Raw genomic sequence first — 57671 nt, 5'->3', positions numbered from 1 at the left:
TTCTCGTTTTTCATCACAATCTCCTTTGTCAGATTGAATTGATCAATTGGAACATTGGCATCATAATCGATAAATAGACAAAGATTATCAACCCTGCAAGAAGACAAAATGTAATTGGCTGGATCCAGGAAAGCAGCTTTTTCCATTTTTCCTCTAGACTTTCAGTTAAAAATTCGGCGTAAATCAGTAAATCGTGCTCCAATTCTTTGACATTGTTATTTTTAAGGAAAATGCTGGTTAGCTCCTTTTCAAAAAGGGGGAGACTTGGAAGAATCGTGGTGATATTGATTCCTCGATTAAGGTTCTCTGTTATGATCATCGCATAATGGGCAAGGATTGGATGGTGATTCTGCTCTTGCATAACGATCAGGGCATCTTTCATAGGCACAGTACTTTTCAAAAGGGCGCCTAAATGTATGGCAAACAAAAAAGTGGTTTTCATCCGTTGAAAGCCGAACACTACAGGGATCCTTTGAAGTATCTTTAGGTGCCGATCAATTGGTATCCGGCTCCTTAATGATAGCCAGACAGGGCCAAATAGGATGACGGCGGCAGCCATGAATGCAGAGAGCGTGAACAAAAAGTCGACGAAGAAAATAGAATAGGTGGTGACTGCCGGTGTATCCCCTGAAACAGAGAGGACCATTTGGGTAAAAGCGGGATAAACAGCAGTCTTGATGAAGTATAATAACACGGTGAAAAAAACAATCAGAATAAAAGGGTAGCGTGAAGTTTTTTGGAATTGGGCGTATTGGGAAAGCTGTTTCTCCATTGCCTGTGAACAATGGAAGAGCATGGATTCTAAATCGCCGTTTTTTCTGGCAAAATATAAATAGGAGATGATATTTTGATGGAAATGTGCTTTCTCGAAAGCCTTGTCGATTCTTTCCCCATCTGCCAAAGAACTAGAAATGGAACGGGAGGCTTTCTTTAACTTTGGGTCCCATTCAAGCATAAGAAGGGACTCCATCAAAGAATATCCACCTTCTATCAGTCTGGTGAGACGTTGCAGCAAGACAAGCTGGTCTTTGGTGGATAGTTTCATCCCGTGCTTAAAAACCAGTGTTGAAAATTGTCTGATCAGCATAGCCATATGCGTATGCTTTCCTCCTTAATCGGGCAAATGTAGGGAAAGCCGAGGAACGATAGGGATTGTTGCCGTTTATCGCCTTGACGAGGAGAGCATTTTCCAGCAACTCCAGCACGGCAGTGCGTTTAATATCGGAACCGGGCAGTCGTGTCGGCAATAATTGAAGAGCACCGACACCTAGCAATACTTGGTGAAGATCAGTCTCGCTGATTTCCATATCAATCAGGCGTTTGATCGTGCCATAGGCATTTTTGGCATGAAGCGTGGATAAGACGAGATGCCCTGTAAGAGCAGCCTGGACGGCAATCTGTGCCGTCCCCTTATCACGGATTTCGCCTATCATGACAATGTCTGGATCATGTCGGAGCGCCGCTTTTAACCCTGTTTGAAAAGTTAAGCCGGCTTTTTCATTCACCTGAACTTGAATAGCTTTGCATAATTCCTTTTCAATCGGATCTTCGAGTGTGATCACCTGGGGGGATAACTTATCGAGCAAGGATTGTAGCAAGGCATAAAGCGTAGTGGTCTTCCCGCTACCCGTGGGCCCTGTAAGCAGTATGATTCCGGATCTGGCTGAAACCAACCTGTAAAGCTTTGTTAACTGCCAAGGGAACAACAACAGCCGTTCGAGAGGAGGGGTGTCAGTTTGGGGAAGGATGCGGACGGCCAAACTTTCCGAATGTTTTACGGGGAGTGTGGACAATCGAAGGGAATAGGTCGATCCGTTTTCCGTTTTAAAAGGGATGGTACCGTTTTGCGGCTTACGTACTTCTCCTATATCCATACCTGAGGTAAACTTATAGTAACCGAGTATTTTTTTATAGTGTCTTACAGGTATCCTGCTGAAGAGGCTTCGTTCACCCCTGATTCGGAATGAAATTTCTGTTTCATCGGCAGATGGTAGGAAGTGGATGTCGGAGGCATGGGCTGAAATGGCTGCAGCAAGCAGTTTTTCGGAGAAGGTGACAGCGATTGTCACTTCTTTAATCACCTCACTTTCATTGGGGGATAAAGATTGATTCGACGAATCTTGTTTAATTCCTGCAATCAAATAAAAATATTCTACATAAAAATTAAAAGGGAGAGAATTATGAAAGCAATTTATCTTATTGGCTTTATGGGAAGCGGTAAATCAAGTGTATTACGATTACTGGCTGAGAAAATGGCTGTACCGGGACTGGATACAGATCAACAGATTGAGCAAACGACCCAGCGGACGATTCCCGAAATTTTTCAGAGCCAGGGGGAAATGGCCTTCCGCGAAAAGGAAACCGATACTTTGATGAAAATGCCTAAGACAGATGCAGTGGTAGCAACGGGAGGTGGTATTGTAGAGTCCGACGTAAACAGGAAGTGGATGAAAGAAAATGTTATCGTCGTTTACCTGCACACTACGTTAGATGAAATAGAGCGAAGATTAGGAAACGATCGGTCCCGTCCGCTCTGGAAAAAGCATGGTAAAGCCGCACTATATGAGAATAGATTGGGAAAATACCGCCAGACGGCAGACATATTGATCGAAACGGATGGAAAGAGTCCAGAACAGGTGGCAGAAGAAATACATCAGCTTATAAGAAAAGGAAAAACGGACATGCTAGACCTATAAGAAATTATCGAGGTGAATGAAGTGTCCGGAAACGATTACGTTAAGTTCATGACACAGGAAATCGTGAAATACATGGATACACCACACGACCAGAGGAAAAAGCAAAAACGCCTTAGCAAAAGAGAGCACAACGAAGTTTCTGATCATTGGCTGGGTTTACTTCCGTTTGCTTTTCGTCTACTCATGAAAAAGAAAAAGTAACAGACTGTTTATGGACTGTCTGTTACTTTTTTTAATTGGCATCAGCATTACTGAAGACGGGCGTGTGAAAAACATAGTGCTACCTGCGATTAGCGGCTAAGTATTAGTTTTGTTCTTGTCGCCGAGCAGGTCCCCCTCTTCTGGATAAGATATAGTCCCGTTCCAAGTAGAAAGGCAACGTCAGGACATTGTACGGCTAGTTTTCCTTTCGCGTCATCAGTAAAAAACACATTCGGTGACAGATGTTTATCTTAAAGTTGTAAGACCTTTTGTTTAACTGCCTGAACTGACGACGTTCGAACTACCTTGGGTAAGATAAAAAAGGCCGCCATTGATTATGTCGATGGAAATCCGAGGACGGAACCTGCTTTCGATTTCATTCAGTGCCTGCTGTAACTGATTCTGTTTTTCTTCTTCTGCCTGCTCTTCCTTATAGAAATGCTCGAGTAGTTTTCCTTCGGCATAAAGGTGATCCCATGATTCTTTCGCCCAGGTGTAATCCTTCGTTCGAAGGTAATCCTGTACATAACGAATCAATCGTTGATAGGCACTTTTGTTGTGTATCAACGGAGATATGGTATAACAGTAATCAGGTATTGCCGGCTGCAGGTTTAATAGGGATAGTTTCTCCATCATCGGGCTGACCAACGTTCCGTTGATCAATTGCAGACCATAAGACAGCAATTCATCCTTTTTGTGCTTCCCTTGATAACTTACTTTGATATTCAACACTAGCCACGGAATTAGCGGCTGTCGCTGTATAGAAACAATTTGTTCATATTGTCTGGTTATTTTTCCTTGCCTTGTCAACGTACGGAAAATTTGATGCAATCTTGGACTGCCGAAATGTACCCATTCACCCTGTTCGTTTTGTCTGTCTGGATTTGTTATAAAAGTGATTTTCATCGGCTGCCCTTTTTGGCCGATTTGCTTGATGTAATGCCAATAAAACGGCCGATTCATAATCAGTTCATCCATTTCATCAGTCAATTGAATGGTCACTTTTCCATTGTCGTTTTCCAACAACTCGCATTGATTGGCAAGAAAGTAGTCGGTAAGAAATTCATGAAGATTCTCGATTGCCATTCCAATCCTCCTGTTCTTGTAATTGGTCTTGTCGCAAGGAAATGACGGAAGATAGATTATCCAGTTTGATTTTGGCCTCTCCTTCTGTTTCAGATTCCCTGAAGATGGTCTGGATTTCCTGTTCGACATCTTTTATGTCCAATTCGGCAAGAATGTCATCAAGATTGCCTACCACACGTTCAAACAAATGGATTTTTTCATACAATAAGTTCAGCACATGTTCTTCCATTGTGTTGCGAATTGCAAAGTTGTATATGTGGACATCCTGTTGTTGGCCGAATCGGTGTATTCTTCCGATTCGCTGTTCTAATCGCATGGGATTCCAAGGTAAATCATAATTTATCATGTTATTGCAAAATTGAAGATTGATTCCTTCACCGCCGGCTTCAGTGGCAATCAAAACCTGTGCATGGTTTTGAAAAAGCTGCTTCATCCAATCCTTTTTGCCGCGTTTAAAGCCGCCCCGATAGGGAACAGAAGTGATACCATGCTGTTGCAGGTACCATTGCAAGTACAATTGGCTTGCTCTGTATTCCGTGAAGATGATGTACTTTTCCTCCGTGTCTCCGATGAGTTCAACCACCTTAGCGGCTTTCGCATGATGCGGCAGCTCTTCTATCACTTTCAGAAATTCTTGATAGGCCTCCCTGTTGGAAATTGCTTTTTCCTGCTGCAGCATTTTTTTCATGGACAAATAACAAGCTTCCCGGGAAGAACACAGTTCTCTTGTTAATGTAATAGAAGAAAAAGTGTCTGCTTCCCTGGTAATCGATGTTAACTGATTGTAAGCTTTTTGCTCAGCTTCGCTGAAAGTTATCCATATCGTCTTCACTTTCCTATCCGTCCAGTCCACCTTTGTATCTTGCCTGCGGTTTCGTACCATCACTTTTTGAATCAGCTGTTTAAGATGATCATCGTTGAATAAATTGTTACGATCTTTTCCGTAAGTGGCGGTAAAGTCTTCATAATTTCCGAGATGTCCAGGTTTCAAAATCGAGACAAGATTGAAAATGTCACTGAGTTTGTTTTGTACAGGCGTTGCAGTAAGAAGCAGGCAGTATTTCTTTTTCAAAGCACGAACGAACTCATAGTTCTTGGTTTTGTGGTTTTTGAGTTTGTGAGCTTCGTCTATTAAGATGAAATCGTATTCCTGTTCCAGTATTATATCGCGGTGGGGTTGTCGTTTTGCTGTATCAATCGAGCTGACAATGATGCTGTTTTGGTCCCATACCGGCCGTTTGCCTTGGGAGACGGCCGGTATGTAGAATTTTTGGCTCAGTTCGAGTACCCATTGGTTTACAAGGGAAGCGGGAACAAGAATCAGCGCTTTTTTAACCAATCCCCTGATCATGTATTCTTTTAAGATCAATCCGGCTTCTATCGTTTTTCCCAAACCGACCTCATCCGCCAGCAATCCCCTTCCGTTCATTTCCTCGATAATCTGTCTGGCGCAGTCGAGCTGGTGCGGTAAAAATTCCATATGCGGCAAATGTTTAGGAGCAGTCAACCCGGTGAATTCAGGCGTCAGTGTCGTTTGGGCTGCATGATAGGACATTTGAAAAAGTTTCCACGAAGAGAACGGTCCGTCCTGTTGGATAGCAGATTCCAATTCTTCTATAAAAGCATTGTCATTGTTAAGCTGAATGTTCATCCAGTTTCCCCCTTAAAAAATATTAAAAATTCTTTCCATACCGGCTAATTGCTATGGTATAATGATGCTGAATTTAAAAAAGTGTAAACATTATGACAGAATCACCCTGGTTGCGACATCATCCTTATTATGTCCGAACACGGTTAATTTAATATAGCGAATGAATATAAGAGGAGAGACTATCTGTGATGATAGCGCCGAAGGAGCAAACATAATGTGAATCTCTCAGGCAAAAAGACTCTTATAGGACGCAGCTCTGGAGAGTGTTTACGCATGTAAACCACCTAAGAAGCAAGCCAATCGGATTGGCGAAACTTTCTGGTGAAAGGACAGAGATTTTCCTGATTGGGAGAATCTCTGTCCTTTTATGTTTGATTTCTGCAATGGTGAATGGCTGCAGACAATTGTATTCCGTTTTAATCCTGAATGATTACTTAAGAAGGAGTTGAGAGAATGACAGAATTAAACAGAACCCCTTTATTTGCTGAATATGAGAAAAGTGGAGCCAAAACCGTAAATTTCGGTGGTTGGGAAATGCCGGTCCAATTTTCCGGGATCAAGAAGGAACACGAGGCTACAAGAATGGCGGCTGGCCTCTTCGATGTTTCTCACATGGGTGAGATTCTTATAGAAGGCCAGAATGCAGAACGTTGTTTGCAAAAGCTTTTAACGAATGATGTAGCGAAGCTTACCCCAAAACGGGCTCAGTACACCATGATGTGTTATCCAGATGGGGGTACGGTTGATGATTTGATTGTTTATCAACTCGCCGAGAAACGTTATCTGCTTGTGGTGAATGCGGCCAACAGGGAAAAAGATTATCAGTGGATTCAGGAAAATAAAATCGAGGGGGTTTCTATAAAGGATATATCAGATCAGTATGTTCAATTGGCTATCCAGGGACCAAAAGCTGAATCCATCCTACAAAAAATGACGGAAATCGATCTCTCCGCGATCCGCTTTTTCCGTTTTGAATCGGATGTCCCGTTTAACGATGTAGAAGGAACAGCTATCGTCGCACGTACCGGATATACAGGGGAAGACGGATTTGAAATATACATAGAACCCGGCGCTGGCATACAACTTTGGAGAAAACTGCTGGAAGAAGGTTCGCCAGATGGCCTCCAGCCGGTCGGACTCGGGGCACGGGATACGCTCCGTTTTGAAGCGAACCTTGCACTCTATGGTCAGGAACTTTCTTCGGAAATAACCCCGATAGAAGCCGGTCTCGGTTTTGCGGTCAAGACCGAGAAAGAGGCTGATTTCATCGGTAAAGATGTACTGAAAAAGCAAAAAGAGGACGGACCGCCCCGAAAATTAGTAGGCCTGGAGATGATCGACAAAGGAATTCCCCGTACCGGCTATGCTGTATTTGCAGGGGAAGAGGAAATCGGCTTTATCACTACTGGTACCCAGTCACCGACTTTAAAGAAAAATATCGGCCTTGCTTTAATCAGGGCGAGTCATGCAACGCAGGGAGAAGAGGTTTATGTGCAGGTGCGTAAACGGCTGTTGAAGGCCAAAGTAGTTCCTACGCCATTTTATAAAAAATCTTAAACACATCGCTAAGGGGGAGATAAAATGGAGTTTCGCTATTTACCGATGACTGATGAAGATAAGCAGGAAATGCTGCGTACGATCGGTGTCGAATCAACGGATACATTGTTTTCCGATATACCTGAACAAGTGCGTTTTCAAGGGGAACTGGATATAAAGGAACCTACCAATGAACCAGCACTCCTGAAGGAGCTGGCTGATTTATCAAGACGAAATGTCAACTTAAAGTCACATGCTTCCTTTCTAGGTGCAGGGGTTTATGATCACTACATCCCGTCTATCGTCGATCACGTCATCTCACGATCGGAGTTTTATACAGCATATACCCCTTACCAACCGGAAATCTCACAAGGAGAATTGCAAGCCATTTTTGAATTTCAGACGATGATTTGTGAATTGACAGGAATGGAAGTGGCGAACTCATCCATGTATGATGGACCGACCGCTTTGGCTGAAGCAGGAACTCTCAGTGCATCGCAGACGAAGCGGAAAAAAATCCTTGTGGCAAATACAGTACATCCAGAGTCCAGGCAAGTGTTAGCTTCTTATGCAAAAGGGCAAGGACTCGATATAGTAGAAATAGGACATAAGGATGGAACGGTGGATTTAGAAGCTTTGGAGGCAGAAATTGACGAAAACACGGCGGGAGTCATTGTTCAGTATCCAAATTTCTTCGGACAAATCGAGCCGCTTGCCGAACTGCAGAGGTTGTTAGAAGACGAGAAAGCGATGTTCATTGTTTCCAGCAACCCATTGGCATTGGGATATTTGACCCCGCCTGCGGCATTTGGGGCAGATATCGTAGTAGGAGATACGCAAGTTTTCGGAATTCCGGCTCAATTCGGCGGTCCGCATTGTGGTTACTTCGCGACAACAAAGAAACTGATGCGGAAAGTACCGGGGAGGCTGGTCGGTCAAACTACCGATGAAGACGGCCGACGGGGGTTTGTACTCACTCTGCAAGCAAGAGAACAGCATATCCGCAGAGACAAGGCGACTTCCAACATATGCTCGAATCAGGCTTTGAATGCACTTGCTTCATCTGTAGCAATGAGTTCTTTGGGAAAGCAGGGCATCAAGAAGATGGCGTGGCTTAATATGCAAAAGGCCAGGTACTTACATCAACAGCTTAAAGAACAAGGGATAGAGAGCGTTCTTACCGGACCGTTCTTCAATGAACTGGTTGTCGATATACACATGCCTGTATCGAAGATGAATGAACGCCTGCTTAACAAAGGCTTTATAGGTGGGTATGATTTGGCGAAGACGTATCCTGAATTTCCTACTCATATGCTGATAGCAGTTACAGAGAATCGAAGTAAAGCGGAAATGGATGCCTTCGCAAAAGAAATGGGGGATATTCATGGATAAACAAGACTTTCCTTTGATTTTTGAACACAGCAAGGCGGGAAGAACAAGCTACAGCCTGCCAGAACTGGAAATCGAGGAGTTCGACTTGAAAGAGGAATTCGATCCGGTTTACATTCGCGAGGAAGCACCAGATCTTCCAGAAGTAAGCGAACTGCAGATTATCCGTCATTATACAGCTTTATCGAAAAGGAATCATGGAGTGGATTCAGGATTTTATCCATTAGGTTCCTGCACGATGAAGTATAATCCGAAAATGAACGAGGATGTAGCCCGCATGGAAGGGTTCAGCCATATACATCCGTATCAGGATCCCAAGTCGGTACAGGGTGCTTTGAAAGTGATGTACGATTTACAATCGTCACTCGCAGCCATCACCGGTATGCACGAGGTGACATTGCAGCCAGCTGCTGGCGCGCAGGGAGAATGGACGGGGTTGATGATGATCCGTGCTTATCATGAAGCAAATGGCGAACTGAACCGTACCAAAGTTATTGTACCCGATTCCGCCCACGGCACCAATCCTGCATCTGCCACGGTCGCCGGTTTTGAAGCGGTAACCGTGAAGTCCAACGAACATGGAACGGTGGATTTGGAAGATTTAAAACGTGTAGTCGGTGAGGATACGGCTGCGTTGATGCTGACCAACCCGAATACGCTTGGTTTATTTGAAGAAAACATTGTGGAAATGGCGGAAATCGTACACCAGGCTGGCGGGAAGCTTTATTATGACGGCGCCAACCTTAATGCAGTTATGGGGTATGCCCGCCCTGGAGACATGGGATTCGATGTCGTCCATTTAAATCTTCATAAAACTTTCACTGGACCCCATGGAGGTGGGGGACCAGGTTCAGGGCCGGTAGGAGTGAGTGAGGAATTGGCACGGTTTCTACCTAAGCCGATTCTGTCAGAAGCGAATGGGGAATACTATTTTGAAGAGGACAGACCAGATTCTATCGGCAGGGTAAAGCCTTTTTATGGTAATTTCGGCATTAATTTGCGGGCTTATACGTATATCCGGACAATGGGAGCGGAAGGATTGAAAAAGGTAAGCGAGTATGCCGTTTTAAATGCAAATTACATGATGAGGCGCCTGCAGGAAGAGTATGAACTTCCTTATACCCAACATTGCAAGCATGAGTTTGTGCTGTCGGGAAAACGGCAGAAGAAACTGGGAGTACGGACGCTTGATATTGCCAAACGGTTGTTGGATTTCGGTTACCATCCCCCGACCATTTACTTTCCGCTGAATGTGGAAGAAGCGTTGATGGTAGAACCAACTGAAACGGAGTCCAAAGAAACACTGGATGGATTCATTGATACCATGATCCAAATCTCCAATGAAGCGAAGAATGACCCTGAACTTGTCCAAGAGGCACCCTATCATACGGTTGTGAAGCGAATGGATGAGACGACGGCGGCCAGAAAACCCGTTCTCCGTTACAATAGACCACAATAAAAAGAAAGCGGCTATCCGAAATAAGGATAGCCGCTTTCTTTTCATTGTCTAGCTCCAGTGCCAACCCCCTGAGGTCTTAAGGCAATCCTCTGTGTGGCAAAGAAGCGCCACTCCGAGTTTCGCCTTAAGCTTGTCGGAGGCCCAAACGATGTGGGTCATGCAGGCGCTGCCACAGGACGTGGCGGTTTTAGCCTGTACTCTCTTTAAACAGCCGCTTGCGCTTTTGTCCTTATATCTTCGATCTCGAAGTGTCTTTCCTTTTAGTACTGGGTAGATTTTGATTTTTTGATTTTGCCGTTCCATTTTTTGAAACCGCCCTGAAGCTGATACAATTCGTTGTACCCCTTCTTGTTTAAAAGAATGGCAGCTCTTGCGGTCCTTGTACCATTTTGACAATACATATAGATTGGCTGGTCTTTCCTTAATTCGATCAAACGGTTCCGCAGCTGTGAAAGCGGGATATTCCTTGCCCCCAGGATGTGTCCCCCGTCGAATTCTTTCGGTTCTCTCACATCGATTAATTGGGCTTTCCGGTAGCCCTGACGGAATTCTTCTTCCGACAAGGTTTTCAGTATTTTTCTTTGTTTAAAATATCTATATATACCGAACCCTACGATCACAATTAGTAAAATTAGCAGAAATTCAATCCCCATCATCTGTTCCCCCATTTCTCTGTAGCGTCAACCTATATTATAGGCATGTTCTTCATATTTTTCAAAGGATAATTGCGTAACGCCATGTACGGCTGAACAGGGTAACGTTGAAAGTTGTCACAATAAAAATTTTTTCTTGTTTCCCTTCCTTTGTAAGCTTTCTATTTGGCGGTATTACGGGCTTCTGTTTCTTTCAACAAAATAAGCTAAAAAACGCAACTAATAAAAAAGGCGGTTTTTCAAAAAAATTGACCATTTTTCTTTTTTTATCTTTTATTTCCGTTTATAATTGCGGTTTCTCATCTTTGACAAACTTCGTTTGTTTCGTTCCATTTAACAATATATAGTATGTGTCAAAAAAACCGAACACAATATATTGTTTTATTTCTCGGTTATGTGGTAAATTGAATATTATACTTAAATGTTTTAAAGGGAAGAAGGAGTGATGCCATATATGAAAACCATCACAGAAGTAAACATGCAGATTAATGTCGAGCAATTAAACGAGGATATCGCTTTATTTGAGCAGGTACATCCAATAACCCCGGATATGAAAATCACCCATGAAGGTGTATCGCGTTTAGTAATGCTGGATAGGTACGCTTTCAAGGATACGGAGAAGGCAACGTTGAAGTCAGGCGATTTTGTCGTTTTGACCGTAAAGGCGGACCCTAAGTTTCCGGCGAGGGGATATGGGTTTGTCAAATCTATCGATTGGCAGTCAAAACGTGCCGAAATCCAGGTGGATAAGGACTTTGTGTCTGTGCTGGACGATCAGGAAGAAGCAAACACAGGCGTTGTCAGTAGATCATTGGATGTGATTGATAAACCACTCGAAATCTATTATGAACAAATTGCGAAGCGGAATGCTACAGGTCTGTCGAAGGTGGAAACAACAGAAGAAAAGCAACAGGAAGCCTTTGACCGCTTTTATCATGAATTATCCAATATGCATTTCATCCCTGCCGGACGCGTTTTATATGGAGCTGGGGCAGAAACAGATGTGACTTACTTCAATTGTTATGTCATGCCATTTATACAAGACTCTCGTGAAGGGATTTCTGATCACCGTAAGCAAGTAATGGAAATTATGAGCAGGGGTGGAGGTGTAGGCACCAACGGTTCTACATTGCGTCCACGTAACACTCTTGCACGTGGTGTCAATGGTAAATCTTCCGGTTCAGTTTCCTGGCTGGATGATATTGCGAAGTTGACCCATTTGGTGGAGCAAGGCGGTTCCCGCAGGGGAGCACAAATGATCATGCTGGCAGATTGGCATCCGGATATCATCGAGTTTATCATTTCAAAAATGCAAAATCCGAGAATTCTCCGATTTTTGATAGAAAACACAGAGGATGAGCAAATTAGAAAGCTGGCACAGGAAAAGCTGAAATTCACTCCGCTGTCACCAATTGAAATCGATCTGTATCAAGGCATTGTAAACTATAAAAACATGCCGGGATTGGGAGGCTTTACGGAAGCTGCTATCAAAGAAGCAGAAGAAAAGCTGAACACTGGAGGTACATACAGTGTTCATAATCCGGAATTCCTGACGGGGGCAAATATATCCGTATGCTTGACAAAAGAGTTTATGGAAGCAGTCGAAAAGGATATGGATTATGAACTGAGATTTCCGAATGTGGAAAGTTATTCACCGGAAGAGATGCGGGCCTATAACGAGAATTGGCATGAAACCGGCGATGTACGTCGATGGGAAGAACAAGGGTACGGTGTCCGGGTTTATCGCCGGATGAAAGCGAAGGAATTGTGGAACTTGATTAATATCTGTGCCACATATTCTGCAGAACCTGGCATTTTCTTTATCGATAACGCAAATGATATGACAAATGCAAAGGCTTATGGACAGCAGGTAGTTGCCACCAACCCTTGTGGAGAACAGCCGCTTGCACCGTATTCTGTATGTAACCTGGCTGCGGTAAATCTTGCATCCGTGGCCGATAAAGAAAATAAGAAGGTAGACTTTGAAAAACTTAAGAGCATTGTCAGAACTGGCGTAAGAATGCAGGATAATGTGATTGATGCCACACCATACTTCTTGGAAGAAAACAAAAAGCAGGCATTAGGTGAACGGCGTGTCGGTCTGGGAGTAATGGGACTGCACGATCTTTTGATTTATGCTGAAACGGAATACGGTTCGGCTGAGGGTAATCAACTTGTCGATGAAATTTTTGAAACGATCGCGACCACAGCTTATCGTACATCAATTGAATTGGCGAAGGAGAAAGGAAGCTTCCCGTTCTTGATCGGAGATACAGAACAAGAGACCAGGGAGCTGCGTGAAAGGTTTACCAAAACCGGTTATGTGAAGAAACTGCCGGAGGATATCCGTCAAGGCATCTTAGAGCACGGCATCCGTAACTCGCACCTTCTCACGGTGGCACCTACAGGAAGTACCGGGACCATGGTCGGTGTTTCTACCGGTCTGGAGCCATACTTCTCATTCTCCTACTTCCGCAGCGGCCGTTTAGGAAAGTTTATTGAAGTGAAAGCTGATATTGTCCAGGAGTATTTGGACAAGCATCCAGGAGAAGATGCCGACAACCTGCCGAATTGGTTTGTTACCGCTATGGAATTGGCACCGGAAGCGCACGCAGATACTCAATGCGTGATTCAGAAATGGGTTGACAGTTCTATTTCCAAAACTGTCAATGCACCGAAAGGTTACTCGGTTGAACAAGTGGAAAGTGTTTACCGTCGCCTTTATAACGGGGGAGCCAAAGGTGGAACTGTCTATGTTGATGGCAGCCGAGACACCCAGGTGCTTTCCTTGAAAGCGGAAGATAACAGCTTTGATGAGGAAGCAGCACACCAGAATGAAGCAGCTGACAACAAACCTCATGTCGTTTTGATGGATACCATTCATGAATTGGAAAAAACGAATGTGACGATTGGTTCAGAAGTCGGTGATACATGTCCTGTTTGCCGTAAAGGTACGGTGGAAGATATAGGTGGCTGTAACACGTGTACAAATTGCAACGCACAGCTGAAATGTGGTTTATAAACAAGCAAGGGGCGGCATCTGCCGCCCCTTCTCTTGTTGACGATGACCGTCATACTAGAAAATCAATACCCTGCGGTTATCAGCTTGTCTGCATGTACAAACTATTGTATGCTTTTACATAGAGGGAATAATTGGATTGAAGAAGCGAATGGAGGATTATAATGCCAACACCAAGCATGGAAGACTATATTGAGCAAATTTATCTGTTGATTGAATCGAAAGGATATGCACGCGTGTCTGATATAGCAGAAGCATTGCATGTTCATCCATCCTCCGTCACGAAAATGGTTCAAAAACTGGATAAAGATGAATATTTGAATTATGAAAAATACCGAGGACTGATACTTACTGCAAAAGGAAAAAAAGTTGGTAAGCGTTTAGTATATCGACATGAGTTATTGGAGCAATTTTTAGAATTGATCGGCGTAAACAAAGAAAATATTTATGAAGACGTAGAGGGAATCGAGCATCACTTAAGCTGGAATTCGATCGATCGTATCGGTGACCTGGTGCAATATTTTGAAGAAGATGATGCGAGAGTGAAGGAATTGGAAGCCATTCATCAAAAAGCGGAAAATCAATAAAGAACGCTAAAAAAGAAGTATTACATCTTTGATATAATACTTCTTTTTAATATAAGCTTTTACGGATTTGGAACGACTTAGCTTCTTATATCATAATAAATAGAAACTACTCCCTAACTGTATAGGGAACTTCCTTGCCTATTCAAAAAGAGTGTGACCCCCCGCTTCGGTAGCATACTTCGCTTTCCGCGGGCACGGCTTCAGCTAACTTGGTAAAGAAAACCGCTTTACCAAGTAGATCTTCAGCTCGCGCTGTTCCCGCAGGAGTCTGCGTATGCTACCTACGCTAAGAAGCATGCTGATTATCACCAAGCGTAGAAACTTTTCCTTGATGCCCAACAACCATCTTAAAAACGTTTGTCAGGAAATAGGTACTTCTTTTTCATAAAAGACAGTTGGAGTTCCCGTCTTTTCTCCTGTTCTTGGACTTTCTGTTTGTTTTCCTAGCTATGTCTTTTGATGGGACATTTCTTTAGTACCAAGCGAATCAAGAAACAATGTCTCGTACACGCGTTTCTAAACAGGAAGCTGTCCCTAGCGCAGGGTATTTCCGCAGCGCCGAACTACCGCTCAATAAAAGCAAGGAGTCAGGAAGACGCATTCAAACCATGTCGCAGTTTATATCTTTTGGCCCTCGTCTCCTAGGGAACAAAACCTGGCGGCAATGGTAGGGGATAGCGTTTATCGATAGTATCTTTACAAGAAAGAAGGTTGAATTGATGAAACTGCAAGGAATCAATCATTTACTATTTTCAGTAGCAGACTTGGAGAAATCGATTGATTTTTATCAGAGGGTGTTCGGGGCCAAACTGCTCGTAAAGGGGAGGAATACTGCTTATTTCGATTTGAATGGGCTATGGATTGCCCTCAATGTTGAAAAAGAAATTCCAAGGGGGGAAATTCATCAGTCTTATACTCATATCGCTTTTTCCATTGGAGAATCCGAATTCGAAGAAGCATGCAAAAACTTGGAAATGCTCGATGTACACATATTGGAAGGCAGGAGTCGGGATGAGAGGGACAAGTCCTCCGTTTATTTTACAGATCCGGATGGACACAAATTTGAGTTTCATACCGGAACCCTAAAGGATCGTCTGGAATATTATCGACAGGCTAAGCCGCATATGGAATTTTTTGATTAGCATAATTCCAGTGGTACTATCTCCACACAGGAATGCGAGGTTTTCCAGGGAACGCCTTTATAGAATATTTGATTTGGGCAGCGAGAAGCATATCCAGTCATTATCGAAAGGATCTCAATTAAAAAATCGAGCTTACAGAGAAGCTCGATTTTTGCGTTTGTGTTTATTTCCGTCGATCACCCGTAAATGGGTGGCGCGGGCCCGATTGTTTTTCTTTTGTTTCAGGAGTGGGGCATTCTTTTTAGCAGCCTGTGAAAATGTTTTTTTGCTGCCAGCATCTTCCCCTTTGTACTTCATCTTTGATTGTTTTACTGCCTTCTTATACTTTTTCAATTCATTCGATGTACGTTTGCGGATGAAAAAATAGTAAACGACCCCGTATAATGCAGCGCCGACCACCACCATCATGACCAAATTCATTAATAATCCGCTTGTATTAGTTAAAAGCTGAGCAGCAAAACCAAATATAGCAAGGCCGATCAGTAAATAAATAAAAAGGGACATCTTACTGCGAGTCATCTAATCAAGTCCTCCTTTCACCAGGGAAATAACCTTATTCGAATTCTCTTACTATCCTGTATACCACTACTGGAATATCTTTTAGCATCTTAATTGGAATTTTCCAAAGAAAAAGATTGGAACAACAAGGGTGGATGAATCAGGAAGCAGATTATCGAAATATAAGTACGAGAGCAGACTTCATTAATAACCTTTCCCGAAAAGTTGGATTTTACACCGGATACGGGTATTTTCTATCCAAAAGGTTGGGAAACGCTTGTTATCACTCATGAATAAATTCTTCCCCGACAAATCATAATTATTCATCAAAGCACATTATTTTCTGAAAGAATTCTCGATCCTTATCACGATGTGCAGGAATGATTCCTATCTTTATTTTACTAAAAAAAGATTCAGATAACTAGCGCATTTTTTTAGAGGCTTAGAATAATTACGTGGATGAAAAGGAAGGTTATTGGTCACTCTTATAAAAGAAGGTGGTGTTATCCCATGGATAAAGATAATGAAAAATTAGAGCAAAATAAACAAGAGAAAGCAGTGTCCTTTTTCCGTAAAGCCTTGTTCACTGGATTTTTCGGAGGTGTGTTCTGGAGCTTCATTGGATTTGTCGCCTCATTCTTCAATTTCACTTCTTATTCACCGGCAACTTTCATTCTCAGGTCCTGGTTGACTACAGCGTGGACCGATGGTTGGCTCGGTGAGTTGATTTCGATCTTTGTAATTGGACTGCTGTCGATGGGGACTGCCGCTATTTTTTATTTTTTTATGAAAACGGTAGAAGGAATCTGGCCCAGTGCGATTTTCGGTATCGCTTTATGGTTTCTGGTTTTCTATCTGTTGCATCCGATTTTTCCTACGGTCCCCCAAATGACAAGGCTGGACAGCGATACGGTGGTGACAACCATTTGTCTGTTTTTATTATATGGCACCTTTATCGGTTATTCGATATCCTATAATTATCAAGATGCGCAAAGAGCCGGAGGAAAAAATTATTCAAAGGATAGTTAATTATGATAAACTGGAAGGTGTTGTATCAGTATAGATGGTAAAGGGATGGGAAAGCTGCAATGAAACGATTATTACTGTTGAATGGTCCGAACTTGAACAGGCTTGGCAAACGGGAACCGTCGATTTATGGTTCGACGACCTTGGACGATGTGCATGCGGAGATAAAAGAGTTAACCGCGGCCTATGGTTGGGAATTGGACACTTTCCAGTCGAACCATGAAGGGGAGTTAATCGATTGTTTGCAAGATGCCGAGGATAAATACCAGGGGGTCGTTTTTAACCCAGGGGCGTATACGCACACTAGCATCGCCATCCGGGATGCAATCAGCGGTTTGGATGTCCCGGTCATCGAAGTCCATATTTCCAACATACATCAAAGGGAAGCTTTCCGTCATCATTCCATGCTTGCACCAGTATGCTATGGTCAAGTTGTTGGGCTGGGGACGACAGGATATCGTTTGGCAGCTTTAGCATTTCTGGAAGAAAACAAGAAAGGATGAAGATGATGGGGAAACTGGAGAAGCTGAGGCAGGCGCTAAAGGATCAAGAGCTCGATGCATTGTTGATAACGAGTGCACAAAACCGTAGATACATAACTGGATTTACCGGATCAGCTGGGGTTGTATTGGTGACTGTTGACAAGGCACTGTTTATCACTGATTTTCGCTATACGGAGCAGGCTGGAGAACAGGTGAAGGATTTTGAAATCATCGAACATAAGCAGCCGATTCATCAAGAAGTTGCCGAACAGGTGAAGAAATTGGGCAGCAGGAAGATCGGCTTTGAAAAAGCTGATCTGACTTATGGCCTTTTTGAGCAGTACCGTGATCAGATAGAGGCAGAACTTGTACCAACCAGCGGATTGGTTGAAAAGCTTCGTTTGATAAAATCTGCAGAAGAGCTTGATATTATAAAGTCTGCTGCACAGATTGCCGACGCCGCATTCGAGCACATATTGACTTTTATCAAGCCAGGGGTGAAAGAAATAGATGTTTCGAATGAACTTGAATTTTTTATGAGGAAGCAAGGGGCAACCTCCTCAAGTTTCGATATCATTGTTGCATCCGGTTTGCGTTCTGCTCTTCCTCATGGAGTCGCTTCCGAAAAGGAAATTCAGAAAGGCGAACTTGTTACCCTTGATTTTGGGGCTCTTTATAAAGGTTATGCTTCGGATATAACCCGGACTGTGGCTGTAGGAGCTATCAGTGATGAATTGAGATCGATATATAATACTGTTTTAGAAGCCCAATTAAAAGGAATGGAAGGAATAAAAGCCGGTATAACCGGAAAAGAAGCGGATGCATTAACAAGAGATTATATTGAAGAGAAAGGGTACGGTTCCTACTTTGGACACTCTACCGGCCATGGCCTCGGCCTGGATGTTCACGAAGGACCGGCGTTGTCTCACCGGAGTCAACAGGTTTTGGAAGAAGGAATGGTCGTGACGGTCGAGCCAGGGATTTATATTCCGGATGTCGGTGGCTGTAGGATAGAAGATGATACATTGGTAACCAAGGATGGAAATGAATCTCTTAGCTTCGCATCCAAAGAATTGATAACCTTATAGTTGAGAGATTGAAGGAGGAAATGACATGATTTCAGTAAACGATTTTCGTACAGGACTAACAATTGAAGTGGATAATGGTATTTGGCAGGTACTGGATTTTCAACATGTGAAGCCAGGCAAAGGTGCTGCTTTCGTCCGCTCCAAGCTGCGTAATCTGCGTAACGGTAACATCCAGGAGAAAACGTTCCGGGCTGGTGAAAAAGTAAGCCGTGCGCATATCGAAAACAGAAAAATGCAGTATCTATATGCTTCAGGTGACACACATACCTTCATGGATACCAACACTTATGAACAGTTGGAATTACAGGCAAACCAAATCGATTACGAACTAAAGTTCCTACGAGAAAATATGGAAGTGAATATTATGACATACGGTGGTGAAACATTGGGTGTCGAACTTCCTAACAACGTGGAATTGAAAGTGGAAGAAACAGAACCAGGCATAAAAGGGGATACAGCAAGTGGGGGCACAAAGCCGGCCCTTCTCGAAACAGGACTGAGCGTACAAGTACCGTTCTTCATCAACGAAGGTGATGTCCTCGTTATCAGCACTGCAGATGGAAAATATGTTTCCCGTGCCTAATACCTATATCGGATGATGCTAGATTAAAGAAGATGAAACAAACGCAAAAAACCGAACGATTACCAATTCGTTCGGTTTTTTGCGTGTTTCATAACCTTGCTTAGCAAAAAGCAAACTGTTCTATCCTTCGCCCGCCACCTGCATGTCTTCAGAAATGAATTGGAAAAGAAAAGTGTATTTTCTTGTTGCATCGATACGAAGCACCATCGAAAAACAGGCTAACATACAAATGAAAAACACCGTGCGAGCCACTCTGTTCAGGCTTTATGTTAGAGGGGATCGGGAAAGAACAGCAGAAGGTTACAGCCTCCTCACTAAGAGTCCTCTGAAAAATTAAAACAACATCCTTCTATCCCGGCCACACGATTCTGGGATTGCCTGGGGCATGCAGGATATAGTATTCAAGGATTCCCGCCGGACTACATTTTACCTCTTTCCTGAGCACTTCCCTTCACAGTCACTTTGCTTTATAACTGTTGACTTTAAATTTCATCAGCGGTTTCCCCAGTCACTCCTTTTCATTCTTTTTTTCTTACATCCGTGGTTTATCCTTTCAGTTTCTGTGCTTTTCGTTTGTCATATTTGAAGGTGTTCAGCATACATTGTTGGTAGGGGTTATAGAAGTGATACGAAGGGTTGCAAACCCCGGTTTTCATCACTTCCCATGAACTCAAAGTGTGTTGAAAAAGCGAGGGTGGTTTCATGGAAGAAATTTTACGGTTGTTTTCAGAACCGTCCAGGACAGGCCTTGCCAGGATCGTCGGCAAGAGATGGACAAGTCTTCAGGAAATAAGAATAAGGCTGTCCCGTCCGATTGAACTTATTTTTGACAATGGTAGTGAATGGGTGGATGGGCTGAAACCCATGAAGGAAGATGGCATTTTTCTATTGAATCAGATTAGTCAATTTTCCCTTTATCGCCTGGAGGATGAATTGCGCGAGGGGTTCATCACGATAGAAGGCGGTCATCGAATCGGTCTATCTGGCAAGGTGAATACAGTAAAAGGCGCAGTTAAAGCGATAAAGGATATTTCCTCTTTCAATATACGGATTGCCAAAGAAAAACAGGGAAGCGGGAAAAGGATCATTCCGTTTCTATATGAGAAAAATTACTTGAATACCTTGATTATCGGCCCACCGCAAACCGGGAAGACGACGATGCTGAGAGATATCGTGAGGTTGGTATCATCAGGCTGGGGACAAGCAGCAGGCAGGAAGGCGGCGGTCATCGATGAACGGTCCGAAATCGGGGGCAGTGTAGATGGAATACCACAACATGACCTTGGACCACGAACTGATATCATGGATGCTTGTCCAAAGGCAGACGGTATGATGATGATGATCCGGTCTATGTCACCAGAGGTTTTGCTTGTTGATGAAATCGGCAGCAAACAGGATGTACAAGCCTTGATGGAAGCGATTTATGCAGGGGTGAAAGTAATTTGTTCCATTCACGGTGATTATCTGCATGAATTGAAAAAACGCCCTTCTCTTCTGCCGCTTTTCGAAAGCAACGCTTTTCAACGATACATTGTGTTAGAGAGAAAAGCGACTCCCGGGACAGTGAAATGGATATTAAACGGAAACGGAGAGCGTATCGAGAGGAAACAGAGGTGCAGACAAAATGAAGTGGATAGGAGCGATTCTACTGCTTTGCGCAACTACGTGGGCAGGATTTGAATTTTCGAGAAAATTGACCGATCGGCCTTTGCAAATCCGTCAGTTGAAAAGTGCTCTTCAAATATTGGAGGCTGAAATTTTATACAGTCAGGCCCCATTGGGGGAAGCATGTGCAACCTTGGCAAAACAACTGCCGAAGCCAGTGTCGCTGTTCTTTCAATCGGTGCATGAAGACTTGCATGGCAGTACTACCGATCTATATCACATATGGAAAAACAATCTTGAACGGTTTTGGCCGCATGCAGCTTTGAAAGACAGCGAGAAGGAGATTTTGAAACAATTTGGCAGGACACTGGGACAGCATGACTTCTCCCAACAGCAAAAACATATTCAATTAGCGCTGACACATCTGGACAGAGAGCTGGAGGAAGCACAGGATCAACAGCTGAAGTATAGCAAAATGGTGAAAAGTCTTGGTTTTTTAACAGGATTATTAGTCGTCCTACTCTTGATATAGACAAGAAAGGAGTAAACTTTACATGCTAGGTGAGGCCGCCGTTCTATTTCAAATAGCAGGTATTGGAATCATTGTTGCCATGATTCACACGATTCTAAAGCAAATGGGGAAAGAAGATATAGCCCATTTCGCTACGGTCGTCGGATTTATCATCGTGATGATCATCGTTATCGATGAAATTGCTGACTTGTTCAACCAAATAAAATCTGTATTCCTTTTCCAGGGATAGCCATGGAAATCTTTCACATTGTCAGCTTGGGTATCGTGGCAAGTTTATTATATATCCTCTTGAAAGACCAGCAATCGTCGATGGCATTCCTGTTGATTCTTATTACTGGGATTATCATTTTTCTCGCTGTCATACAGTATATCGCAGAAATTTTTTCACTGATAAACAATCTAGGACAAAAAGCGAATATAAATGGTATCTATATAGAAACGATTTTAAAAATAATCGGTATTGCCTATATTGCGGATTTTGGTGCCCATTTGACACGCGACGCGGGGCTTGGATCTATTGCGGCAAAGATAGAATTGGCCGGAAAAATATTCATTCTGGTATTGGCAGTTCCGATTTTGACCGCTGTAATAGAAACAATCCTTGGTTTTTTGCCGGTTTAACCTGAGAGGAGGAAAGAAGCAGATGCACGATTTCATCAAATTCCTCGTATTATTAGCCGCAGCGATCGCAACAACGATTCTCCTTCCTTCCTCTGTCATGGCTGCTGTCGAGGAACCCAACCAGTTCGAGCAATTAAATGAACAAACAGTCGATTCGATATCGTTTGATGAAATAAAGGGATACTGGAACCATGTAGTCGATGAATACGGCGGTTATCTGCCAGGTTTAAAAAAATCCACTTTTATGGACTTTATCAAAAATCAGGAGTCCCTTTCGATCAAAGATTGGGCGAAAGGGATTCTTCAATATTTGTTCCATGAAGTGATCATCAACGGCAAACTACTTGGCATGTTGATACTGTTGACATTATTTTGTGTGATTTTACAAACACTTCAGTCTTCATTTGAAAATAATAATATAAGTAAAATTGCGTATGCCATTGTTTACTTAGTCTTGATTGTCCTGGCATTGAACAGTTTCCATTCAGCTGCATCCTATGCTAAGGATTCCATCGAATTAATGAGCGGATTTATGGTGGCACTGCTCCCTTTGTTGCTTGGTTTGATGGCCTCTCTGGGCAGCATGGCTGCAGTTTCTTTTTTTCACCCGGCAGTCGTCTTTCTTATCCATATCAGCGTATTGTTAATTTCTGTCGTCGTTCTGCCACTCTTCTTTTTATCGGCGTTGTTGTCCATCGTTAGTACGTTGAATGAACATTATAAAGCAACACAGCTTGCCGATTTGCTGAAAAATATCGGCATAGGACTGCTAGGGGTGTTCCTCACAGCCTTCTTGGGAGTTATCTCTGTCCAGGGAGCAGCGACTGCAGTACAAGATGGGATTGCTTTGAAAACGGCTAAGTTTGTAACCGGCAATTTTATTCCTGTGGTCGGACGGATGTTTACTGATGCAGCGGATACCGTATTGAGTGCATCTCTTTTGTTGAAGAACACTATCGGATTGGTCGGTGTCATCCTGGTGCTTGGAATCGCTCTGTTCCCTGCAGTGAAAATTTTTGTGATTGCCTTGATTTATAAACTTGCTTCAGCCCTCCTGCAACCCATTGGAGATGGGCCGGTGATCGAGTGTATGGATAGCATTAGCAAATATATTATTTATATTTTTGCTGCCCTGTTGATTGTCACTTTTATGTTCTTCCTGGCTATCGTCATTCTCGTTGCCTCAAGCAATTTGACGGTGATGCTGCGGTGAGCGGGGAGGGGGTTGTTTGAATTTACTGACGGAGTGGGTAACTCAAATCATTTTGTTTTTGCTTTTGGCGATGGTTGTCGACCTTCTTATGCCGGATTCTTCCATGAAAAAATACATCAAGGTAGTAGTCGGACTTGTGTTGATATTGATCTTTTTACAACCGCTGTTCCGGCTTTTTCAAATGGATATAGAAACGATGATGTCCAATGCTTCAGCTGCATTTGATACGGAAAGCAGGGAGGAAGACATGAAAAATTCGATTGATTTAAAGAAAAAAGAAATACAAGCCTCTCAACGTGCATATATTTTAGAAGAAATGGCTGTCCAAATGAAAAATGAAGTGGAAGAGAGGTTGAAAGAAAAGCATGACGTAGAAATTGCTGATATCTCCTTTCAATTTGAAGAAGGTGAAGACCTTTCCTTCGAGACGTTAAAAGGAGTCCATGTTGTTTTGAGGAAACATCAAATGAATGATGGTCCGGAGGGCGAGGTAGAAGAGGTCGTCATAGATATCGGCGAAGAACCAGTAAAGGAGGACATGCCTGACTCAGAACCAATCAAGTCCTTTTTGTTTGAAGCATGGGGATTGGAAGATCAAACGATAACCATTGACTGGGGGGAGGGATAGAATGGAGAACCCACTGAAAAAACTGTTATCCCACGTGAAGTTAAAGCAGGATGGCGACAATAAGCCCACAAAGCTTGCATATGTGCTGATTGTCGGACTTGTCGGTCTGCTGTTCATTTTGGTCAGCGGCATATTCTCGCCTGGAGAAAAAAGTGAGGATAACATGCTATCTGTCACTCCTGACAGCAATAACGAAAATCAGGAAACTTTCCTCAATAAAAAAGAAGAAGCCGTAGCTGAGAAGGACGAAGAGATAGCTGATCTGGAAGGAACTTATGAAAGTGAACTGACGGCATTACTAGAAAAAATCCAAGGCGTTTCCGACGTCGAAGCAATGGTGAACTTAGATTCGACCAAGCAAAAGGTTTACGAAAAAAACTTGATCATCGGAACACAGACAACGGACGAAACCGATCAGAACGGTGGAGAGCGCACCCTTGAAGATTCTACAAGGGAGCAGGAAGTAGTACTTGTCAGACAAGGTGATAAAGAAGTTCCGCTTCTTGTCCATACAAAAAAGCCAGATGTAAGGGGGGTCCTTGTAGTAGCCAAAGGAGTAGACCATATGCAGGTTAAGCAATGGGTAGTCGAAGCAGTATCCAGAGTATTGGATGTCCCGACACACCGGATTTCGGTCATGCCTAAAAATTAATAAGGAGGAATTTACATGCTGAAAAAGCAAACCGTTTGGTTATTGACAATGTTAAGTTTAATGATTGTACTGAGTGTATATTATATGAGTTCTCCAAATAGCGAGGAACTGGCCTTTTTAAACAATGCAAATTCAGAAGATCAGGCTACATCGGGAGACGGTTCCCAAGTGGTGGAAGGGGAGGATGAAGAATTACTGGAGGAAGGGGATTCTGTTGTTTCTGAATCTTCCACCGATGAGCTGTTTACCTCCATAAGAATGCAAATCCAAGATGATCGAAGTGCAAAGAAAGAAGAATTAGAAGAGACGGTTGCATCAAGTACCGCTTCTACGGAAGAAATCAATGCCGCCTATGAAGAAATGCAGCAAATTGAGGAAGCGGCAAAAAAAGAATCGATCATCGAAGAAACCATTATGGCGGAAAATCAGTATGAAGACGTGCTTGTCCGGTCTGAAGATAACGAAGTGGTGGTAACCGTCAAAGCGGAAGAATTGTCCAAAACGGAAGCGAACAATATCATTCAAATGGTGAAAGACGAATTTGGTGAAGTGACGATTGAAGTGAAGTTCCAACCTGCGAGCTAGCACCGGACAAGTTAAATATGTCCAGCCTCGACCGATTTTCCCGGAAACCATTCCTGGGTTAGTCGGTTTTTTTCTTCTCTCATGCTGTAAGCACTGTTATAATGCAAAAGAAGACAAGCGGTGTACAAACAAGATATAATGAATATGTCTGCTCTTACTAACTTATGGCGGAAGAGTTGAAGTTTTTCTCTCGTTTTCGTAAAATATTAAGAGGAGTTATTAGTACCTGTTGTTAAATTGTGATAAAAAGGGGTGCCCCACTTTATGTTAAAAGTACAGGAAATCAGAGAATTAATTAAGTTGATCGATGAATCTTCCATTGATGAATTCGACTATGAATCAAATGGGACGAAAGTCTCCATGAAAAAACAAACGGGAGAAGTAATCCAGGAAAGGACCGTCGTAAGCGAACCAGTTGTCCGCCAGGAAACAGCGGCTCCTGCAGCTTCACCCGCTCCTGCCCAATCTCAGGAGCAAGTGAAGGAAGAACCGGAACCAGCCCAGCCGAAAGAACAAAATGCTGGAGATTTTGATCACGAAATCGTTTCGCCTATGGTCGGTACCTTTTATAGTTCACCCGAACCGGAAAGCGATGCATTTGTGAAAAAAGGCGATAAAGTAGATAAGGATACCGTCGTCTGTATCGTTGAAGCGATGAAGCTTTTCAATGAAATTGAAGCAGATGTATCTGGTGAAATCGTCGAGATTCTCGTTGAAGATGGAGAACTAGTCGAATATGGACAACCATTATTCAGAGTCAAGGCATAGTAAGGGGATGACAATGTGATTAAGAAAATATTGATTGCGAACAGAGGCGAAATTGCTGTTCGAGTCATTCGCGCATGTAAAGAACTGGGGATTGAAACAGTTGCGGTTTATTCGGAAGGTGACAAAGAGTCACTTCATGTCCAGCTCGCGGATGAAGCATACTGTATCGGTCCTATACTCAGCAAGGACAGCTATTTAAATTTCACAAACATCATGAGTGTAGCCACACTAACCGAAGTGGATGCTATTCATCCAGGCTATGGCTTTTTATCAGAGAATGCTGATTTCGCTGAAATTTGCAAGGCATGCAATATTACGTTCATCGGTCCGAGTGCTTATGCTATTCAAAAGATGGGCACAAAAGATGTCGCCCGGGAGACGATGAAAGCTGCCGGGGTTCCGATAGTCCCTGGTTCAGAAGGAATTATCGCCGACGAAGAAGAAGGACGTCGTGTAGCCAAAGAAATAGGTTATCCGGTAATCATAAAAGCAACAGCCGGTGGCGGCGGAAAAGGAATACGCGTTGCGAAAACGGAAGAAGAATTAGTCAAAGGTATCCGGGTAACCCAGAAGGAAGCAGAAACTGCTTTCGGCAATCCCGGTGTCTATCTGGAAAAATACATTGAAGACTTCCGTCATGTGGAAATTCAAGTTTTGGCGGACAATCATGGGAATGCAGTCCATGTCGGCGAGCGTGATTGCACCATTCAGCGTCGTCTGCAAAAACTGATTGAAGAGTCACCATCACCGGCAGTAACACCGGAAATCAGAAAAAAAATGGGCGACGCAGCAGTCAAAGCTGCATTGGCGGTTGATTATTCAGGAGCCGGTACGATCGAGTTTATTTTCGATAAAAAAGAAGAAAAATTCTATTTTATGGAAATGAATACTCGTATTCAAGTAGAACATCCGGTAACCGAAATGGTAAGCGGAATCGATTTGATCAAGGAACAAATCAATATCGCCAACAATCAACCATTATCGGTAACACAGGAAGATATCGAGTTTGAAGGCTGGTCGATTGAGTGCAGAATAAATGCCGAAAATCCGTTTAAGCAATTTATGCCTTCTCCAGGCAAAATCGATATGTACCTCGCGCCGGGAGGTTTGGGTGTCAGGGTCGATTCCGGTGCTTATCCCGGTTATAGTATTCCTCCTTACTATGACTCCATGATTGCCAAGCTGATTGTTCACGGAGCAGACCGGCAGGAAGCAATCAACAGAATGAGACGGGCATTGGACGAATTTGTTATTGAAGGCATCCACACAACTATTCCCTTCCATAGTAGGATGATGGATCATCCACAGTTTATTGACGGAGATTTTAATACGAAGTTTCTGGAGAAATATACTATAATGGAAGATGAATAGCATAAAAAAGGAGTGAACGGAATGGACGAAAACTCTTTATTGAATGTTAGCGAAGGATCTGATCTGGGGAAAGTGGAAATCGCGCCGGAAGTAATCGAAGTTATTGCCGGGATTGCCACCACAGAGATCAAGGGTGTCTACGCCATGCGCGGTAATTTCGCATCCGGGGTAGCAGAACGGTTCGGAAAAAAGTCGCACGGAAAAGGGATTAAAGTCGAGCTTACTGATAAAGGCGTCCTGATAGATGTATTTGTCGTATTGGACTATGGTTCAAGAATTCCGGAAGTGGCCCAAAAAATCCAGACCAATATCCGCCAGGCACTGAGGAATATGACTGCTCTTGAAATAGATGAAATAAATGTCCATATTGTCGGTGTCCAAATCGATCGGGACGAAACAGAAGAAGAAACCATCTAACCAGTGAAACAAGGCCAAGGGAGCAATAGTTGCTTCCTGGCCTTGTTTTTATGATTTTTCCTGGCAAAAAGGAAAGCACGCTTGTATTTTTCGATGATTTCTGTGAAAATTATCTGGAAATGGCTTTGTATCCTGTAACATGTTATCATTTGAAACAGGTATTGCTTGAACAGCTGTTCAAAAAGAAACAGGACGAGCCAGTCTTTTTGAACAGGTAATCAAAGGAGAATAAAACGATGAAAAGACGAACAGCACGTGAAAAATCTTTCCAAATCCTTTTTCAGATGGATGTCAACGACATACCACCGAAGGAGGCAATCGAGCATGTGATGGATGGCCCGGTGGATGATGCTTTTTTGACAGACCTTGTATATGGGGTGATTGAACATAAACAAGAAATCGATAAAAAAATCGATGAAAATTTGGAAAACTGGACGTTCAACAGACTTGCTTCTGTAGAAAGGACGTTGTTGAGAATTGCTGCATATGAGTTGTCCTATAAAGAGGATGTGCCAAGCAGCGTAGCGATAAATGAAGCGATAGAACTGGCCAACAGTTATGGTGATGAAAAATCGGGAAGGTTCATCAATGGCGTTCTATCCAAGATGATAAAATAGGGGGAGAGTAATATGGGAGCCGAAATTATTTACGGAAAAGATTTGGCAGCAGATTTGCGACTGGAGATGAAAGAAGAGGTAAAGGAACTTGCTAAAAAAGGGATTGTACCTGGTCTGACAGTCGTCCTGATAGGAGATGATCCGGCCTCCCAATCCTATGTGAAAGGGAAACAAAAAGCATCTGACGAGGTCGGCGTCCATTCCAACCTCATCAAATTACCGGATACAACTTCTCAGCAGGAATTGCTCAATCTGATAGACGATTTGAACACAGATGACAATATACATGGCATTCTTGTCCAACTACCGCTTCCGGATCATATTGAAGAACAAGCAGTAATCGAAGCAATCAGTCCGGAAAAAGATGTCGATGGATTCCATCCGGTTAACATCGGGCGGATGCTTACTGGAGAAGATACGTTCTATCCGTGCACCCCTTTCGGTATCCTGACCATGCTGAAGTCAAAAAACATAGAAATCGCTGGAAAACATGCTGTTGTTGTAGGGCGGAGTAATATTGTAGGAAAGCCGGTCGGTCAATTGCTGTTGAATGAACATGCTACGGTGACATACTGCCATTCGCGGACAGAGAACATGAAAAAGTTCACCAGAGAGGCTGATATTCTGGTAGTGGCGGTTGGGAAACAACATTTCATCAAAGCGGAAGATATTAAGCCTGGAGCAGTGGTCATCGATGTCGGAGTGAACCGGATGGAAAACGGCAAACTGACGGGAGACGTCGACTTTGAGGGAGCAGCGGAAAAAGCATCCTTTATAACACCGGTCCCTAGAGGGGTAGGTCCGATGACGATCACGATGTTATTACATAATACAATTAAGTCGGCAAAAAAACATCACCCGGCTTCTTGATGGAAAAAAATCCAAATATGCAGGTGTCTAGCGATGAATGATAGATATTTAACGGTAACCGCATTGACAAAATATATAAAACGGAAATTCGAAATGGACCGGCACTTAAAAGATGTTTGGTTGAAAGCCGAGATTTCCAATTTCAAGCATCATAGCAGAGGGCACATGTATCTTACTTTGAAGGACGATCATTCCAGGATCCAGGCAGTGATGTTTGCTGGAAACAACCGGTCTTTGAAGTTTAAACCGGAAAACGGAATGAACGTCCTGGTAAAAGGTGAACTGAGCGTTTACGAGCCGCAAGGCCAGTACCAATTGTATATCTCCCAAATGGAGCCTGACGGAATCGGCGCCCTTTATCTTGCATTTGAACAATTAAAGGAAAAGTTGAGCAAAGAAGGGTTATTCGATCCTTCTATAAAAAAAACGATTCCTGTATATCCGAATAAAATCGGAGTGATTACTTCGCCGACAGGTGCAGCGGTCCGGGATATCATGACCACCCTATCCAGGCGATATCCAATCGCAAAGTCTGTATTGTTTCCGGTTCTTGTGCAAGGTACTCAGTCTGCTGCCTCTATCGTCAAGGCCATTGAATCAGCTGGCCGGATGGGGGGGTTCGATGTTCTGATTGTAGGCCGTGGCGGCGGTTCCATAGAAGAGTTGTGGAGTTTTAATGAAGAAATGGTGGCCCGGGCCATTCACGCTTCTACTGTACCAATTATTTCCGCAGTGGGGCATGAAACCGACTTTACGATCAGTGATATGGCGGCAGACATGCGCGCAGCAACTCCGACAGCTGCTGCAGAGCTGGCAGTTCCTTCTCAAGCGGAAATCAAAGAGCGGATCATCGCTCTTGATCGTTCACTCGATCGCGCATTAAAAACCCGGTTAGTCAATGCGAAAGAACGACTCGGCCAGTTGCAAAGGGCATATGCCTTTCGTTATCCTGCACAATTACTTCGACAAAAAGAGCAGGAACTCGATAAATTCGTGGAACGTCTGGGCAGAGGGTTGACAGCCAGACACAACAGCAAGCAAGAAAGTCTCCGTGCTCTTCATAAAAGGCTGATGCTCAAGCACCCGAAAACGAAGACGCAGCTTTTGAACCGCGAACTTGTCCAACTGCGTATGCGGCTTGACCGAGCTTTTGCCAAAGAAGTACAGGCAAGACAAAACAGATTCCAAAAGAATCTGGATAAATTATCGTTATTAAATCCGTTAAATACGATGAAGCGTGGATATTCCATCACTTACCAGCAAAACGGTGACGTATTATCCTCTACCAAAGAAGTCCAGCCGGGGGAACAAGTGACAGTCAAACTATTTGATGGTTCGCTGGACTGCCAGGTATGGGGGATCGAGGAGGAGAAACAATGAGTGAGAAAGAAATCAGTTTTGAGGAAGCAATGAAACAGTTGGAAGAAATTGTGGAAAAACTTGAAGAAGGGGAAGTCCCGCTGGAAAAAGCGATCAATTATTACCAGGAAGGGATGAAGCTTTCCAAGCTTTGCAGCGATAAGCTGTCGAGTGTGGAAGAACAAATGGAGAAAATAGTTAATGAACAGGGCGAAACCGTACCTTTCTCTATTCAGGAGGACGAATAGGGTGACAGAAAGCTTAGAAAATTATTTGAAGCAAAAACAGTTACAGATGGACGGAGCGATCATTGATTATATCGAAAAGCTTCAGGCACCCACACAGCTCAAAGCAGCGATGAAATATTCAGCCGAAGCAGGCGGAAAAAGATTACGTCCGATTTTAATGGCTGCTAGCTGCGAGTCCTATGGCGGTGCCTTGGAAACAGTCATACCTGCGGCTGCAGCTCTGGAAATGATTCATACGTACTCACTTATCCATGATGACCTGCCTGCAATGGATAATGATGATATACGCCGGGGAAAACCGACCAACCATATTAAGTTTGATGAAGCTACTGCAATCCTTGCTGGCGATGGACTTTTGACCTATAGTTTCGAAATCATCGCTTCCGACTTGGCCATTTCCGCAGAACAGAGAGTGGAATTGATCAGACAGTTGGCAGAAGCAGCAGGACCGAAGGGTATGGTAGCTGGACAAGTTCTCGATATGCAGGCTGAAGACAAAAAGGCGGACTTGGAGCAACTGGAACAAATCCATACGTTGAAAACAGGACGGCTTCTTCGATATGCAGTTGCCGCTGGCGCCATGATCGGAGGAGCGAGTGCCAACCAAATTGCTTCCCTTCAAGAATATGCCTACTATTTGGGTTTGATTTTTCAGGTACAGGATGACATTCTCGATGTCCAAGGAGACCCCGAGTTGATCGGCAAGCCAGTAGGAAGCGATGAATCCAACTTGAAGAGCACCTATCCGAAACTTCTTGGCCTGGACGGCGCCATACAGCAAAAAGAAATGTACGTACAAAAAGCGAAACAAGCCTTGAAAGAAGCGGGTGTAGAAAGTTCAGTCCTAGTCGATATTACCGATTACTTCGGCAACCGTGATCGCTAAAATGTCTGTTTGGCCACTTCGTTGGTCGGGCGGATATGTCCGCTATTTATTAAATTGAGATTTTTTTGGTTTTATGATAAAATAAAAATCAAATGGGAATGGTGCAGTATTCTAGTCGGTCCTCCGTTCCTGAAGGCGGGCCTAAAAATCCGCCAAAGGGCACATCGATGAAGTTCCTTGTGCTGGCTTGAGGCGCCCAGCCTTGGGTCAGTGCTGGGAGTTAAGGTAGCAGGGCGATCCACAAAGGCATGTGGGCGAGGACCCTGCTTCCGCGGAGGCCCATCTCTGTAGCGGCGGCTAAGCCTAGTAGCTGCTATGGAATGGGGTATGAACCTGCGCAATAGGGAAAGGGAATCTCTATTCGCAGCGTAGCCTGCCTTGAGTGGCCCTGAGGGGATAATGGCTCACGGCGTGATAAAAGCGGCCACTTTTATTTCGCTATTTTGCCATTTGAAATCAGTGCTGCAAAAGAGGCTAGGGAACGGCTAAAGACTGTCGAGGAAATCTCCTAGACTGTTCCAATGGACATTTAAAAGGGATTATAGTGCGGACTAAGTGGTAATCCAGTCTAGCTTTTGGTGACAAAGCTAAGGTGGATTTAAAGGGGAACCGCCAGAATGGCAACATTCGGTATCCATCTGGGAAAACCTACTGGACCTAAGCCGCAGTTTTTACCTTTTAAATGACCATTCCTTATACATAATTCTAGAATCTGATTAATGAGGGTAACAATGAAACCACAACTAAAAAAGTCATTACGATTTAGTTTAAGTATTGCCGTTATCACATTCGTGTTAGCGGCTATTTTTTCAGTCATATCTTCTTCCGTACTCAGCGGTGTAGCCTGGATCATCGGTTTGTTGATTGTATTGGTTATTGTGCTGATCGGTATCTTTTTTGATATGCTGGGTATTGCAGCTACTGCCGCAGATGAAACACCATTCCACGCAATGGCCTCGGAAAAGGTAAGCGGTTCCAAACAGGCGTTGCTGATTGTCCGCAATGCAGACCGTTTCGCCAGTTTTTGCAACGATGTAATCGGCGATATATCGGGGATCGTCAGTGGTACTGCTTCAGCGATTGTCGTCCTGCAGGTAGCTAACGGGTTTGGGTATTCAGAAGGTTCAACCATCCAAATTGTTATCAATGTAGTCTTAACCAGTCTAGTGGCGGCATTGACTGTCGGCGGAAAAGCAGTCGGCAAGTATTTTGCCATCCACGCCTCAACCGATATCATCTTTTTTGTAGGCAAGGTAGTGGCTCTGCTCGAGTCCAAATTCAATGTACAATTGCTTAAAAAAGGGTAATAGTTGTATTGAAAGCCAAATGTCAACAGAATCGTCTATCATACGTTCGTTGAAGATATTTGTTATACTAAGGGAAAGTGTATATTCCGAATGAATACAACTGGAACCGGCAGGTGACTGAAAGTGATAACCGGCCGGAAAATAAAAGGTGAAGGGGAGGAATCCCACCATGGATCTTATAGAAATAAAAGATCCTTCGTTTTTGAAAAACATGTCAAACGAAGAATTAGAGCAGTTTGCAGCGAAAATCCGGCAGTTCCTGATTGAGAAGCTGTCCGTTACGGGCGGGCACCTGGGAGCGAATTTGGGCGTTGTGGAGTTGACCTTGGCACTCCATAAACATTTTCAAAGTCCGAAAGATAAATTTATTTTTGATGTGGGGCACCAGTCCTATATCCATAAAATCTTGACAGGACGTGCTGGCCAGTTCGATACGCTGCGTCAATATAAAGGGTTATGCGGCTTTCCGAAAGTCCGTGAGAGCGAGCATGATGTGTGGGAAACAGGCCACAGTTCCACCTCGTTGTCTGCTGCAATGGGAATGACAATCGCAAGGGATTTGAAAAAAGAGGACAGCCATATCGTCCCGATAATCGGCGATGGAGCATTGACCGGCGGAATGGCCTTGGAGGCGCTGAATCATATCGGCCATGAAAAAAAAGACATCATCGTCATCCTGAATGATAACGAAATGTCCATTGCCAATAATGTAGGTGCCTTGCATAATGCGCTAGGGCGTATGAGAAGTGCAGGAAAATATAAACGGGTAAAAGACGAAATGGAATGGTTGATGAAAAAAATCCCGGCTGTCGGCGGTCGACTTGCTCAAACGGCAGAACGTGTCAAAGACAGTATGAAATATTTTATGGTACCGGGAATGCTGTTCGAGGAGTTCGGATTCACCTACTACGGGCCGGTAGATGGTCATGATTTTACTGCTTTGCAGGAAAATCTCCAATATGCCAAGAAAACTGGCGGTCCTGTCCTTGTCCATGTCATTACGCAAAAAGGAAAAGGATATCAGCCAGCGGAAACAGACATGAAAGACAGGTGGCATGGTGTCGGTCCGTATAAAATCGATTCAGGTGAGAAAATAAAACCAGTAGATGCACCGCCGGCATGGAGTGAAGTCGTCAGCGGCACTTTGCAAAAAAAAGCAAGAGAAGATGATCGATTGACGGTCATTACCCCTGCAATGATCCTGGGCTCGAAGTTGGAAAAGTTCCAAAAGGAGTTTCCTGAACGGCTTTTCGATGTCGGCATTGCCGAACAGCATGCTGCAACTATGTCAGCAGGACTAGCTACCCAGGGTATGAAGCCATTTTTAGCGATTTATTCGACTTTCCTTCAGCGTGCTTACGACCAATTGGTCCATGATGTTTGTCGTCAAAACTTGAATGTTATATTCGGAATTGACCGCGCGGGTCTCGTGGGAGCAGACGGAGAAACGCATCAGGGGGTCTTTGATATATCCTTTTTGCGGAGCATTCCCAATATGGTCGTGATGATGCCAAAAGACGAAAACGAGTGCCAGCATATGGTCCATACCGCGGTCGAATACGACGATGGCCCGATTGCTGTCCGTTATCCTCGTGGCAATGGACTTGGCGTCGCCATGGACGAAGCGTTCCATTCCCTTGAAATCGGCAGCTGGGAGGTCTTGAAAGAGGGCACTGATGCTGCTATTCTGACTTTTGGAACGACCATACCGATGGCTATGCAGGCAAGTAAGGAATTGCAGGCAAAGGGAATCTCTGTAAAAGTTGTCAACGCGCGGTTCATCAAGCCGCTCGATGAACGGATGCTTCATGAGTTGATGTCCATGAACATGCCGATCCTGACGATTGAAGAAGCTGTATTAAAAGGTGGATTCGGCAGTTCCATTTTGGAGTTCGCCGAGGAAAATGGTTACCAGAACCAGACAATCAATCGGATGGGCATACCGGATCGCTATATTGAACACGGCAAAGTGGAGCAGTTGTTAGAAGAAATCGGGTTGACGAAGGAACAAGCAATACAACACGTACAGCGTATGCTGCCAAGTAAACAGCAAAGGGCATGATCGATTTTGAGTAAAAAAACAAGGCTTGACACTCTGTTGGTTGACAGAGGGTTGATTGAAACACGAGAGAAGGCCAAACGCTCCATCATGGCCGGTCTAGTCTATTCTGAACATACCCGTCTGGACAAGCCTGGAGTGAAAGTGGATGAAGATATACCACTAACCGTGAAGGGTAAGTTGTTTCCGTATGTGGGCAGAGGCGGATTGAAATTAGAAAAAGCCATCAAGCATTTCGGCATTGATCTTCATGGAAAAAAAGTGATCGATATTGGTTCGTCTACAGGTGGTTTTACAGATTGTGCCTTGCAAAATGGGGCCGAATTTAGTTATGCAATAGATGTCGGTTATAACCAGCTGGATTGGAAACTGAGAAATGATGAAAGAGTAGAAGTGATGGAAAGGACGAATTTTCGGTATGTAAAACCGGACATGCTGAAAAAAGGGATACCGGATTTTGCATCCATCGACGTTTCCTTTATCTCTTTGAAGCTGATTCTTCCAGTGCTGGCGAATCTGATCAAAAACAAAGGGGAAATTGTCGCTTTAATCAAGCCGCAATTCGAAGCAGGGCGAGAACAGGTAGGCCGAAAAGGGATTGTCAGGGATGCGGCTGTACATCGCCAAGTTTTGAGGGACATCCTCTCATTTGCCGTGGCAGAGGGGTTTTCAGTTAAAGGACTCACCTTCTCCCCCATTACCGGAGGGGACGGAAATATCGAGTTTTTAGCCTATTTTGTTTATGATGGAGGAGAAGCAGGAAATAACATGCCTGATGTCGAAATGGACCTTGTAGTCAAGGAAGCACACGAGACACATCAGAAACATGTATAAGCAGGGCTACATTTTCTGTAGCCCTTTTCCTTTGTCGATCTAAATATCGAGAATCAAGATTTTTTTAAATGAAGGAGGGGGAAAATGACAAAAGGGCAACGGCATATAAAAATTAGAGAGTTGATAACCGATAACGATATTGAAACCCAGGACGAACTTGTAGAGCAGCTGCGTGACTTGGGATACAATGTCACGCAGGCTACTGTTTCCAGGGATATTAAAGAATTGCACCTTGTCAAAGTGCCGACCGTTGATGGCCAATATAAATACAGCCTTCCTGCCGACCAGCGCTTCAATCCGCTGGAGAAACTTAGACGGTTGATAATGGATGCATTTGTCCGAATCGATACAGCTGGGTATTTTATTGTATTAAAAACCCTTCCTGGGAATGCACAAGCACTTGGTGCGCTGATCGACAACCTTGATTGGACGGAAATCATGGGGACGATATGTGGCGATGATACTTGTTTGATCATCTGCCGTACCGAAAAGGACACACAAAAAATCAAAAACAGACTGTTGGAAATGTTATAACAGGTTTACTTTAAAAAAAATGAGGTGGCTTTTACTTGTTAACTGAATTGTCTATCAAGGATTTCGCGATAATTGATGAAATATCGATCACATTCAATGAAGGCTTGACTGTGTTAACAGGCGAAACCGGGGCAGGCAAATCGATCATTATCGATGCCGTCCAATTGTTGACCGGCGGCAGAGGGTCGGTAGAGTTTGTCAGGTATGGTGCAAAGAAAGCCGATATAGAAGGTTTATTCATCATGGATGATCCCCATCATCCTATTTATGAAAAAGGGCGCCATTTTGGGATAGATATCAATGAAGACGGCATGATTGTCCTTCACCGTACGATTACTGCCAATGGGAAAAGTATTTGCAGAGTGAACGGAAAATTAGTCACATTGGCGATATTGAAAGAATTCGGTAAGACGCTTATCGATATACACAGCCAACACGAGACGCAATCATTAATGGAAGTGGACAGGCATATTGAATTGCTGGATCTTTATGTAAGAGACGAGCTGGGACAAGTAAAATCAGATTATCTCCGACTGTTTGACAAATTCCAAGCGTTAAGGAAGCGTTATCGGGAACTAAGTGAAAATGAGCAGGAGATGGTTCAGCGGCTCGATTTACTTGAATTTCAGTTGAATGAAATTCAAGAGGCAGAACTGTCTCCACTGGAAGATGAAACGTTAAGCGAAGAACGCGACAAGCTGAACAATTATGAAAAAATATATCAAGGAATACATGATGCTTACAATGCGCTGTATGGTGAGCAGAAAGGGCTTGATTGGCTTTCGCTTGCATTGAACGGTTTGGAAAGTGCAAGTGAGTATGATGAAGAAGTCGCTTCTAAAAAAGAAGAGTTTTCTAATCACTATTACGTACTCGAGGAATTCACATTTGATTTGCGGAATTTCCTCGACTCCATGGAATTCGACCCGGAACGATTGAATGTCATAGAAAGTCGGTTGAATGAAATCAACCGCTTAAAAAAGAAATATGGCCAAACAGTAACGGAAATACTGGAATACGCAGCCGAAGTCGAAGATGAAATTGATCAAATTACCAATCGTGAATCCCATTTATCCAAGCTGCAAAATCAAATTGCAGAACTTGGGGAAGATGCTCTTTTGGAAGCGAGGCAAATGCATGATATCCGAAAAAAGGCTGCAGAAACCTTGTCTGACTCCATACACCAAGAACTGAAAGATCTTTACTTAGAAAAAGCGGCATTCGGGGTCGATATACAAATGAGACGGGGAAAAGAAGGGGATCCGCAATTAGAAGGAATTCCTGTCAGTATGCAGGCCAATGGGTTTGACCTTGTGAAATTTTTGATCACTACCAATCCAGGGGAGCCGCTCAAAGAAATCAATAAAGTGGCATCAGGTGGAGAGCTATCCAGAATCATGTTAGCCCTGAAAAAAATCTTTTCCAAGCACCAGGGGGTGACCAGTGTCATCTTTGACGAGGTTGATACCGGAGTAAGCGGACGGGTGGCGCAGGCGATTGCGGAAAAAATTCACGGCATCTCGAGCGGCTCCCAGGTTTTATGTATTTCCCATCTCCCACAGGTCGCATCGATGGCAGATACCCATCTTTTAATTGAAAAGCATGTATCAGATGAAAGGACGAGCACTTCTGTCGTGGAACTGGATACGGAATCTTCCGTGGAAGAGATCAGCCGGATGATCACCGGAGCAGAAATGACGGACACGACGAAGGAACATGCCAGAGAATTGATTAAGCTTGCAGAAAAATTCAAAAAAGATCAAGGATGACCCTTGCCGCCGGCAAGGGTTTTCATATGGATTCATTAAAAAAAAAATGAAAGTTCCGCCGGTCTTAAGTTTGCCGGAGGCCAGGAATACGATGTATTTCGCGCGGGCAATGCTGCAGGTCACGACTAATGTAGCCTTTTAAACAGGCAATTGCGCTTTTCTTTTATATTATCCCTTTTTTTAAACGATTAATTCCAAGCATATAAGGAAATTATCGCCGGCATTTCTCATCTTTACAGTGTTTAAAAAAGCAGCTGTAAGGCCAAATTAGAACTACAGAAATAAAATTATTGGTATGGGTTAGGAACGAGGAGAGTGAAGCATGAAATTTAAAGGATTTCGCAATGGCATAGGAATAACGCTCCTTGTTGCTTTCCTGTGTATTCCTTTTTTACCGGTTAAAGATTTTCTCATGATACCTGGTCATATCACTACATTTATGAACCAGGAAGGAATCCATATGCCAGCTGTCAGCACGCATGTCTCGATGGCCAGCAGTGATGAAGATGTCATAGAGGAAGCAGGTGAAGCGTCCTTTGCTGCAAAAGGGATGGGGACGGCTGACATTGTCTATGAACTGGCTGGATTGCCAATTAAAAAAGTGAATGTCGATGTTTTGGATGATTTTCGTATCATACCGGGTGGACAGTCCATCGGCGTCAATCTTCATACCCTCGGTGTTCTGGTAGTGGGTCACCATCAAATTACAACCGCTGAAGGAAAGGTTTCCCCAGGCGAGGAAGCGGATATTCAGGTTGGCGACATCCTGTTGAAAATAAATGGACAAGAAATAAAGAAGATAGCGGAAGTGGCTCCTTTCGTAGAAAAAGCAGGGAATGATGGGAAACCACTGCAGGTCACCGTAAAGCGTGGCGACAAAACGTTTGATACTGAACTGACACCTTACTTGGATGCCAAAGAGGATGATTACCGGATAGGATTGTATATAAGGGATTCAGCAGCAGGTATCGGAACAATGACCTTTTACGATCCGGTATCCAAAAAGTATGGGGCTTTGGGTCATGTCATTTCCGATATGGATACCCGAAAACCGATAGAAATTCATAAAGGAACAATTGTCCGCTCCAACATTAAAGCTATTGAGAAAGGGAATAATGGGACTCCAGGGGAAAAACGGGCTGAGTTTTCGGCTGATGAAAAGAAGTTAGGCAACATTACGAAAAATACACCATTCGGCGTTTTCGGTAAGTTGGATGAAGACATCAAGAACGGAAAGATGGATAAAGCAATGCCTATTGCGCTTTCGCACGAAGTGAAAGAAGGTCCGGCAAAAATCCTGACAGTCGTCCATGGAGAAAAAGTGGAAGAGTTCGATGTGGAAATTGTCAGTAGCGTACCGCAAAAGTTCCCCGCCACAAAAGGGATGATTATCAAAATTACGGATAAGGAATTACTAAAGCAAACGGGAGGGATTGTCCAGGGAATGAGCGGGAGTCCGATCATTCAGGATGGAAAAGTGATCGGCGCGGTAACCCATGTATTTGTCAACGATCCGACCTCCGGTTATGGAGTGCACATCGAGTGGATGCTGGATGAAGCAGGTATAGATATTTATGGCAGTGAACAAAAAGCAGGCTGAACATCGAAAAATAACTCTTATCTGAAACAAAGATAAGGGTTATTTTTTTGATTAAATCCCCTTCTGCAAAAAGATGTGCTACAATTAAGTAAATAAAGATTTTTCGACAAAAACGCGTTGTAACGACGAAATAATTGTCGTAATAGAGAGAAAAATGAAGTATATAAAAGCTATTAAAAGAAAATAGAAAAAAATCCAATGTTTTTTCCAGAAAAGAAGGAAATATCGCATTTGTGTCGAAATCATAACGAGGAACTCAGGGAGGAATTACTAAAAGGAGGAAATTTGGAGTGGAGAAAATTAAAGTTTGTTTAGTCGACGACAACCGGGAGCTAATTAATTTAATGGAGGAGTATTTCGATGACAAGGAAGACATTGAGGTCATCGGTACTGCCTATAATGGGAAAGACTGTCTGCAGATGTTGGAAGAACTAGACCCGGATGTTTTAGTGTTGGACATCATAATGCCGCATATCGATGGCTTGGCGGTATTGGGGAAAATAAAAGAACTTGAAAAGGAAAAATATCCAAACGTCATCATGCTGACAGCTTTCGGACAAGAAGAAGTAACCAAAAAAGCAGTTGATTTAGGTGCTTCCTATTTTATACTGAAACCTTTTGATTTGGACAGTTTAGCCGACCAAATCAGACAAGTGCATGGAATTGCTCCTTCTTTTGATAATATTAGCACGAACAAGCAAAAAGGAAGACGCGATGATCGGAAAAAAGATTTGGAAACAAGTATCACTCATATCATCCATGAGATCGGGGTGCCAGCCCATATCAAGGGATATATGTATTTGCGTGAAGCTATCACCATGGTGTACAAAGATATCGAGTTACTAGGGTCGATCACAAAGGTACTATACCCGGATATCGCGAAAAAGTACAATACCACAGCATCCCGGGTAGAACGGGCTATACGCCATGCCATTGAAGTCGCGTGGAGCAGAGGGAACATGGAGTCGATTTCATCTCTTTTCGGTTATACGGTGAGCATTTCCAAAGCAAAACCTACCAATTCCGAATTCATTGCGATGGTGGCCGACAGGTTACGGCTGGAGCATCGGGCAAGCTAAGGGGCATTCATCCAACATTTTAGGTAAAGTTGATCAAAGTGGCCGGGACAAAAGCATGGCCACCAAAGCAAAAACCGGGCGAATTTGAAATGTCAATCAAATTCGTTCGGTTTTTTGTGTTGCTTGGGACTTCTTATCATCCTGTTGTTTGATGCGTGCTTCGTGCCGCTACAGCAATATAATACGCGTTCGATGGAAACACTCTTCGTATCTTGCCATCGCTAGGTTTTCTTGTTCTGATTTCTATATGGTCAAGAAAAATGTATAGAACCGTATTCTTCTATTGGTTGTTAGGTTGGTAAACAGGAACGATGATAAAAATCAGCACGTAAAGTTTTTATTTGGAAATTGGAGCTTGCGGTCAACACCATAAATAAATAAATAAGAAGTGCTCCTGGTTCCATACGAATTAGCTTTCTTCATGTATTGAAGCCGTGATTGCGAAAAGCAAAGTACCTTTCCGGAGTGAAGTGTTGCCGATAATATGAGGAAATAGAACGGAACGGTTTGCTTTTTTCTAACCAAAAAACATGATCGTTCGGTTTATATTTTGCTCACGATCTTTTGCTTTTTAATCAAAAATGAATGGAGTCCCTGTATAAAGATAGTATCCCCACTAATCCCCGCCTTTTACTTACCAGTAGGAATTTCTGTCGGAAGTGTGTTAATATTTTATACTAGAGACAAAATTTAAAAAATGGAGAGAGTAATTGACATGAAAGTAGCTAAGTTTGGCGGAAGCTCTGTGGCAAGTGCGAAAATGCTCAAAAAAGTGGCTGGTATTATACAAGCTGATTCCGATCGGCGGGTTATCGTCGTTTCAGCACCAGGAAAACGGTACAGTGATGATACAAAAGTCACTGACTTGTTGATCAACTTATGCACCGCTTATGTAAACGGAGAAAGTTATGAAAAAGAGATCGATCTTGTCATTGAAAGATTTAAGGATATTACCGATGAACTTGACCTTCCTGAAGATATTTTGCAGGAAATTCGGAAAGACATCCATTCTGTGATTCATTCCGACTATGAGAATGAGTTGAAAAAGGATGCCTTCAAAGCGGTTGGAGAGGATTCTCTTGCAAAGTTATTAAGTGTTTACTTACAATCCTTGGGTTTGGAAGCTTCTTATTTAAATCCTAAGGAAGCAGGCATCATCGTCAGCGATGAGCCGGGAAGCGCACAAATTTTAGATGAAAGTTTCGATCATCTGTATAAGCTTCATAACCGAAAAGACATCGTAGTGATTCCTGGATTTTTCGGATTTACAAAAGAAGGAAAGTTGATGACATTCCCTAGGGGCGGGTCTGATATCACTGGCTCGATTGTTGCGGCAGGTGTAAAGGCCGACTTATATGAAAACTTTACGGATGTGGACTCCGTTTATTGTGTGAACCCTACCATTGTAGACAACCCACGGGAAATCACTTCATTGACATACAAAGAGATGCGTGAACTTTCCTACGCCGGTTTTTCCGTTTTCCATGATGAAGCGTTGATTCCTGCTTTCAAAGCAAGCATCCCGGTTTGCATTAAAAATACGAACAATCCGGATGGACTGGGGACGATGATCGTTTCGGAAAAGCATATGACCCCTAATCCGGTAGTGGGGATTGCCAGCGATAAAGGGTTCCTCAGTCTCTACGTCAGCAAGTATTTGATGAACCGAGAACTCGGCTTCGGACGCAAGTTGTTAAATATCCTGGAAGACGAGGACATTTCTTTTGAACATACGCCTTCAGGTATCGACGATATGTCTGTCATTATGAGGGAATCACAACTTCCTACAGAGAAAGAAGAGCGTGTCATCCGCAGGATAAAACAAGAACTGGATGCCGACATGGTGTCGATTGATCGTGGCCTGGCATTGGTAATGATCGTAGGAGAAGGAATGCATAGTACGGTTGGACTGGCCCAGAAAGCAACCGAAGCATTTGCTGAAGCCGGTGTTAATTTGGAAATGATCAACCAGGGGTCTTCTGAGGTGGCGATGATGTTCGGGATCAAAGAATCTGGACTGGAAGCATCTGTTCGGGCGCTTTACAAAGCATTTTTCAAAGGTCAGTGACCCTTAACATTCATCATATAGCTGCTTCAGAATATGGCAGCCAAATCAAAAACGGAACAAGTTCGAAAGCCCCTGGGCTCCCGAACTCGTTCCGTTTTTATCGATGAATGATAAGGATGTTGGACGCTTCCTGTCGATTCATCCAAGAAAGCCGGGTTTATCACCCTCGGCGGCTTGAATGGTATGAAAGGATTGCCCATCAAGCAATGGTTGAAAAAATACCACTGCCACAACAAAGAGAACCACCTCGTTTACTTGTTTTGGATATCCATGAGAATCGGGTGGAGGTCCTGAAATGTAGAAACACCACGCTCCATCGCTTCCGCAAGCAAATATTCAAATAGTTCTGCCGTCATGATAGCATCATTCAATGCATGATGTCGCTCCAATTTTTCTATGCCCAATCTCCGGATTAACGGATCCAACTGGTGATTAACCCCGGGCAACAACCATTTGGCCATTAATTGAGAATCGAGCACGTATGGCTGATACTCCGGGAGCTTCCATCTTTTAGCCATCGTTTGTAAAAATCGGATATCAAACTTTGCCGGATGCGCAACCAGTATGGTGCCCTTGCTGTAATGCAGAAAGTTACTGAAAGCATCTATGAACGGGCTGGCATTCATCAAATCGTGTTTGTCGATACCAGTCAAATTTTTAATCCTTCTCGATACTGGTCGGACTGGTTTGATGAATTGATGAAACTTTTCTGTCCTGCAAAACTTTGTGCCAGTAAGTTGAATGGCGCCAATGGAAATGATTTCGTGGCCGATTTCCGGAATCAAACCTGTGGTTTCCAAATCAAATACCGTAAAAGTCGTGTTAGAGAAATCGGTTGTTTCTATGGCAGGGTCTTTTTCCAAGTTTTCCAGACTTTGTGCCAGGCTTCGATAAGACTGCCAGTTGAAGTATGGCTTGATTTTTTGCTGGAACATCGGTTTTTCGAAAATATAATATTTCAATATTTGTAAGTCAATGGGTAACAAGCTATACCACCCTGTTCCTGTTATAACTCAACTCCACCACTTGCTGCAGCCTCCTTGCGATTGCTAGGGCCTCACGGAGTTTACGTTTTTCTTCTTTATTTAATTGGTGGAGGCTGATATCGTTAGTCAGCGGCTTGTTGTCATCTATCTGTGACAGGTTTTGTTCCAGACGGAAAGTCAGTAATCGATGCAAAGCCATTTTTGCATTTTCAGCATCACGTGGATGAAAGCGTTCATCTTCCGTAAGTCTGTTCAAACGGTGGATAGTGCCGACACTGTCAATTCCATAACGGATGGAATAAATTCTGACTGCATTGACGATTTGCATGATAGCCGATTTTTTCAAGTTAAGATTCCGCTGTTTCCCTACTCCGATGATTCTTCCAAAAGGCTGAAAGGGCACACGGAACCTCAACGTATCCTTCATCAAAAGTTGATGGACGTGCAGTTTTTTCTGCACCTTTGCTGTTAATTGTTCCCGAAGCCGATATGCGAGCGAATAGTCTCCGAAAATCGGACGAAAATCCATGAATATGGTGAAGTCTCGTATTTCCTGTGCGTCCATGGATTTAATCCATTCCTCCAGGTTCAGGGACCACTCTCCGATAGTGTGTCTCCACTTTGATTCTTTTGCCATGATGCCGCCAGTGCATAACGGAAAACCACACTGTTCCAACATAAGATTCACCTTTTGGCTGAACAGGCGGAAATACCGCTCTATTTCCGTTGCATTTTCCATATTGTGATAGTCGGACAGAATGATACCGTTGTCCTGATCGGTGCTGAACCCTTGTTCTTTTCTTCCTTCGGATCCCATCACAATGAAACAATAATTGATATCAGGAGTGCCATAACCCTCGTTTTTCATTTCTTCTTCGGCCAGGTGGATCACCTGCTTATGAATCCGGTCATTCACGCTGGATATCAGCTCGCAGATTTCGTAACCAAAGGTACCCTGATCAATCAGCTGTCTGATGAAGGTTTGAAATGCTTTGTTGTTAAACGGAGATAAATTCCGCAATTCTTCCACACCGGTTGAGTTGGAAATTCGGTAGGTCAAATCAAAATAAATCGAGTCCTGTATGTTGAAAAAAGAGGATTGACGCAGAAAGCCGACGACATTCTCCTTATGAAAAACGGGAATAATGGAAGTCGGGTGATGCTTCAAGTAAGACAGCGCTTCATAAATGAAATTACTCGACATTACCGCATAAATATCTGTTTTCATATATTTATCCACCTGGTGGTCCTGATCGTTTTGGAAAAAGGCAGTCAAGATTTCCGAGTAGCCGATCATGCCGAGCATTTGTTTACGATCATCGCTGACAATGACGCCCTCCAGTTCTTTTTCCTGCAACACTTTCGCTGCTTCGGCAACAGTAGCGGTTGAATGAATGAAAACGGGCGATTCCATGTATCCATCCACTCTTTTGGTGTACAATTCGGTATCCGATTCCTCATCTGAGTCGGCACTCTTATATTTGACTTCCTGGTATAAACTTTTCATCGTACTGCTGATGCCTTCTAAAACGACATTGGAAAATTGGCGGTTGGAAGACATCAGTGCCATGAATGCCGATTTAGGAAAACAAAGAGTCTGTGTAGCTTCCATTGCCTGCACGGAAAACTTCATTTCGCCGCTGGACATCACTACCATCATCCCTGCCAAATCTCCCGGATAATAATATCGGATTGACAATTGCTTACCGTTTGAACGGTGCATGATACTGTTTGCCAGTCCAGAAATCAAAAAATGGATGTCAATATCGTCTTCGCTTTGATCTTCGTGAATGATGAATTGATGAGCGTTGTAGTCCTTGATTTTTGAATCCTTTGTCAAGAATGCGAATTCCTCGTCAGACAACAAGCTGAACGGGTACTGTGACTGAAACATGTCCAGATATGCTTCCATTGGACCGACCTCCTGTATTTCCTTGATGTAAATTATCGGTTGTTCTTATATTTTTCCTTTGTCAGATTCCTTTTTCTGTCCCGGAACAAAATAAATCCGCCTATAAAGGCCAGTCCGCCCAATAAGAGGATTAAACCAGCAGCAAACTGGATACCCACGTGAAAAAACAGTGGATAAAAATCTCCGAAAAACGCATCCCTCATCAACTTAATTCCAAAAGTGGCTGCCATTCCGGGTAAAATTAAAATTAGCAATGCAATAAGCCTCATCTATTTTCTCCTTTATTCCTTTTCCTTCGTTGATTAAAAAAGCTGATATCTTATTCTTATTAATACAAGCCGAATTGTCGGTTACCTAAATTCCGTTTCTGGTAACAATCCAAGACAGAAAGAATAGCGTCATTATCGGAAACCAATCACTAAACAGATACTTGCACACATGTAGTATAGCAGAGATAAACATGGATGTCTTTCTTGCTAAAATGTGCAGGTTTGTTTATGATGGTAGTGTGCAAAAAAATGCAAGGTGTGATGCTGGATGAAGCGAGTGCTAATCATTGGCGGAGGAAAAGGCGGTACTGCTTTACTGAAACTGCTGATAGCAACCAATCGTATGAAGATTGTTGCATTGGTGGACACGGATAAGCATGCACCAGGGTTAAGGGCTGCCGAAGCAAATCATATAGCGACTGGAAGGAAATGGCAGGACTGGATAGACCGGGGGATTGACATTGTCATAGAAGCCACAGGTTCGGAAGAAGTACTGCAAGAGGTGATCAAGGCACGTCCTCGTGAAACCGTAGTCATTCCTGGCGCAGTTGCCTACATAGCGGCAGAATTGTTGGAAGAAAAAGAAACATTGCTGTCCCAATTGAAAAATGAAGCATATACGCAAGAATTGATCATGAACAATATCCACGAGGGTATGATTGTAATCGATGATTCGGAGTCGGTTGTATTCGTGAACAAACGGGCCGAGCAAATAGTGGATGTACCGAGAAAGAATTTTCTTCATAAACCGATCAGGGAAGTAATCGATCAAACAAGACTTCCTCAAGTATTACGTTCGAGAAAAAAAGAAGTGAATCAGAAACTGATTTTGGAAAACGGAAAAAAAGTAATCACTACACGGATACCGATTATCGATGCGAATCACCGTTTAAAAGGGGCTTTTGCAGTTTTTCGGGATATAACAGAAGTAGTGGAGCTCGCTGAGCAAGTGACCGGCTTAAAAGAAGTGAAAAAAATGCTCGAAGCTATTTTTCACTCTTCCGATGAAGCAATCAGCGTCGTCGATGAGGATGGCCTCGGTATCATGGTCAATCCTGCCTATACAAGGATAACCGGGCTTCCCGAAAAGGATATTATCGGCAAACCTGCCTCCACGGATATAACAGAAGGCGAAAGCATGCATATGAAGGTTTTACAGACGAGACGACCGGTAAGGGGCGTCCGGATGAAAGTGGGTCCCGCTAAAAAAGAAGTACTGGTGAATGTAGCACCGATTATCGTGGACGGCAAACTGAAGGGCAGCGTCGGGGTGCTTCACGATGTGTCCGAAATTTCTTCTTTATCCAGCGAACTCCGCAGAGCGAGACAAATCATCCGAAACTTGGAAGCGAAATATACGTTTGACGATATTATCGGTTCCTCCAACGAAATGAAGCTTTCGCTTGAACAGGCACGCGTGGGGGCGAAAACCCCAGCTACCGTTCTGTTGAGAGGGGAATCCGGTACCGGGAAAGAATTGTTCGCCCATGCTATCCACAATGAAAGCAATCGCAGAAATAACAAATTCATCAGGGTCAATTGTGCAGCAATGGAGGAGAAAACACTCGAAGGGGAATTGTTTGGATATGCCGAAGGTGCGCTGCCTCATTCAAAACAAGGGGCAAAAAGCGGGTACTTTGAAGAAGCCAATAATGGCAGCATTTTTTTAGATGAAATCGGCGAATTGAGCCTAACGTTACAGGCAAAACTGCTTCGTGTCCTGCAGGAAAACGAGATTTTCCGGGTAGGGGGAACGAAACCAATACGGGTGGATGTCCGGATTATTACGGCGACAAACGTCAATTTAGAAAAGGCAATCATGAATGGGGAATTTCGCGAGGACTTATACTACCGATTAAACCGGCTGCCGATTTTCATCCCGGCGTTACGGGAACGAATCGGGGATATAGATGAGCTGGCGGATCATTTGATCGATAAGACGAATCAGGATTACGGAAGAAACGTAAGAGAACTAGACAGTGAAGCTTTGAAGTATTTGAAATCATACAATTGGCCAGGGAATATCCGTGAATTGGAAAATGTCATTGGCAGAGCTATGATTAAAATGCAGATAGGAGAAGAGGTCATCACTTCGGATCATCTACCGGAGCTTCCGACAGAACAAACAGAAGAGAATTTAAAAACCGATTTGACGAGCTATCGGGGCCAGCCGTTGCAGGAAGCCGTTGAAGCCTTTGAAAAGCAAGTTATTGCTTCGGCTTTTAAAGAGCAGCGGTTTAATAAAACGAAGACGGCAGAAGCGCTGGGTATTTCGGTCCGGAATTTATATTATAAGATGGAAAAATACAACATTGAAAAAAACAGCATGCAAGATTTTTCATAGTTTGTGTTGGGCTCTTTATTTTGAAATGTCGGGGGTTGCTGGATGAAACAATTAAAAGATCTTCTTCAAACGATGAATGAACAACAGACAGTGCCCAAAGTTGCGGTGGTCCAGGCTGCAGACAAGGAAGTGTTGACAGCTGTCGCGGCTGGATTGGAGAAAAGCCTGTGTCATTTTATCCTTTATGGAGATGGCGGCTTTATCCGTAGCTTTTTGGGAGGGGCTGGAATCGATATCCAAAATGGCCTGCAAATAGTCGAAGCAGGCACACCCGAAACGGCCGCTAAGCAAGCCGTCAAGGATGTGAGCAGCGGCAAAGCCGATGTGGTCATGAAAGGGAACATCGACACCAGTACACTGTTGAAGGCTGTATTGAATAAAGAGGATGGGCTTAGAACCGAAAGTGTTTTGTCCCACGTTGCTCTTTTTGAAGTGCCTGGCCGGAAACATTGTATACTGTTGACTGATGCAGCTATGAACATTGCACCAGATTTAGAAACCAAAGCGAGTATTATTAAAAATGCCGTCCATGTTGCGAAAAGCATTGGCATCGAAGTTCCCAAAGTGGCGGCACTAGCTGCGGTGGAAAAGGTAAATCAAGCCATGCCGGCAACTGTGGATGCGGCCAACCTAGCCCAGATGCAGAGGGATGGAAAAATTACAGGTTGTCTGGTCGATGGGCCGCTAGCTTTTGATGTGGCAGTTTCAGCGGAAGCGGCAGCCCAAAAAAATATCGAATCAGATACGGCTGGATGTGCGGATGTTTTGCTGGTACCTACTATTGAAACGGGAAATGCACTATATAAATCATTTGTTTATTTTGCAGGAGCAAAGGTGGCCGCTGTCATTGCAGGAGCAAAAGCGCCGATTGTACTGACATCCCGATCCGACACGGCCGAGAACAAGTTGTTTTCGTTGGCATTAGCTTTACGCACGTTATCATAAGGAGGAAGAAGATAATGGAAATATTCAAGTACATGGAAAGTTATGATTATGAACAGTTATTATTCTGTCAAGACGAGCAATCGGGGCTGAAAGCAATCGTTGCGATTCACGATACGACTTTAGGGCCTGCTTTGGGCGGAACAAGAATGTGGACATACGATTCAGAAGAAGCAGCCATTACGGACGCATTGCGCCTGGCTAAAGGAATGACATACAAAAACGCTGCAGCGGGACTAAACCTCGGCGGCGGGAAAACAGTCATTATCGGTGACCCGAAAAAGGATAAGAACGAAGCGATGTTCCGTGCTTTCGGAAGGTTCATCCAGGGATTGAATGGCAGATATATCACCGCAGAGGACGTAGGAACTACTGTCAAGGATATGGATTTAATCCACGAAGAAACGGATTTCGTTACTGGAATTTCTCCTGAATTTGGATCTTCGGGAAATCCTTCTCCAGTTACAGCTTACGGTGTATATAAAGGCATCAAGGCTGCAGCAAAGCAAGCTTTCGGGACGGACTCATTGGAAGGCAAAACCATAGCTGTACAGGGTGTGGGAAATGTAGCTTTTAATTTGTGTGGCCATTTGCATGAGGAAGGGGCTCAACTGATCGTCACGGATATCAATAAAGAATCTGTCAATCGTGCAGTGGAAGCATACGGTGCTAAAGCGGTGGATCCAGAGGATATTTATCAGGTTGATTGTGATATATACGCTCCATGTGCATTGGGAGCGACTATTAATGATGAAACGATACCGCAATTGAAAGCGAAAGTTGTTGCCGGAGCGGCTAACAACCAGCTTAAGGATACGAAACATGGCGATATCCTTCATGAAAAAGGAATCGTATATGCTCCTGATTACGTAATAAATGCTGGCGGTGTCATCAATGTGGCAGATGAATTGATCGGTTATAACCAGGACAGGGCCATGAAACGAGTGGAAACCATTTATGACAATTTGGAACGGGTATTTGACATATCCAAACGGGATGGCATTCCGACTTATGCAGCAGCTGATCGGATGGCAGAAGAAAGAATTGAAATGCTTAAACAATCCAGAAGCCAGTTTCTTACCAACGGGCATCACATTATAAGCAGAAGATAATCACTTGGAAGATTAGCGACGGAGGTTCGAAATGGTGTTACAAGTTCATCGTGTGTTAGTAATCAATCCTGGTTCGACTTCAACAAAAATCGGAGTTTTTGACAACCATCAATGTTTGTTTGAAAAAACGATCAGGCATACTGCTGAAGAGATTGGACAATTTCAGCGGGTAATCGACCAATATGCATTCCGTAAAGCAGTCATTTTGGAACAGCTTCACCAGGAGGGTATCAATATTTCCAAGTTGAGCGCTGTTTGCGGGAGGGGCGGGCTGCTCCGCCCCATTGAAGGCGGAACCTATCAGGTCAACGAGGAAATGCTGCAGGATTTACGCATGGGGTATAATGGGGAACATGCTTCCAATTTGGGAGGGATTTTGGCATATGAAATAGCAACCGGCTTGAATATCCAGGCTTTTATCGTCGATCCTGTCGTTGTTGACGAGTTGGCGGAAATCGCCAGGTATTCGGGTGTTCCCGATATCCCCAGAAAAAGTATTTTTCATGCATTGAATCAGAAAGCCGTCGCCAGGCGGGCTGCTCTTGAACTGAATCAACCATACAGGCAATTGCGCTTGATTGTTGCACATATGGGGGGCGGTATAACCGTAGGGGCCCACGATAACGGTCGTGTCATCGATGTCAACAATGGTTTGCACGGAGACGGACCGTTCTCGCCAGAAAGAGCGGGTACAGTCCCTGCAGGCGACTTGATTTCCATGTGCTTTTCTGGACAGTATTTCCGTGATGAAGTGATGGATAAAATTGTAGGAAAAGGCGGCTTGGTTGGTTATTTGCAAACCAATGATGCCCAGGAAGTAGAGCGGAGGATCGAAAGTGGTGACGAGCAGGCCCTGGCAGTCTACCAGGCAATGGCTTATCAAGTGGCCAAGGAGATTGGCTCTATGGCTGCCGTGTTAAACGGCAAAGTGGATGGCATTGTACTTACCGGAGGGCTGGCTTATGGGAAAGCATTCGTAGAGATGATAGCAGAGCGGGTTAACTGGATTGCCGATGTCATGGTCTATCCTGGAGAAAATGAGCTGCAGGCGCTTGCGGAAGGAACTATGCGCGTACTGACTGGAGAAGAAGAACCGAAGGAATATCCTAATCCTGCATAAATAAGGAGTGAGTGTATGGCACAAGATTATGATTTAGTGATAATAGGTGGCGGAACTGGTGGTTATGTAGCTGCTATCCGGGCTTCCCAGCTCGGTTTGAAAACCGCTGTCGTAGAAAAAGGGAAACTGGGCGGAACATGTCTTCATCAAGGCTGTATTCCATCGAAAGCACTGCTGCGGAGTGCAGAAGTTTTCCGGCAGACAAAAGAAGCGGATAAGTATGGGGTAAGGGTTTCGGAACCCGTCATCGACTTTTTGAAAATCCAAGAACGCAAACAAAATATTATCGATACATTACATAAAGGTGTTCAGGGATTGATGAAAAAAGGCAAAATCGATGTTTACGAAGGGACGGGCAGGGTGTTGGGACCATCTATTTTTTCTCCTACCGCCGGCACGGTTTCGGTGGAATTCGACAACGGCGACGAAAACGAAATGTTGGTACCGAAGAACCTAATCATCGCCACAGGCTCCAAACCGAAGACATTGCCTGGTTTGGAACTGGATGGAGAACTGGTGATGTCTTCTGACCATGCGTTGCAAATGGAAAAACTGCCTGATTCCATGGTCATAGTCGGCGGTGGAGTCATCGGGATTGAATGGGCCTCGATGCTGGCTGACTTTGGAGTAAAAGTCGATGTAATCGAATACATGGACAGAATCTTACCTACGGAGGATGAAGATGTAGCCAAGGAAATGGCCCGCCAGCTCAAGCAAAAAAATATAACCATCCATACTAGCGCAAAAGTGGCGCCAGAATCACTCCGAAAAGAAGCGGGGATTGAAATCATTGCGGATATCAACGGCAAGCAGGAAACATTCTCTGCTGACAAAATGCTGGTATCGGTGGGCAGAGAAGCCAATATAGCCAATATTGGACTGGAAAATACGGACATTGTCGTAACCGACAGGGGCGTTATTCAAGTTAATGAAGCCTATCAGACCAAAGAATCACACATTTATGCAATAGGGGATGTAATAGGGGGCATGCAGCTTGCCCACGTGGCTTCCCACGAAGGGATAAAGGCTGTTGAACATATGGCTGACCAAAAACCAGAACCGATTCGCTATGAGCAAATACCTTCCTGTGTCTACTCAAGTCCTGAAGCTGCTAGTGTCGGCCTTACGGAATCCGAAGCAAAAGAAAAAGGGTTTCAGGTGAAAACCGGCAAGATGCCATTTACAGCTATCGGCAAAGCACTTGTTCATGGTGAATCAGCGGGTTTTGTCAAGGTTATAGCCGATAAAGCGACCGATGACATTCTCGGTGTCCATATGATCGGCCCACATGTGACGGACATGATTTCAGAGGCAGGATTGGCAAAAGTACTTGATGCCACTCCATGGGAAATCGGAGAAACCATTCATCCACATCCTACTTTATCGGAAGCAATTGGTGAAGCGTCGTTGGCTGTGGATGGAAATCAAATACATGGATAATAGCAAGGAGGGAACAACAATGACGGAGAATAGACATGAGAAACTTGGTTTGAGTGATGAGCAAGTACTTGATATGTACCGCACGATGCTTTTGGCAAGAAGAATTGACGAGCGGATGTGGCTGCTGAACCGGGCGGGGAAAATTCCTTTTGTCATTTCATGTCAGGGACAGGAAGCAGCCCAGGTCGGTGCAGCTTTTGCTTTGGATCGTAACAAAGACTATGCACTTCCTTACTATCGGGATATGGGTGTGGTCCTTGCATTCGGAATGACAGCGAAAGAATTGATGCTGTCCGGATTTGCAAAAGCGGAAGATCCAAATTCCGGCGGCAGACAAATGCCGGGACACTTCGGACAAAAGAAAAACCGCATTGTTACAGGCTCTTCCCCTGTGACCACTCAGGTTCCGCATGCAGTCGGGATAGCTCTTGCCGGGAAAATGGAAGAAAAGGATTTTGTCAGCCTTGTGACCTTTGGCGAAGGTTCGTCCAACCAAGGGGATTTTCACGAAGGAGCAAATTTTGCAGGCGTTCATAAATTGCCGGTCATCTTCATGGTGGAAAACAATAAATATGCCATATCCGTACCGGTAAGCAAACAGCTTGCCTGTGAAAAAGTCTCTGACCGTGCTCAAGGGTATGGCATGCCTGGCATCACTGTCGACGGCAATGATCCACTTGCGGTATATGAAGCTGTCAAACAGGCGGCTGACAGAGGCAGGCAAGGAGAAGGACCTAGCCTGATAGAAGCTGTTTCTTACAGGCTTACGGCCCATTCCAGTGATGACGACGACCGCACTTATCGAGAAAAGGAAGAAGTGGAAGCTGCCCGTCAAGAGGATTCCATTCATACGTTTTCAGCGTATCTGCGTGAACTCGGAATTTTGACCGAGGAAAAAGAGCAGGAAATGCAGGATGAAATCATGAAATTGGTCAATGAAGCGACAGATTATGCCGAAAATGCAGCTTATGCAGAACCGGAAACGATCTTTAATTATGTTTATGCAGAGTGAGGAGGGTTTTTAATGCCAGTTAAGTCTTATATACAAGCTGTAACGCAGGCTTTGTCAGAAGAGATGGAACGGGATCAGAAAGTATTTGTCCTAGGGGAAGATGTCGGAAAAAGAGGCGGCGTATTCCGTGCTACGGACGGACTATATGAAAAATTCGGAGAAGCAAGAGTGCTTGATACGCCACTCGCTGAATCAGCTATCGCCGGTGTAGGAATCGGTGCAGCCATGTACGGTATGAGACCGGTGGCTGAGATGCAGTTTGCCGATTTCATCATGCCTGCGGTTAATCAGATTATATCGGAAGCTGCAAAAATAAGGTACCGGTCAAACAACGATTGGGACTGTCCCATCACGATACGGGCACCTTACGGCGGAGGGGTTCATGGAGCGTTGTACCATTCCCAGTCCATCGAAGCCATTTTTGCCAATCAACCAGGTTTGAAAATTGTCATGCCTTCCACTCCATATGATGTCAAGGGATTGTTAAAAGCCGCCATCCGGGATGATGATCCCGTCTTGTTTTTTGAACATAAACGCGCTTACCGGTTGATCAAAGGGGAAGTGCCGGATGAGGACTATACTCTTCCATTGGGGAAAGCCGACGTAAAAAGAGATGGATCAGATATTACAGTGATAACCTATGGTCTATGTGTCCATTTCGCATTACAGGCAGCAGAAAAGCTGGAGCAGGAAGGTATCGATGCCCACATTTTAGATCTTCGGACCGTGTACCCGCTTGATCGGGAAGCTATTGTGGAAGCAGCATCCAAGACAGGAAAAGTACTATTGCTAACAGAGGATAACAAAGAAGGAAGCATCATAGGGGAAGTAGCAGCAATCATTGCGGAAGAATGTTTATTTGAGTTGGATGCGCCAATTCAGCGGCTTGCAGGACCGGATGTACCTGCTATGCCATATGCTCCGACAATGGAAAAACACTTCATGGTCAATCCGGACAAAGTGGAAAAAGCAATGCGTGAATTGGCGGAATTTTAAAGACGAGGAGGGAACGCTGTGTCAATAGAAAAAATCAATATGCCTCAGCTTGGCGAAAGTGTGACAGAAGGGACAATCAGCCAGTGGCTCGTAAAGCCTGGTGATCATGTCAATAAGTATGATCCTATCGCGGAAGTAATGACAGACAAGGTAAATGCGGAGGTGCCTTCATCATTTACAGGTACACTGACAGAGATTGCAGCTGAAGAAGGCGAAACGGTAGCTGTCGGTGATTTGATGTGTTATATCGAAGTGGCAGGCGGGGAGAGCGGCGAAACCGCTGTTGAAGAAGCGAACACAAATACAACCGGGAACACAGTTGCTCCTGAACCAAAGTCGGAAGAATCATCGATGAAAAAGAGATATTCTCCGGCGGTCATGCGGCTTGCGCAGGAAAACGATATTCAACTCGATGAAGTGGAAGGAAGCGGAAAAGGCGGCAGGATCACACGGAAAGATATCGAAAAGATAATCGCTTCTGGAGGGATGGACAGAAAGCAGGAACAACCCGCTGAAAGCAACGTGCCGGCGGAAAATGCCAGCGGCAATGCCACAATCCCGGAATCAAAGCAGCAAGTACATACAAGTGAAGGAGCGAAGGAAATTCCGGTGACCGGAGTACGCAAGGCAATAGCCAACAATATGGTGAAGGCCAAGACCGAAATACCCCATGCTTGGATGATGGTGGAGGTGGATGTAACGAATCTGGTAAAATACCGAAATTCTGTAAAAGACCGATTTAAACAGGAGGAAGGCTTCGGTCTTACGTTCTTTGCCTTTTTTGTGAAGGCTGTATCGAAAGCGCTGAAGGAATTCCCGCAGCTCAACAGCTCTTGGGCCGGAGACAAGATCATCCAGCATAAAGACGTAAATATTTCCATTGCTGTCGCTAAAGAACAAGAATTGTTTGTACCTGTTATAAAAGCGGCAGATGAGAAAAGCATCAAAGGTATCGCCAAGGATATACACGGTCTGGCCAGTAAAGCGAGAAACGGAAAACTGACTGCCCAAGATATGGAAGGTGGAACATTCACAGTTAATAACACCGGCTCGTTTGGTTCTGTCCAGTCAATGGGAGTTATCAATCATCCGCAGGCCGCTATCTTGCAGGTTGAGTCCATTGTAAAACGCCCCGTGATTATTGATGATATGTTCGCCGCAAGAGATATGGTCAATCTTTGTCTTTCACTGGATCACCGGGTATTGGATGGATTGATCTGTGGCCAATTCCTGGCCCGTTTGAAAGAAATATTAGAAAATACATCGAGTGATAATACACCGATCTATTAATTCATTTGAGTATCCGGCTTACAAAAGTTGAAAGAGGCGGATTATAATTAAGTGATTCATGCTTGTGACGGAGCCCGTCAGGTATATAAGCCTAAGACATCAGCAGACCAAATCGCAACAGATTTGGTCTTGTCTTATTCTATACAGTGAAAAGAGTTGGGAGGGTGGCTGGATGAGAAAGACACTTATAGGCCTCGCTATCTTTGTGTCTGGCGCAATCGTTTATGGGTTCACTTTGATCGCTGCCTCGATCTATGCCCAAGTATTGGCCGATACGAGTTGGGACGGCCGTTATGGTATTTTCGGCACTGCTTTGAGAGAAATAGGAACGGCACCATTAACAGTTGCAATAATTCTAGGTATAACCGGAATATATTTTATGATTCTTTCTGTGAAAAATGATAAGCGAAGAGCAACGGGGGAATAAGGACTGAGACTATTAACAAACAAACCATTTTTTTAGCAGCTGTTGATTTAATAAAAGGGTAGAAAATCAAAGGAGAGAGAAAATGAACGTAGGACGGATTTTATACATATTGGGATTGATTTTTGCTGTTTACAGCATTGCAGTGCTAGTGATGTCCTTCTTCACTGGAGGAGGCAGCATCCTCATGGTTTTTGGTGTCTTGAACGGCTTTATCGCCATGGGTGTAGGGGACCTGGTAATAGACATGAATAGAAGGAAAAAGAATACAGCGGGTGGGGATTTGAACGATAACCAAGACAAACATGAAAATGACTAAAGCACAGTGCAGTAACCCCGGAAAAGCGCACGGGACTGGCGGATCAGACACAGGTGCTGCGGGCGAATCTGAAAAGTAGCAGGAAACGGTGCAACTTTTGTCTGAACAGCCTGATTGAAACGCAAGCCTATTCTTGGTACTATGAATTTAGTAATATAAATTTTAAGGAGATGGATATAGAGTGGATTTCAATTTATTCATGGAAGATGTCGTCAATTCGGCGCGTAAAGATATAACAGAAGCAGGCTATGAAGAACTCACCACACCAGAAGAAGTCGACCAGGCTTTAAATCGAAAAGGAACAACACTCGTCATGGTCAATTCTACGTGTGGGTGTGCTGGAGGTGTCGCACGTCCGGCCGCTGCCAATGCCATCCACTTTGATAAACGTCCGGAACACCTGGTTACCGTTTTTGCGGGACAAGATAAAGAAGCGACCGAAAGGGCCAGGAGTTATTTTGAAGGTTTTCCGCCATCTTCGCCTTCTTTCGCTTTTTTGAAGGACGGAAAAATCGTCACGATGGTTGAACGTCATGATATTGAAGGATTTGGCCCGGTAGACGTTGTAGAAAAACTTCAACATATTTTTGAGGAACATTGCGAAGAAATATAACGGAACCACAGAGAGATTTCATTACCTTGCCACGCCTGTGACAAGGTTTTTTTTAATGAATTAGAAAACCCCTGGCAATGCCAGGGGTTCCGGAGAGCTTACAGCGTGGTAATAAAAAAACCTCACTTCATGGTAGGATAAAGTTGGTTTCCCGACCACTTCATCTCACCAAAG

Annotated in this window: 57 protein-coding genes and 2 riboswitches (1 of these 59 running past the window's edge); of the genes, 47 read left to right on the top strand and 10 right to left on the bottom strand. The window is 43.9% G+C overall.

Annotation, left to right across the window (positions count from 1 at the left end; all coding sequences use genetic code 11):
* The 3 genes in view from comGC to comGA are tightly spaced (at most 14 nt apart) and all read right to left on the bottom strand, a layout consistent with a single transcriptional unit that may run on beyond the window.
* Window positions 1-14: the 5' portion of a competence type IV pilus major pilin ComGC gene (gene comGC, locus F6X55_RS00835; RefSeq protein ID WP_026569961.1), read on the bottom strand. The gene continues 292 nt to the left of window position 1, outside the view; 14 of the gene's 306 nt are visible here — the first part of the coding sequence; its start codon is at window positions 12-14; its stop codon lies off the left edge, out of view.
* Between the two features lie 14 nt (window positions 15-28).
* Window positions 29-1093, bottom strand: a complete 1065-nt coding sequence (comGB, locus tag F6X55_RS00830) for a competence type IV pilus assembly protein ComGB (protein WP_051390402.1) — start codon at window positions 1091-1093, stop codon at window positions 29-31.
* Window positions 1053-2141, bottom strand: a complete 1089-nt coding sequence (gene comGA, locus F6X55_RS00825; RefSeq protein ID WP_337189809.1) for a competence type IV pilus ATPase ComGA — start codon at window positions 2139-2141, stop codon at window positions 1053-1055. Before comGA ends, comGB begins: the two co-directional genes overlap by 41 nt.
* Before the next feature lie 39 nt (window positions 2142-2180).
* On the opposite strand from comGA, the gene F6X55_RS00820 reads away from it, so the two are divergent.
* A complete protein-coding gene (locus tag F6X55_RS00820) occupies window positions 2181-2696 on the top strand; it encodes a shikimate kinase (protein ID WP_153461540.1) in 516 nt (171 codons plus the stop codon).
* Between the two features lie 21 nt (window positions 2697-2717).
* The gene (locus F6X55_RS00815) at window positions 2718-2897 is read left to right on the top strand and encodes a YqzE family protein (RefSeq protein ID WP_026569964.1); all 180 of its coding nucleotides are present in this window, start codon (window positions 2718-2720) and stop codon (window positions 2895-2897) included.
* Between the two features lie 273 nt (window positions 2898-3170).
* Here the strand turns inward: F6X55_RS00815 and F6X55_RS00810 are convergent, their stop codons facing one another.
* Both F6X55_RS00810 and F6X55_RS00805 read right to left on the bottom strand, forming a co-directional pair.
* On the bottom strand, window positions 3171-3983 hold the full coding sequence (locus F6X55_RS00810) for a YqhG family protein (RefSeq protein WP_153461538.1): 813 nt from the start codon (window positions 3981-3983) through the stop codon (window positions 3171-3173).
* Window positions 3961-5634: a DEAD/DEAH box helicase gene (locus F6X55_RS00805; RefSeq protein ID WP_026569966.1), complete on the bottom strand. Its 1674-nt coding sequence runs from the start codon at window positions 5632-5634 to the stop codon at window positions 3961-3963. The genes F6X55_RS00810 and F6X55_RS00805 overlap by 23 nt, the downstream gene beginning before the upstream one ends.
* A 160-nt stretch (window positions 5635-5794) precedes the next feature.
* A riboswitch (glycine riboswitch) is annotated at window positions 5795-5885 on the top strand.
* Window positions 5886-5888: 3 nt separating this feature from the next.
* Window positions 5889-5969, top strand: a riboswitch (glycine riboswitch).
* 118 nt (window positions 5970-6087) lie between these two features.
* On the opposite strand from F6X55_RS00805, the gene gcvT reads away from it, so the two are divergent.
* From gcvT to gcvPB, 3 genes are read left to right on the top strand one after another with little or no spacing between them, the layout of a single operon-like run.
* The gene (gene gcvT, locus F6X55_RS00800) at window positions 6088-7191 is read left to right on the top strand and encodes a glycine cleavage system aminomethyltransferase GcvT (RefSeq protein WP_026569967.1); all 1104 of its coding nucleotides are present in this window, start codon (window positions 6088-6090) and stop codon (window positions 7189-7191) included.
* A gap of 24 nt (window positions 7192-7215) precedes the next feature.
* Complete coding sequence (gene gcvPA / locus F6X55_RS00795; RefSeq protein WP_153461536.1) at window positions 7216-8562, top strand: aminomethyl-transferring glycine dehydrogenase subunit GcvPA; 1347 nt, start codon at window positions 7216-7218, stop codon at window positions 8560-8562.
* Window positions 8555-10018: an aminomethyl-transferring glycine dehydrogenase subunit GcvPB gene (gcvPB, locus tag F6X55_RS00790; protein WP_026569969.1), complete on the top strand. Its 1464-nt coding sequence runs from the start codon at window positions 8555-8557 to the stop codon at window positions 10016-10018. The genes gcvPA and gcvPB overlap by 8 nt, the downstream gene beginning before the upstream one ends.
* Window positions 10019-10278: 260 nt before the next feature.
* Here the strand turns inward: gcvPB and F6X55_RS00785 are convergent, their stop codons facing one another.
* Window positions 10279-10671: a rhodanese-like domain-containing protein gene (locus F6X55_RS00785; RefSeq protein WP_371068698.1), complete on the bottom strand. Its 393-nt coding sequence runs from the start codon at window positions 10669-10671 to the stop codon at window positions 10279-10281.
* A gap of 454 nt (window positions 10672-11125) precedes the next feature.
* On the opposite strand from F6X55_RS00785, the gene F6X55_RS00780 reads away from it, so the two are divergent.
* The 3 genes from F6X55_RS00780 to fosB all read left to right on the top strand — a co-directional run bounded on the left by F6X55_RS00780 (window position 11126) and on the right by fosB (window position 15419).
* Window positions 11126-13693 carry a vitamin B12-dependent ribonucleotide reductase gene (locus F6X55_RS00780; protein WP_153461534.1) on the top strand — a complete coding sequence of 856 codons (2568 nt, stop codon included), beginning with the start codon at window positions 11126-11128 and terminating at the stop codon, window positions 13691-13693.
* Between the two features lie 161 nt (window positions 13694-13854).
* Window positions 13855-14277, top strand: a complete 423-nt coding sequence (gene mntR / locus F6X55_RS00770; RefSeq protein WP_026771177.1) for a transcriptional regulator MntR — start codon at window positions 13855-13857, stop codon at window positions 14275-14277.
* A gap of 719 nt (window positions 14278-14996) precedes the next feature.
* A complete protein-coding gene (gene fosB / locus F6X55_RS00765; RefSeq protein ID WP_026771178.1) occupies window positions 14997-15419 on the top strand; it encodes a metallothiol transferase FosB in 423 nt (140 codons plus the stop codon).
* A gap of 132 nt (window positions 15420-15551) precedes the next feature.
* Here the strand turns inward: fosB and F6X55_RS00760 are convergent, their stop codons facing one another.
* Window positions 15552-15938 carry an SA1362 family protein gene (locus F6X55_RS00760; protein WP_026569973.1) on the bottom strand — a complete coding sequence of 129 codons (387 nt, stop codon included), beginning with the start codon at window positions 15936-15938 and terminating at the stop codon, window positions 15552-15554.
* 489 nt (window positions 15939-16427) lie between these two features.
* Here F6X55_RS00760 and F6X55_RS00755 point away from each other — a divergent pair, with 489 nt between their 5' ends.
* The 28 genes from F6X55_RS00755 to F6X55_RS00620 all read left to right on the top strand — a co-directional run bounded on the left by F6X55_RS00755 (window position 16428) and on the right by F6X55_RS00620 (window position 42718).
* Window positions 16428-16946 (top strand): YqhR family membrane protein, encoded by a 519-nt coding sequence (locus F6X55_RS00755; RefSeq protein ID WP_026569974.1) that lies wholly within the window; start codon window positions 16428-16430, stop codon window positions 16944-16946.
* A 59-nt stretch (window positions 16947-17005) separates the two neighbouring features.
* Window positions 17006-17446, top strand: coding sequence for a type II 3-dehydroquinate dehydratase (gene aroQ / locus F6X55_RS00750; protein WP_026771181.1), 441 nt, complete (start codon window positions 17006-17008; stop codon window positions 17444-17446).
* Between the two features lie 5 nt (window positions 17447-17451).
* Window positions 17452-18513, top strand: coding sequence for a M24 family metallopeptidase (locus F6X55_RS00745; protein ID WP_026771182.1), 1062 nt, complete (start codon window positions 17452-17454; stop codon window positions 18511-18513).
* 25 nt (window positions 18514-18538) lie between these two features.
* On the top strand, window positions 18539-19096 hold the full coding sequence (gene efp, locus F6X55_RS00740) for an elongation factor P (RefSeq protein ID WP_026569977.1): 558 nt from the start codon (window positions 18539-18541) through the stop codon (window positions 19094-19096).
* 702 nt (window positions 19097-19798) lie between these two features.
* Window positions 19799-20776: a stage III sporulation protein AA gene (spoIIIAA, locus tag F6X55_RS00735; protein WP_026569978.1), complete on the top strand. Its 978-nt coding sequence runs from the start codon at window positions 19799-19801 to the stop codon at window positions 20774-20776.
* A complete protein-coding gene (gene spoIIIAB, locus F6X55_RS00730; RefSeq protein ID WP_153461530.1) occupies window positions 20721-21233 on the top strand; it encodes a stage III sporulation protein SpoIIIAB in 513 nt (170 codons plus the stop codon). Before spoIIIAA ends, spoIIIAB begins: the two co-directional genes overlap by 56 nt.
* 22 nt (window positions 21234-21255) lie before the next feature.
* Window positions 21256-21462, top strand: a complete 207-nt coding sequence (gene spoIIIAC / locus F6X55_RS00725; protein WP_026569980.1) for a stage III sporulation protein AC — start codon at window positions 21256-21258, stop codon at window positions 21460-21462.
* 2 nt (window positions 21463-21464) lie between these two features.
* The gene (spoIIIAD, locus tag F6X55_RS00720; RefSeq protein WP_026569981.1) at window positions 21465-21854 is read left to right on the top strand and encodes a stage III sporulation protein AD; all 390 of its coding nucleotides are present in this window, start codon (window positions 21465-21467) and stop codon (window positions 21852-21854) included.
* A gap of 22 nt (window positions 21855-21876) precedes the next feature.
* Complete coding sequence (spoIIIAE, locus tag F6X55_RS00715) at window positions 21877-23067, top strand: stage III sporulation protein AE (RefSeq protein ID WP_026771183.1); 1191 nt, start codon at window positions 21877-21879, stop codon at window positions 23065-23067.
* 16 nt (window positions 23068-23083) lie between these two features.
* The gene (spoIIIAF, locus tag F6X55_RS00710) at window positions 23084-23695 is read left to right on the top strand and encodes a stage III sporulation protein AF (protein WP_153461529.1); all 612 of its coding nucleotides are present in this window, start codon (window positions 23084-23086) and stop codon (window positions 23693-23695) included.
* A gap of 1 nt (window position 23696) precedes the next feature.
* A complete protein-coding gene (spoIIIAG, locus tag F6X55_RS00705; protein WP_026569984.1) occupies window positions 23697-24347 on the top strand; it encodes a stage III sporulation protein AG in 651 nt (216 codons plus the stop codon).
* A gap of 15 nt (window positions 24348-24362) precedes the next feature.
* A complete protein-coding gene (locus F6X55_RS00700) occupies window positions 24363-24932 on the top strand; it encodes a SpoIIIAH-like family protein (protein WP_026569985.1) in 570 nt (189 codons plus the stop codon).
* A 264-nt stretch (window positions 24933-25196) separates the two neighbouring features.
* Window positions 25197-25700: an acetyl-CoA carboxylase biotin carboxyl carrier protein gene (accB, locus tag F6X55_RS00695; RefSeq protein ID WP_026569986.1), complete on the top strand. Its 504-nt coding sequence runs from the start codon at window positions 25197-25199 to the stop codon at window positions 25698-25700.
* 15 nt (window positions 25701-25715) lie between these two features.
* Entirely contained in the window at window positions 25716-27071 is a 1356-nt protein-coding gene (gene accC / locus F6X55_RS00690) for an acetyl-CoA carboxylase biotin carboxylase subunit (protein ID WP_026771185.1), read from the top strand.
* Between the two features lie 21 nt (window positions 27072-27092).
* Complete coding sequence (locus F6X55_RS00685; protein WP_026569988.1) at window positions 27093-27488, top strand: Asp23/Gls24 family envelope stress response protein; 396 nt, start codon at window positions 27093-27095, stop codon at window positions 27486-27488.
* A 236-nt stretch (window positions 27489-27724) separates the two neighbouring features.
* The gene (gene nusB / locus F6X55_RS00680; RefSeq protein ID WP_026569990.1) at window positions 27725-28105 is read left to right on the top strand and encodes a transcription antitermination factor NusB; all 381 of its coding nucleotides are present in this window, start codon (window positions 27725-27727) and stop codon (window positions 28103-28105) included.
* Between the two features lie 12 nt (window positions 28106-28117).
* Entirely contained in the window at window positions 28118-28975 is an 858-nt protein-coding gene (gene folD / locus F6X55_RS00675) for a bifunctional methylenetetrahydrofolate dehydrogenase/methenyltetrahydrofolate cyclohydrolase FolD (RefSeq protein ID WP_026569991.1), read from the top strand.
* Between the two features lie 33 nt (window positions 28976-29008).
* Window positions 29009-30355 carry an exodeoxyribonuclease VII large subunit gene (gene xseA, locus F6X55_RS00670; RefSeq protein WP_153461527.1) on the top strand — a complete coding sequence of 449 codons (1347 nt, stop codon included), beginning with the start codon at window positions 29009-29011 and terminating at the stop codon, window positions 30353-30355.
* A complete protein-coding gene (locus tag F6X55_RS00665) occupies window positions 30352-30582 on the top strand; it encodes an exodeoxyribonuclease VII small subunit (protein WP_026569993.1) in 231 nt (76 codons plus the stop codon). Before xseA ends, F6X55_RS00665 begins: the two co-directional genes overlap by 4 nt.
* Before the next feature lies 1 nt (window position 30583).
* The gene (locus F6X55_RS00660) at window positions 30584-31468 is read left to right on the top strand and encodes a polyprenyl synthetase family protein (RefSeq protein WP_026569994.1); all 885 of its coding nucleotides are present in this window, start codon (window positions 30584-30586) and stop codon (window positions 31466-31468) included.
* 731 nt (window positions 31469-32199) lie between these two features.
* Window positions 32200-32775 (top strand): hypothetical protein, encoded by a 576-nt coding sequence (locus tag F6X55_RS00655; RefSeq protein ID WP_026569995.1) that lies wholly within the window; start codon window positions 32200-32202, stop codon window positions 32773-32775.
* A 169-nt stretch (window positions 32776-32944) separates the two neighbouring features.
* Entirely contained in the window at window positions 32945-34837 is a 1893-nt protein-coding gene (gene dxs / locus F6X55_RS00650) for a 1-deoxy-D-xylulose-5-phosphate synthase (protein WP_153461525.1), read from the top strand.
* Between the two features lie 3 nt (window positions 34838-34840).
* Window positions 34841-35668, top strand: coding sequence for a TlyA family RNA methyltransferase (locus F6X55_RS00645; protein WP_035426691.1), 828 nt, complete (start codon window positions 34841-34843; stop codon window positions 35666-35668).
* A gap of 84 nt (window positions 35669-35752) precedes the next feature.
* The gene (gene ahrC / locus F6X55_RS00640; protein ID WP_026569998.1) at window positions 35753-36202 is read left to right on the top strand and encodes a transcriptional regulator AhrC/ArgR; all 450 of its coding nucleotides are present in this window, start codon (window positions 35753-35755) and stop codon (window positions 36200-36202) included.
* 35 nt (window positions 36203-36237) lie between these two features.
* Window positions 36238-37971 carry a DNA repair protein RecN gene (recN, locus tag F6X55_RS00635; protein WP_026569999.1) on the top strand — a complete coding sequence of 578 codons (1734 nt, stop codon included), beginning with the start codon at window positions 36238-36240 and terminating at the stop codon, window positions 37969-37971.
* 322 nt (window positions 37972-38293) lie between these two features.
* The gene (spoIVB, locus tag F6X55_RS00630) at window positions 38294-39571 is read left to right on the top strand and encodes a SpoIVB peptidase (protein ID WP_026771187.1); all 1278 of its coding nucleotides are present in this window, start codon (window positions 38294-38296) and stop codon (window positions 39569-39571) included.
* Window positions 39572-39861: 290 nt separating this feature from the next.
* Complete coding sequence (gene spo0A / locus F6X55_RS00625; RefSeq protein WP_026570001.1) at window positions 39862-40650, top strand: sporulation transcription factor Spo0A; 789 nt, start codon at window positions 39862-39864, stop codon at window positions 40648-40650.
* A gap of 715 nt (window positions 40651-41365) precedes the next feature.
* Window positions 41366-42718, top strand: coding sequence for an aspartate kinase (locus tag F6X55_RS00620; protein WP_153461523.1), 1353 nt, complete (start codon window positions 41366-41368; stop codon window positions 42716-42718).
* A gap of 251 nt (window positions 42719-42969) precedes the next feature.
* On the opposite strand, the gene F6X55_RS00615 is transcribed toward F6X55_RS00620, so the two are convergent.
* The 3 genes from F6X55_RS00615 to F6X55_RS00605 are packed head-to-tail and all read right to left on the bottom strand — an operon-like array spanning window position 42970 to window position 45885.
* Window positions 42970-43704, bottom strand: coding sequence for a 3'-5' exonuclease (locus F6X55_RS00615; RefSeq protein ID WP_237648570.1), 735 nt, complete (start codon window positions 43702-43704; stop codon window positions 42970-42972).
* Between the two features lies 1 nt (window position 43705).
* Entirely contained in the window at window positions 43706-45616 is a 1911-nt protein-coding gene (locus tag F6X55_RS00610; RefSeq protein ID WP_153461521.1) for a DUF294 nucleotidyltransferase-like domain-containing protein, read from the bottom strand.
* 32 nt (window positions 45617-45648) lie between these two features.
* Window positions 45649-45885, bottom strand: a complete 237-nt coding sequence (locus F6X55_RS00605; protein WP_153461519.1) for a DUF2627 family protein — start codon at window positions 45883-45885, stop codon at window positions 45649-45651.
* A gap of 268 nt (window positions 45886-46153) precedes the next feature.
* Here F6X55_RS00605 and F6X55_RS00600 point away from each other — a divergent pair, with 268 nt between their 5' ends.
* The 11 genes from F6X55_RS00600 (at window position 46154) to F6X55_RS00550 (ending at window position 57497) form a co-directional block, all read left to right on the top strand.
* Entirely contained in the window at window positions 46154-48229 is a 2076-nt protein-coding gene (locus F6X55_RS00600) for a sigma 54-interacting transcriptional regulator (protein WP_153461517.1), read from the top strand.
* Between the two features lie 42 nt (window positions 48230-48271).
* Window positions 48272-49174, top strand: coding sequence for a bifunctional enoyl-CoA hydratase/phosphate acetyltransferase (locus F6X55_RS00595; protein WP_026570006.1), 903 nt, complete (start codon window positions 48272-48274; stop codon window positions 49172-49174).
* 14 nt (window positions 49175-49188) lie between these two features.
* The gene (bcd, locus tag F6X55_RS00590; RefSeq protein WP_026570007.1) at window positions 49189-50283 is read left to right on the top strand and encodes a branched-chain amino acid dehydrogenase; all 1095 of its coding nucleotides are present in this window, start codon (window positions 49189-49191) and stop codon (window positions 50281-50283) included.
* A 31-nt stretch (window positions 50284-50314) separates the two neighbouring features.
* The gene (gene buk, locus F6X55_RS00585) at window positions 50315-51403 is read left to right on the top strand and encodes a butyrate kinase (RefSeq protein WP_026570008.1); all 1089 of its coding nucleotides are present in this window, start codon (window positions 50315-50317) and stop codon (window positions 51401-51403) included.
* Window positions 51404-51418: 15 nt separating this feature from the next.
* Entirely contained in the window at window positions 51419-52843 is a 1425-nt protein-coding gene (gene lpdA / locus F6X55_RS00580) for a dihydrolipoyl dehydrogenase (RefSeq protein ID WP_153461515.1), read from the top strand.
* Between the two features lie 19 nt (window positions 52844-52862).
* The gene (locus tag F6X55_RS00575) at window positions 52863-53855 is read left to right on the top strand and encodes a thiamine pyrophosphate-dependent dehydrogenase E1 component subunit alpha (protein ID WP_026570010.1); all 993 of its coding nucleotides are present in this window, start codon (window positions 52863-52865) and stop codon (window positions 53853-53855) included.
* 12 nt (window positions 53856-53867) lie between these two features.
* On the top strand, window positions 53868-54851 hold the full coding sequence (locus tag F6X55_RS00570; protein ID WP_153461513.1) for an alpha-ketoacid dehydrogenase subunit beta: 984 nt from the start codon (window positions 53868-53870) through the stop codon (window positions 54849-54851).
* 39 nt (window positions 54852-54890) lie between these two features.
* The gene (locus tag F6X55_RS00565) at window positions 54891-56141 is read left to right on the top strand and encodes a dihydrolipoamide acetyltransferase family protein (RefSeq protein WP_371068785.1); all 1251 of its coding nucleotides are present in this window, start codon (window positions 54891-54893) and stop codon (window positions 56139-56141) included.
* A gap of 172 nt (window positions 56142-56313) precedes the next feature.
* A complete protein-coding gene (locus tag F6X55_RS00560; protein WP_026771195.1) occupies window positions 56314-56568 on the top strand; it encodes a hypothetical protein in 255 nt (84 codons plus the stop codon).
* An 82-nt stretch (window positions 56569-56650) separates the two neighbouring features.
* On the top strand, window positions 56651-56884 hold the full coding sequence (locus F6X55_RS00555) for a hypothetical protein (RefSeq protein WP_153461511.1): 234 nt from the start codon (window positions 56651-56653) through the stop codon (window positions 56882-56884).
* A 181-nt stretch (window positions 56885-57065) separates the two neighbouring features.
* Window positions 57066-57497 (top strand): BrxA/BrxB family bacilliredoxin, encoded by a 432-nt coding sequence (locus F6X55_RS00550; protein WP_026570015.1) that lies wholly within the window; start codon window positions 57066-57068, stop codon window positions 57495-57497.
* Window positions 57498-57671: the final 174 nt, after the last annotated feature.

The organism is Sediminibacillus terrae, from assembly GCF_009602435.1.
Classification (GTDB): Bacteria; Bacillota; Bacilli; order Bacillales; family Amphibacillaceae; genus Sediminibacillus; species Sediminibacillus terrae.
Note: the sequence above shows the minus strand (reverse complement) of the source record. Positions and strands in the feature narration are given on the sequence as shown.

Excerpts from the sequence above, each read along its gene's own strand:
- F6X55_RS00760 (WP_026569973.1), bottom strand. The coding sequence starts at position 15,938 with ATGACTCGCAGTAAGATGTCCCTTTTTATTTATTTACTGATCGGCCTT.
- spoIIIAC (WP_026569980.1), top strand. The coding sequence starts at position 21,256 with ATGCTAGGTGAGGCCGCCGTTCTATTTCAAATAGCAGGTATTGGAATC.
- folD (WP_026569991.1), top strand. The coding sequence starts at position 28,118 with ATGGGAGCCGAAATTATTTACGGAAAAGATTTGGCAGCAGATTTGCGA.
- gcvT (WP_026569967.1), top strand. The coding sequence starts at position 6,088 with ATGACAGAATTAAACAGAACCCCTTTATTTGCTGAATATGAGAAAAGT.
- F6X55_RS00685 (WP_026569988.1), top strand. The coding sequence starts at position 27,093 with ATGGACGAAAACTCTTTATTGAATGTTAGCGAAGGATCTGATCTGGGG.
- F6X55_RS00570 (WP_153461513.1), top strand. The coding sequence starts at position 53,868 with ATGCCAGTTAAGTCTTATATACAAGCTGTAACGCAGGCTTTGTCAGAA.
- buk (WP_026570008.1), top strand. The coding sequence starts at position 50,315 with ATGGTGTTACAAGTTCATCGTGTGTTAGTAATCAATCCTGGTTCGACT.
- aroQ (WP_026771181.1), top strand. The coding sequence starts at position 17,006 with ATGAAACGATTATTACTGTTGAATGGTCCGAACTTGAACAGGCTTGGC.
- F6X55_RS00810 (WP_153461538.1), bottom strand. The coding sequence starts at position 3,983 with ATGGCAATCGAGAATCTTCATGAATTTCTTACCGACTACTTTCTTGCC.
- F6X55_RS00755 (WP_026569974.1), top strand. The coding sequence starts at position 16,428 with ATGGATAAAGATAATGAAAAATTAGAGCAAAATAAACAAGAGAAAGCA.
- spoIVB (WP_026771187.1), top strand. The coding sequence starts at position 38,294 with ATGAAATTTAAAGGATTTCGCAATGGCATAGGAATAACGCTCCTTGTT.
- gcvPB (WP_026569969.1), top strand. The coding sequence starts at position 8,555 with ATGGATAAACAAGACTTTCCTTTGATTTTTGAACACAGCAAGGCGGGA.
- F6X55_RS00655 (WP_026569995.1), top strand. The coding sequence starts at position 32,200 with ATGAAACCACAACTAAAAAAGTCATTACGATTTAGTTTAAGTATTGCC.
- F6X55_RS00555 (WP_153461511.1), top strand. The coding sequence starts at position 56,651 with ATGAACGTAGGACGGATTTTATACATATTGGGATTGATTTTTGCTGTT.
- accB (WP_026569986.1), top strand. The coding sequence starts at position 25,197 with ATGTTAAAAGTACAGGAAATCAGAGAATTAATTAAGTTGATCGATGAA.
- F6X55_RS00665 (WP_026569993.1), top strand. The coding sequence starts at position 30,352 with ATGAGTGAGAAAGAAATCAGTTTTGAGGAAGCAATGAAACAGTTGGAA.
- F6X55_RS00565 (WP_371068785.1), top strand. The coding sequence starts at position 54,891 with ATGCCTCAGCTTGGCGAAAGTGTGACAGAAGGGACAATCAGCCAGTGG.
- xseA (WP_153461527.1), top strand. The coding sequence starts at position 29,009 with ATGAATGATAGATATTTAACGGTAACCGCATTGACAAAATATATAAAA.
- F6X55_RS00595 (WP_026570006.1), top strand. The coding sequence starts at position 48,272 with ATGAAACAATTAAAAGATCTTCTTCAAACGATGAATGAACAACAGACA.
- nusB (WP_026569990.1), top strand. The coding sequence starts at position 27,725 with ATGAAAAGACGAACAGCACGTGAAAAATCTTTCCAAATCCTTTTTCAG.
- F6X55_RS00605 (WP_153461519.1), bottom strand. The coding sequence starts at position 45,885 with ATGAGGCTTATTGCATTGCTAATTTTAATTTTACCCGGAATGGCAGCC.
- fosB (WP_026771178.1), top strand. The coding sequence starts at position 14,997 with ATGAAACTGCAAGGAATCAATCATTTACTATTTTCAGTAGCAGACTTG.
- F6X55_RS00560 (WP_026771195.1), top strand. The coding sequence starts at position 56,314 with ATGAGAAAGACACTTATAGGCCTCGCTATCTTTGTGTCTGGCGCAATC.
- F6X55_RS00700 (WP_026569985.1), top strand. The coding sequence starts at position 24,363 with ATGCTGAAAAAGCAAACCGTTTGGTTATTGACAATGTTAAGTTTAATG.
- F6X55_RS00820 (WP_153461540.1), top strand. The coding sequence starts at position 2,181 with ATGAAAGCAATTTATCTTATTGGCTTTATGGGAAGCGGTAAATCAAGT.
- spoIIIAD (WP_026569981.1), top strand. The coding sequence starts at position 21,465 with ATGGAAATCTTTCACATTGTCAGCTTGGGTATCGTGGCAAGTTTATTA.
- lpdA (WP_153461515.1), top strand. The coding sequence starts at position 51,419 with ATGGCACAAGATTATGATTTAGTGATAATAGGTGGCGGAACTGGTGGT.
- mntR (WP_026771177.1), top strand. The coding sequence starts at position 13,855 with ATGCCAACACCAAGCATGGAAGACTATATTGAGCAAATTTATCTGTTG.
- F6X55_RS00780 (WP_153461534.1), top strand. The coding sequence starts at position 11,126 with ATGAAAACCATCACAGAAGTAAACATGCAGATTAATGTCGAGCAATTA.
- spoIIIAB (WP_153461530.1), top strand. The coding sequence starts at position 20,721 with ATGAAGTGGATAGGAGCGATTCTACTGCTTTGCGCAACTACGTGGGCA.
- F6X55_RS00785 (WP_371068698.1), bottom strand. The coding sequence starts at position 10,671 with ATGGGGATTGAATTTCTGCTAATTTTACTAATTGTGATCGTAGGGTTC.
- F6X55_RS00620 (WP_153461523.1), top strand. The coding sequence starts at position 41,366 with ATGAAAGTAGCTAAGTTTGGCGGAAGCTCTGTGGCAAGTGCGAAAATG.
- efp (WP_026569977.1), top strand. The coding sequence starts at position 18,539 with ATGATTTCAGTAAACGATTTTCGTACAGGACTAACAATTGAAGTGGAT.
- ahrC (WP_026569998.1), top strand. The coding sequence starts at position 35,753 with ATGACAAAAGGGCAACGGCATATAAAAATTAGAGAGTTGATAACCGAT.
- F6X55_RS00610 (WP_153461521.1), bottom strand. The coding sequence starts at position 45,616 with ATGGAAGCATATCTGGACATGTTTCAGTCACAGTACCCGTTCAGCTTG.
- F6X55_RS00575 (WP_026570010.1), top strand. The coding sequence starts at position 52,863 with ATGACGGAGAATAGACATGAGAAACTTGGTTTGAGTGATGAGCAAGTA.
- spoIIIAA (WP_026569978.1), top strand. The coding sequence starts at position 19,799 with ATGGAAGAAATTTTACGGTTGTTTTCAGAACCGTCCAGGACAGGCCTT.
- F6X55_RS00745 (WP_026771182.1), top strand. The coding sequence starts at position 17,452 with ATGGGGAAACTGGAGAAGCTGAGGCAGGCGCTAAAGGATCAAGAGCTC.
- spoIIIAE (WP_026771183.1), top strand. The coding sequence starts at position 21,877 with ATGCACGATTTCATCAAATTCCTCGTATTATTAGCCGCAGCGATCGCA.
- bcd (WP_026570007.1), top strand. The coding sequence starts at position 49,189 with ATGGAAATATTCAAGTACATGGAAAGTTATGATTATGAACAGTTATTA.
- F6X55_RS00805 (WP_026569966.1), bottom strand. The coding sequence starts at position 5,634 with ATGAACATTCAGCTTAACAATGACAATGCTTTTATAGAAGAATTGGAA.
- F6X55_RS00600 (WP_153461517.1), top strand. The coding sequence starts at position 46,154 with ATGAAGCGAGTGCTAATCATTGGCGGAGGAAAAGGCGGTACTGCTTTA.
- comGB (WP_051390402.1), bottom strand. The coding sequence starts at position 1,093 with ATGGCTATGCTGATCAGACAATTTTCAACACTGGTTTTTAAGCACGGG.
- gcvPA (WP_153461536.1), top strand. The coding sequence starts at position 7,216 with ATGGAGTTTCGCTATTTACCGATGACTGATGAAGATAAGCAGGAAATG.
- spoIIIAG (WP_026569984.1), top strand. The coding sequence starts at position 23,697 with ATGGAGAACCCACTGAAAAAACTGTTATCCCACGTGAAGTTAAAGCAG.
- dxs (WP_153461525.1), top strand. The coding sequence starts at position 32,945 with ATGGATCTTATAGAAATAAAAGATCCTTCGTTTTTGAAAAACATGTCA.